Annotated in this window: 60 protein-coding genes, 1 tRNA gene and 1 other RNA gene (1 of these 62 only partly in view); 25 read left to right on the top strand and 37 right to left on the bottom strand. The window is 50.6% G+C overall.

All coding sequences use genetic code 11. From position 1 onward, the window contains the following. From fabD to yceD, 5 genes are all read right to left on the bottom strand, one after another. Positions 1-924: the 5' portion of an ACP S-malonyltransferase gene (gene fabD / locus OGY10_RS18095; RefSeq protein ID WP_003832182.1), read on the bottom strand. Its footprint begins 6 nt before the window's first position; 924 of the gene's 930 nt are visible here — the first part of the coding sequence; its start codon is at positions 922-924; its stop codon lies beyond the left edge, outside the window. Between the two features lie 15 nt (positions 925-939). Continuing rightward, complete coding sequence (fabH, locus tag OGY10_RS18090; protein ID WP_003832181.1) at positions 940-1,893, bottom strand: beta-ketoacyl-ACP synthase III; 954 nt, start codon at positions 1,891-1,893, stop codon at positions 940-942. Between the two features lie 77 nt (positions 1,894-1,970). Continuing rightward, the gene (plsX, locus tag OGY10_RS18085; RefSeq protein ID WP_103014535.1) at positions 1,971-3,050 is read right to left on the bottom strand and encodes a phosphate acyltransferase PlsX; all 1,080 of its coding nucleotides are present in this window, start codon (positions 3,048-3,050) and stop codon (positions 1,971-1,973) included. Positions 3,051-3,173: 123 nt separating this feature from the next. Further along, entirely contained in the window at positions 3,174-3,347 is a 174-nt protein-coding gene (gene rpmF, locus OGY10_RS18080; RefSeq protein WP_003036242.1) for a 50S ribosomal protein L32, read from the bottom strand. Between the two features lie 16 nt (positions 3,348-3,363). Next, positions 3,364-3,885, bottom strand: coding sequence for a 23S rRNA accumulation protein YceD (gene yceD / locus OGY10_RS18075; protein WP_003036239.1), 522 nt, complete (start codon positions 3,883-3,885; stop codon positions 3,364-3,366). A gap of 197 nt (positions 3,886-4,082) precedes the next feature. Here yceD and OGY10_RS18070 point away from each other — a divergent pair, with 197 nt between their 5' ends. Continuing rightward, positions 4,083-4,667: a Maf family protein gene (locus OGY10_RS18070; RefSeq protein WP_003832177.1), complete on the top strand. Its 585-nt coding sequence runs from the start codon at positions 4,083-4,085 to the stop codon at positions 4,665-4,667. Positions 4,668-4,749: 82 nt separating this feature from the next. On the opposite strand, the gene rluC is transcribed toward OGY10_RS18070, so the two are convergent. Next, entirely contained in the window at positions 4,750-5,703 is a 954-nt protein-coding gene (gene rluC, locus OGY10_RS18065) for a 23S rRNA pseudouridine(955/2504/2580) synthase RluC (RefSeq protein ID WP_003036228.1), read from the bottom strand. A gap of 574 nt (positions 5,704-6,277) precedes the next feature. Between rluC and rne the strand changes: the two genes are divergently transcribed. After that, positions 6,278-9,541 carry a ribonuclease E gene (rne, locus tag OGY10_RS18060; RefSeq protein ID WP_079934892.1) on the top strand — a complete coding sequence of 1,088 codons (3,264 nt, stop codon included), beginning with the start codon at positions 6,278-6,280 and terminating at the stop codon, positions 9,539-9,541. A gap of 40 nt (positions 9,542-9,581) precedes the next feature. Here rne and OGY10_RS18055 read toward each other — a convergent pair whose 3' ends face one another. Continuing rightward, positions 9,582-10,607: a LysR family transcriptional regulator gene (locus tag OGY10_RS18055; RefSeq protein WP_286577138.1), complete on the bottom strand. Its 1,026-nt coding sequence runs from the start codon at positions 10,605-10,607 to the stop codon at positions 9,582-9,584. Positions 10,608-10,628: 21 nt separating this feature from the next. Here OGY10_RS18055 and OGY10_RS18050 point away from each other — a divergent pair, with 21 nt between their 5' ends. Beyond that, on the top strand, positions 10,629-11,828 hold the full coding sequence (locus OGY10_RS18050) for an MFS transporter (protein WP_079934893.1): 1,200 nt from the start codon (positions 10,629-10,631) through the stop codon (positions 11,826-11,828). Between the two features lie 78 nt (positions 11,829-11,906). Here OGY10_RS18050 and flgL read toward each other — a convergent pair whose 3' ends face one another. The 11 genes from flgL to flgB form a co-directional block, all read right to left on the bottom strand. After that, positions 11,907-12,860 (bottom strand): flagellar hook-associated protein FlgL, encoded by a 954-nt coding sequence (gene flgL, locus OGY10_RS18045; RefSeq protein ID WP_079934894.1) that lies wholly within the window; start codon positions 12,858-12,860, stop codon positions 11,907-11,909. A 14-nt stretch (positions 12,861-12,874) separates the two neighbouring features. Beyond that, positions 12,875-14,551 (bottom strand): flagellar hook-associated protein FlgK, encoded by a 1,677-nt coding sequence (gene flgK / locus OGY10_RS18040; RefSeq protein WP_079934895.1) that lies wholly within the window; start codon positions 14,549-14,551, stop codon positions 12,875-12,877. A 64-nt stretch (positions 14,552-14,615) separates the two neighbouring features. After that, positions 14,616-15,566 carry a flagellar assembly peptidoglycan hydrolase FlgJ gene (gene flgJ / locus OGY10_RS18035; RefSeq protein ID WP_079934896.1) on the bottom strand — a complete coding sequence of 317 codons (951 nt, stop codon included), beginning with the start codon at positions 15,564-15,566 and terminating at the stop codon, positions 14,616-14,618. Continuing rightward, on the bottom strand, positions 15,566-16,642 hold the full coding sequence (locus OGY10_RS18030; RefSeq protein WP_032934416.1) for a flagellar basal body P-ring protein FlgI: 1,077 nt from the start codon (positions 16,640-16,642) through the stop codon (positions 15,566-15,568). The genes flgJ and OGY10_RS18030 overlap by 1 nt, the downstream gene beginning before the upstream one ends. A 33-nt stretch (positions 16,643-16,675) precedes the next feature. Then, positions 16,676-17,374 (bottom strand): flagellar basal body L-ring protein FlgH, encoded by a 699-nt coding sequence (locus OGY10_RS18025; RefSeq protein ID WP_032934415.1) that lies wholly within the window; start codon positions 17,372-17,374, stop codon positions 16,676-16,678. Positions 17,375-17,431: 57 nt separating this feature from the next. Beyond that, the gene (gene flgG, locus OGY10_RS18020; protein WP_003036202.1) at positions 17,432-18,214 is read right to left on the bottom strand and encodes a flagellar basal-body rod protein FlgG; all 783 of its coding nucleotides are present in this window, start codon (positions 18,212-18,214) and stop codon (positions 17,432-17,434) included. A gap of 13 nt (positions 18,215-18,227) precedes the next feature. Beyond that, complete coding sequence (locus tag OGY10_RS18015) at positions 18,228-18,983, bottom strand: flagellar basal body rod protein FlgF (RefSeq protein ID WP_003832161.1); 756 nt, start codon at positions 18,981-18,983, stop codon at positions 18,228-18,230. 20 nt (positions 18,984-19,003) lie between these two features. Next, entirely contained in the window at positions 19,004-20,296 is a 1,293-nt protein-coding gene (gene flgE, locus OGY10_RS18010; protein ID WP_191226173.1) for a flagellar hook protein FlgE, read from the bottom strand. A 26-nt stretch (positions 20,297-20,322) separates the two neighbouring features. Next, the gene (gene flgD, locus OGY10_RS18005) at positions 20,323-21,021 is read right to left on the bottom strand and encodes a flagellar hook assembly protein FlgD (RefSeq protein WP_008784359.1); all 699 of its coding nucleotides are present in this window, start codon (positions 21,019-21,021) and stop codon (positions 20,323-20,325) included. A gap of 11 nt (positions 21,022-21,032) precedes the next feature. After that, positions 21,033-21,437 carry a flagellar basal body rod protein FlgC gene (flgC, locus tag OGY10_RS18000; protein WP_003036191.1) on the bottom strand — a complete coding sequence of 135 codons (405 nt, stop codon included), beginning with the start codon at positions 21,435-21,437 and terminating at the stop codon, positions 21,033-21,035. A gap of 3 nt (positions 21,438-21,440) precedes the next feature. Continuing rightward, positions 21,441-21,857: a flagellar basal body rod protein FlgB gene (gene flgB / locus OGY10_RS17995; RefSeq protein ID WP_003036189.1), complete on the bottom strand. Its 417-nt coding sequence runs from the start codon at positions 21,855-21,857 to the stop codon at positions 21,441-21,443. 157 nt (positions 21,858-22,014) lie between these two features. Between flgB and flgA the strand changes: the two genes are divergently transcribed. From flgA to flgN, 3 genes are all read left to right on the top strand, one after another. Then, positions 22,015-22,674 carry a flagellar basal body P-ring formation chaperone FlgA gene (gene flgA / locus OGY10_RS17990; protein ID WP_003832155.1) on the top strand — a complete coding sequence of 220 codons (660 nt, stop codon included), beginning with the start codon at positions 22,015-22,017 and terminating at the stop codon, positions 22,672-22,674. Between the two features lie 93 nt (positions 22,675-22,767). Continuing rightward, on the top strand, positions 22,768-23,061 hold the full coding sequence (gene flgM / locus OGY10_RS17985; RefSeq protein WP_128611796.1) for a flagellar biosynthesis anti-sigma factor FlgM: 294 nt from the start codon (positions 22,768-22,770) through the stop codon (positions 23,059-23,061). 3 nt (positions 23,062-23,064) lie between these two features. Then, positions 23,065-23,487, top strand: coding sequence for a flagella biosynthesis chaperone FlgN (gene flgN, locus OGY10_RS17980; protein WP_003036178.1), 423 nt, complete (start codon positions 23,065-23,067; stop codon positions 23,485-23,487). Positions 23,488-23,572: 85 nt separating this feature from the next. Here the strand turns inward: flgN and murJ are convergent, their stop codons facing one another. From murJ to rimJ, 4 genes are all read right to left on the bottom strand, one after another. Beyond that, positions 23,573-25,108: a murein biosynthesis integral membrane protein MurJ gene (murJ, locus tag OGY10_RS17975; RefSeq protein ID WP_003832150.1), complete on the bottom strand. Its 1,536-nt coding sequence runs from the start codon at positions 25,106-25,108 to the stop codon at positions 23,573-23,575. Between the two features lie 222 nt (positions 25,109-25,330). Continuing rightward, positions 25,331-26,254: a Gfo/Idh/MocA family protein gene (locus OGY10_RS17970; RefSeq protein WP_191226192.1), complete on the bottom strand. Its 924-nt coding sequence runs from the start codon at positions 26,252-26,254 to the stop codon at positions 25,331-25,333. A 1-nt stretch (position 26,255) separates the two neighbouring features. Then, on the bottom strand, positions 26,256-26,903 hold the full coding sequence (locus tag OGY10_RS17965) for a YceH family protein (protein WP_020996497.1): 648 nt from the start codon (positions 26,901-26,903) through the stop codon (positions 26,256-26,258). A 34-nt stretch (positions 26,904-26,937) separates the two neighbouring features. After that, on the bottom strand, positions 26,938-27,522 hold the full coding sequence (gene rimJ, locus OGY10_RS17960) for a ribosomal protein S5-alanine N-acetyltransferase (protein WP_003832145.1): 585 nt from the start codon (positions 27,520-27,522) through the stop codon (positions 26,938-26,940). Between the two features lie 259 nt (positions 27,523-27,781). Between rimJ and mdtH the strand changes: the two genes are divergently transcribed. From mdtH to OGY10_RS17915, 9 genes are all read left to right on the top strand, one after another. After that, positions 27,782-28,990 carry a multidrug efflux MFS transporter MdtH gene (gene mdtH, locus OGY10_RS17955; protein ID WP_191226193.1) on the top strand — a complete coding sequence of 403 codons (1,209 nt, stop codon included), beginning with the start codon at positions 27,782-27,784 and terminating at the stop codon, positions 28,988-28,990. 114 nt (positions 28,991-29,104) lie between these two features. Then, positions 29,105-29,665: a lipoprotein gene (locus OGY10_RS17950; RefSeq protein WP_020996498.1), complete on the top strand. Its 561-nt coding sequence runs from the start codon at positions 29,105-29,107 to the stop codon at positions 29,663-29,665. Between the two features lie 105 nt (positions 29,666-29,770). Then, on the top strand, positions 29,771-30,817 hold the full coding sequence (gene pyrC / locus OGY10_RS17945; RefSeq protein WP_008784353.1) for a dihydroorotase: 1,047 nt from the start codon (positions 29,771-29,773) through the stop codon (positions 30,815-30,817). Between the two features lie 65 nt (positions 30,818-30,882). Further along, positions 30,883-31,128 carry a DNA damage-inducible protein I gene (gene dinI, locus OGY10_RS17940; protein WP_003036157.1) on the top strand — a complete coding sequence of 82 codons (246 nt, stop codon included), beginning with the start codon at positions 30,883-30,885 and terminating at the stop codon, positions 31,126-31,128. 340 nt (positions 31,129-31,468) lie between these two features. Further along, complete coding sequence (gene bssS, locus OGY10_RS17935; RefSeq protein WP_003036154.1) at positions 31,469-31,723, top strand: biofilm formation regulator BssS; 255 nt, start codon at positions 31,469-31,471, stop codon at positions 31,721-31,723. A 114-nt stretch (positions 31,724-31,837) separates the two neighbouring features. Next, a complete protein-coding gene (solA, locus tag OGY10_RS17930) occupies positions 31,838-32,953 on the top strand; it encodes an N-methyl-L-tryptophan oxidase (RefSeq protein WP_125363405.1) in 1,116 nt (371 codons plus the stop codon). Positions 32,954-33,008: 55 nt separating this feature from the next. Next, the gene (locus OGY10_RS17925; protein ID WP_003036148.1) at positions 33,009-33,122 is read left to right on the top strand and encodes a YceO family protein; all 114 of its coding nucleotides are present in this window, start codon (positions 33,009-33,011) and stop codon (positions 33,120-33,122) included. A gap of 262 nt (positions 33,123-33,384) precedes the next feature. Then, positions 33,385-33,951: a cytochrome b gene (locus OGY10_RS17920; protein WP_191226194.1), complete on the top strand. Its 567-nt coding sequence runs from the start codon at positions 33,385-33,387 to the stop codon at positions 33,949-33,951. A gap of 1 nt (position 33,952) precedes the next feature. Next, positions 33,953-34,528, top strand: coding sequence for a YceI family protein (locus OGY10_RS17915; RefSeq protein WP_003832130.1), 576 nt, complete (start codon positions 33,953-33,955; stop codon positions 34,526-34,528). Positions 34,529-34,573: 45 nt separating this feature from the next. Here the strand turns inward: OGY10_RS17915 and trhO are convergent, their stop codons facing one another. Next, positions 34,574-35,626: an oxygen-dependent tRNA uridine(34) hydroxylase TrhO gene (gene trhO, locus OGY10_RS17910; RefSeq protein WP_191226195.1), complete on the bottom strand. Its 1,053-nt coding sequence runs from the start codon at positions 35,624-35,626 to the stop codon at positions 34,574-34,576. Between the two features lie 220 nt (positions 35,627-35,846). Here trhO and OGY10_RS17905 point away from each other — a divergent pair, with 220 nt between their 5' ends. Continuing rightward, positions 35,847-36,767 carry a Kdo(2)-lipid IV(A) acyltransferase gene (locus OGY10_RS17905; protein WP_003036136.1) on the top strand — a complete coding sequence of 307 codons (921 nt, stop codon included), beginning with the start codon at positions 35,847-35,849 and terminating at the stop codon, positions 36,765-36,767. A 155-nt stretch (positions 36,768-36,922) separates the two neighbouring features. Next, positions 36,923-38,143 (top strand): multidrug efflux MFS transporter MdtG, encoded by a 1,221-nt coding sequence (mdtG, locus tag OGY10_RS17900; RefSeq protein WP_032942948.1) that lies wholly within the window; start codon positions 36,923-36,925, stop codon positions 38,141-38,143. 64 nt (positions 38,144-38,207) lie between these two features. Here mdtG and OGY10_RS17895 read toward each other — a convergent pair whose 3' ends face one another. After that, positions 38,208-39,539 (bottom strand): sensor domain-containing diguanylate cyclase, encoded by a 1,332-nt coding sequence (locus OGY10_RS17895; protein ID WP_048236462.1) that lies wholly within the window; start codon positions 39,537-39,539, stop codon positions 38,208-38,210. 691 nt (positions 39,540-40,230) lie between these two features. On the opposite strand from OGY10_RS17895, the gene OGY10_RS17890 reads away from it, so the two are divergent. Further along, positions 40,231-40,608, top strand: coding sequence for a MysB family protein (locus tag OGY10_RS17890; RefSeq protein WP_008784346.1), 378 nt, complete (start codon positions 40,231-40,233; stop codon positions 40,606-40,608). Here OGY10_RS17890 and OGY10_RS17885 read toward each other — a convergent pair whose 3' ends face one another. From OGY10_RS17885 to mdoG, 3 genes are all read right to left on the bottom strand, one after another. Beyond that, positions 40,609-40,836 carry a YceK/YidQ family lipoprotein gene (locus tag OGY10_RS17885; RefSeq protein ID WP_003832117.1) on the bottom strand — a complete coding sequence of 76 codons (228 nt, stop codon included), beginning with the start codon at positions 40,834-40,836 and terminating at the stop codon, positions 40,609-40,611. 76 nt (positions 40,837-40,912) lie between these two features. Beyond that, positions 40,913-43,441 (bottom strand): glucans biosynthesis glucosyltransferase MdoH, encoded by a 2,529-nt coding sequence (gene mdoH / locus OGY10_RS17880; RefSeq protein WP_048235662.1) that lies wholly within the window; start codon positions 43,439-43,441, stop codon positions 40,913-40,915. Beyond that, positions 43,434-44,969, bottom strand: coding sequence for a glucans biosynthesis protein MdoG (gene mdoG / locus OGY10_RS17875; protein WP_095533147.1), 1,536 nt, complete (start codon positions 44,967-44,969; stop codon positions 43,434-43,436). The genes mdoH and mdoG overlap by 8 nt, the downstream gene beginning before the upstream one ends. Before the next feature lie 271 nt (positions 44,970-45,240). On the opposite strand from mdoG, the gene mdoC reads away from it, so the two are divergent. Continuing rightward, entirely contained in the window at positions 45,241-46,401 is a 1,161-nt protein-coding gene (gene mdoC / locus OGY10_RS17870; protein ID WP_191214906.1) for a glucans biosynthesis protein MdoC, read from the top strand. 19 nt (positions 46,402-46,420) lie between these two features. Here mdoC and OGY10_RS17865 read toward each other — a convergent pair whose 3' ends face one another. The 6 genes from OGY10_RS17865 to csgB all read right to left on the bottom strand — a co-directional run bounded on the left by OGY10_RS17865 (position 46,421) and on the right by csgB (position 50,296). Further along, positions 46,421-47,911, bottom strand: a complete 1,491-nt coding sequence (locus OGY10_RS17865) for a phospholipase D family protein (protein WP_375167792.1) — start codon at positions 47,909-47,911, stop codon at positions 46,421-46,423. Beyond that, a complete protein-coding gene (gene ymdB, locus OGY10_RS17860; RefSeq protein WP_003832103.1) occupies positions 47,844-48,386 on the bottom strand; it encodes an O-acetyl-ADP-ribose deacetylase in 543 nt (180 codons plus the stop codon). The genes OGY10_RS17865 and ymdB overlap by 68 nt, the downstream gene beginning before the upstream one ends. Positions 48,387-48,486: 100 nt before the next feature. Next, positions 48,487-48,807 (bottom strand): YmdA family protein, encoded by a 321-nt coding sequence (locus tag OGY10_RS17855; protein ID WP_100272659.1) that lies wholly within the window; start codon positions 48,805-48,807, stop codon positions 48,487-48,489. A 150-nt stretch (positions 48,808-48,957) separates the two neighbouring features. Continuing rightward, positions 48,958-49,290 (bottom strand): curli assembly chaperone CsgC, encoded by a 333-nt coding sequence (csgC, locus tag OGY10_RS17850; RefSeq protein ID WP_020996502.1) that lies wholly within the window; start codon positions 49,288-49,290, stop codon positions 48,958-48,960. A gap of 60 nt (positions 49,291-49,350) precedes the next feature. Further along, positions 49,351-49,800, bottom strand: a complete 450-nt coding sequence (gene csgA, locus OGY10_RS17845; protein ID WP_008784338.1) for a curli major subunit CsgA — start codon at positions 49,798-49,800, stop codon at positions 49,351-49,353. Between the two features lie 40 nt (positions 49,801-49,840). After that, positions 49,841-50,296: a curli minor subunit CsgB gene (gene csgB, locus OGY10_RS17840; protein WP_032941802.1), complete on the bottom strand. Its 456-nt coding sequence runs from the start codon at positions 50,294-50,296 to the stop codon at positions 49,841-49,843. Positions 50,297-51,056: 760 nt separating this feature from the next. Between csgB and csgD the strand changes: the two genes are divergently transcribed. The 4 genes from csgD to csgG are packed head-to-tail and all read left to right on the top strand — an operon-like array spanning position 51,057 to position 53,408. Next, positions 51,057-51,707 (top strand): biofilm master transcriptional regulator CsgD, encoded by a 651-nt coding sequence (csgD, locus tag OGY10_RS17835; protein ID WP_003832092.1) that lies wholly within the window; start codon positions 51,057-51,059, stop codon positions 51,705-51,707. Between the two features lie 4 nt (positions 51,708-51,711). Then, positions 51,712-52,110, top strand: a complete 399-nt coding sequence (csgE, locus tag OGY10_RS17830; protein WP_008784336.1) for a curli production assembly/transport protein CsgE — start codon at positions 51,712-51,714, stop codon at positions 52,108-52,110. 25 nt (positions 52,111-52,135) lie between these two features. Continuing rightward, the gene (gene csgF, locus OGY10_RS17825; RefSeq protein ID WP_003832089.1) at positions 52,136-52,549 is read left to right on the top strand and encodes a curli production assembly/transport protein CsgF; all 414 of its coding nucleotides are present in this window, start codon (positions 52,136-52,138) and stop codon (positions 52,547-52,549) included. Between the two features lie 25 nt (positions 52,550-52,574). Beyond that, positions 52,575-53,408 (top strand): curli production assembly/transport protein CsgG, encoded by an 834-nt coding sequence (gene csgG / locus OGY10_RS17820; RefSeq protein ID WP_008784335.1) that lies wholly within the window; start codon positions 52,575-52,577, stop codon positions 53,406-53,408. Between the two features lie 46 nt (positions 53,409-53,454). Here csgG and OGY10_RS17815 read toward each other — a convergent pair whose 3' ends face one another. The 4 genes from OGY10_RS17815 to ghrA form a co-directional block, all read right to left on the bottom strand. Further along, the gene (locus tag OGY10_RS17815) at positions 53,455-53,937 is read right to left on the bottom strand and encodes a DUF1097 domain-containing protein (protein ID WP_032934412.1); all 483 of its coding nucleotides are present in this window, start codon (positions 53,935-53,937) and stop codon (positions 53,455-53,457) included. A 101-nt stretch (positions 53,938-54,038) separates the two neighbouring features. Then, positions 54,039-54,593, bottom strand: a complete 555-nt coding sequence (locus tag OGY10_RS17810; protein ID WP_003832084.1) for a TorD/DmsD family molecular chaperone — start codon at positions 54,591-54,593, stop codon at positions 54,039-54,041. Positions 54,594-54,616: 23 nt separating this feature from the next. Further along, positions 54,617-55,354, bottom strand: a complete 738-nt coding sequence (locus OGY10_RS17805) for a phosphatase (RefSeq protein ID WP_008784332.1) — start codon at positions 55,352-55,354, stop codon at positions 54,617-54,619. Between the two features lie 209 nt (positions 55,355-55,563). Further along, complete coding sequence (gene ghrA / locus OGY10_RS17800) at positions 55,564-56,502, bottom strand: glyoxylate/hydroxypyruvate reductase GhrA (protein ID WP_060682393.1); 939 nt, start codon at positions 56,500-56,502, stop codon at positions 55,564-55,566. Positions 56,503-56,738: 236 nt separating this feature from the next. Here ghrA and OGY10_RS17795 point away from each other — a divergent pair. After that, positions 56,739-56,826 (top strand) — tRNA-Ser (locus OGY10_RS17795). A 44-nt stretch (positions 56,827-56,870) separates the two neighbouring features. Continuing rightward, positions 56,871-57,008, top strand: a non-coding RNA gene (locus tag OGY10_RS17790) — RtT sRNA. Positions 57,009-57,170 lie beyond the last annotated feature (162 nt).

The following is a 57,170-nucleotide window of genomic DNA, read 5'->3' as shown; positions in this document are numbered from 1 at the left end:
CTCTAGCGCCGCAGACAATGCCGCCGGCTCATTCAGTGCCGAAGCAGTCAGGGTGTCAACAATACGTTTCGTCAGACCGGTCAGAACTTTACCCGGACCGACTTCATACAGGTGCTCTACGCCCTGGGATGCCATAAATTCAACGGTTTTAGTCCACTGAACCGGGCTATACAGCTGACGAACCAGCGCATCGCGAATTGCGTCTGCCGTGGTCTCGCACTTCACGTCGACGTTGTTCACAACCGGAACAGTCGGCGCGTTAAAGGTGATTTTCTGCAGCTCAACGGCCAGTTTCTCAGCGGCAGGCTTCATCAGCGCGCAGTGAGAAGGAACGCTGACCGGCAGCGGCAGCGCACGCTTAGCGCCCGCGGCTTTACAGGCAGCACCAGCACGTTCTACGGCTTCTTTATGCCCGGCAATAACCACCTGACCCGGTGAGTTAAAGTTTACTGGTGAAACCACCTGGCCTTCGGCAGACTCTTCGCACGCTTTAGCGATAGCGGCATCGTCCAGACCGATAATAGCAGACATGCCGCCAGTGCCTTCCGGAACCGCTTCCTGCATGAATTTGCCACGCAGTTCAACCAGACGTACGGCATCGGCAAAACCGATAACACCCGCACATACCAGAGCAGAATATTCGCCCAGGCTATGACCCGCCATCAGCGCAGGTGTTTTACCCCCCTGCTGCTGCCATACGCGATAAAGCGCAACGGATGCGGTCAACAGCGCGGGCTGCGTCTGCCAGGTTTTATTCAGTTCTTCAGCCGGACCTTGCTGAGTCAACGCCCACAGATCATAGCCCAGTGCAGCTGATGCTTCAGCAAATGTTTCTTCAACAATTGGGTAGTTTGCTGCCATTTCAGACAACATCCCAACGGTCTGGGAACCCTGCCCCGGAAACACAAATGCAAATTGCGTCATGTTTAAATCCTTATACTAGAAACGAACCAGCGCGGAGCCCCAGGTGAATCCACCCCCGAAGGCTTCAAGCAATATCAACTGCCCAGCTTTAATACGCCCGTCGCGGACGGCTTCGTCCAGCGCGCACGGTACGGAGGCAGCAGAGGTATTACCATGTCTGTCGAGCGTCACGACAACATTATCCATCGACATACCCAGCTTTTTAGCTGTCGCGCTGATAATGCGCAGGTTAGCCTGATGCGGCACCAGCCAGTCCAGCGCAGAACGGTCGAGATTATTGGCTTCCAGCGTTTCATCAACGATGTGCGCAAGCTCGGTCACCGCGACTTTAAATACTTCGTTACCCGCCATCGTCAGGTGGATCGGGTTTTCCGGGTTCACGCGATCGGCGTTAGGCAGCGTCAACAGTTCGCCGTAGCGACCGTCAGCGTGCAGATGCGTGGAGAGAATACCTGGCTCTTCTGATGCGCTCAGTACAACCGCACCAGCCCCATCACCGAAAATGATGATCGTTCCGCGATCGGTTGGATCGCAGGTACGGGCCAGGACATCGGAGCCAACGACCAGAGCATGCTTAACTGCGCCAGATTTAACGTACTGGTCGGCAACGCTCAGGGCGTAAGTGAAGCCAGCACAAGCGGCTGCAACGTCAAACGCCGGACAGCCTTTGATCCCCAGCATACTTTGGATCTGGCACGCCGCGCTTGGAAATGCGTGAGTGGATGATGTGGTAGCAACCACAATCAGACCAATTTGTTCTTTGTCGATGCCCGCCATTTCAATCGCACGGTTTGCGGCGGCAAAGCCCATCGTCGCAACTGTTTCATTTGGCGCTGCAATATGGCGTTCACGGATACCTGTACGAGTGACGATCCACTCATCAGACGTCTCAACCATTTTTTCCAAATCGGCGTTAGTACGCACTTGTTCAGGCAGATAGCTGCCAGTACCAATAATCTTCGTATACATGTACGCTCAGTCACTTTTTGGTTATATACCGCTACGAGCAAATCGCTGATACGTTGGCCACATTCACAAACGCACCGTTATCTGTGTGCTCGTGATTTTGCGTTTTCACCACCGTCCAGCAGTTCGAATCCAGCTGGGTATACAGATTCCAGGCGAGCGGCAATTCGCTGAGGAACTTGTCGCTGCACCGCCTGCACTGCCTGTTCAATCGCGACTTCAAATGCTCGCTGATTGGCCGCACCATGACTCTTAATCACCGTGCCGCGCAATCCTAACAGACAGGCGCCATTATACTGGTCGGGGTTGAGGTGACTAAATCGCCTTGTCAGGCTTTTTTGTAACCAACGTTTTAATAACAGAAGCCACCACGACCGTTTTTTGCCCTCACCCTGAGATTTCAGCAGTGAAAGGAACATTCTGACAACACCTTCCATCGTCTTTAATGTGACATTACCTGTAAAACCGTCACAGACCAACACATCGGTTTTGCCAGTCAGTAACTCATTGGCTTCAAGATAGCCGATATAATTAATGGAAGGGATTGTTTTTAGCACAGCTGAAGCATCTCGAATACTGTCGAGACCTTTCGTTTCTTCTTCGCCGATGTTGAGTAACGCTACACGAGGATTGGCAATGCCAACAACCTCTTCTGCCAGCACGGAACCCATGACGGCAAATTGCACCAACATCGTGCTATCACAATCTACGTTGGCGCCCAAATCCAGCACCACCGTTTTGCCCTTTTGCTGATGGGGTAACACCGTCACCAACGCAGGACGCTCAATCCCCTCAAGAGGTTTGAGCAATAACTTCGCAAGTCCCATGAGTGCGCCCGTATTACCGGCGCTGACACAAGCTTGTGCCTGACCTTCTTTCACGAGCTCCAGGGCAACACGCATTGAGCTTCCACGACTGGCGCGAATAGCTTGCGAGGGCCGGGCATCACTGGCAATAACTGACTGAGCAGGGATAATCTGCAGACGCGAACGTTGTTCGAAGTCAGCTTTGGCAAGTAATGGCGTGATTGTATCGGGATCCCCGACTAAAAGAAGTGTGAGTTGCGAATTAGAATTCAGTGCCTGCAATGCTGCAGGCACTGTCACGGTAGGGCCAAAATCTCCCCCCATGACATCTAACGCCAGGGTTAGACGTGTCAAGGTATCGTCGCTGCCCGGTTAGGTGTTTCCCCAGTCACCCGGGGAAAGCCTCACTAAGCTTCATCACGCGTTCACTCTTTGTCTTTCTCACCAGAAGTGGGAAAGCCATTGAGTCATGCGTGATTACTTAGCGATTACCTTACGGCCACGGTAGAAACCGTCGGCAGTGATGTGGTGACGCAGGTGTTGTTCACCAGAAGTTTTGTCTACAGACAGGCTGGTGACTGCGGTCAGAGCGTCATGAGAACGACGCATGCCACGTTTGGAACGGGTTGGTTTATTCTGTTGTACGGCCATGGACCTTACTCCTCAATTACTTACGCTTTAAGCTGGCTAATACGGCAAATGGGTTTGGTTTTTGCGCTTCATCAGGCAATTCGCCAAAGACCATGTCCGCCTCGGACACTTCACAGTGTTCAGAATCATGCACCGGAACTACCGGCAAGGAGAGGATAATCTCATCTTCAACCATTGCAAGCAGATCGATTTCACCGAATTCGTTAACCTCAATCGGCTCATACGCTTCCGGGAGTGCTTCAGCCTGCTCGTCAGAACGGACAGGACTAAAACAATATGTTGTGTGAACATGAAGTGGGAACGGTTTCCCGCAACGCTGACATTCGAGCGTAACCGATACCTTCGCATCACCGGTTATAACGGCGAGACGCTGGTTATCGATAGCGAACGACATGGAGCATTCCACATCACTGTCCACACTGACTACAGAATCGGCGACGCGCTCAACCAGATCAGAAGTATAGATACCTTCATAATCGAGGCGTTTTTGAGCCGTACGAACCGGATCAAGAGTCAGGGGTAATTTTACCTTTTGCATAGGGCGCGCATATTAACTTTGTAACGTCATATAGTCAAAGAAAAAGGCAGCCTGTGGTTGCCTTTTGCCAATAATTCGCACACATTGCGGGTCATCGACTTAAAATCGCTCAAGACAAGCCACTACAGCCAGCTTGTAGGTCGAAGTCCATAGTTTAAAATGGCTATCATCAATACGCTATATGCGAGGGAAAAAATATGCCTCAACTTATTCTTGCTTCTACCTCCCCCTGGCGTCGCGCTTTACTCGAAAAACTGGCAATCCCGTTTGAATGCGCTGCGCCAGAGGTTGATGAAACGCCGTTGCCCGGCGAAGCACCACGCCATTTAGTCTTGCGACTGGCGCAGAAAAAAGCGCAATCTCTCGCCCACCGTTACCCATCGCATCTGATTATTGGCTCCGATCAAATTTGTGTTCTTGATGGTGAAATAACCGGCAAACCATTAACTGAAGAAAATGCGCGCCAACAATTACTCAAAGCCCGTGGCAATATTGTGACGTTTTACACCGGACTGGCGCTGTATAATTCTGCGACCGGACATTTACAAACTGAAGTAGAACCTTTTGACGTCCATTTCCGTCATTTAAGCGAGGCGGAAATTGATGATTATCTGCGCAAAGAGCGCCCGCTCCATTGTGCAGGTAGTTTCAAAAGTGAAGGGTTAGGTATTGCACTCTTTGAACGTCTGGAGGGTCGTGACCCAAATACCCTGATCGGTTTGCCGCTTATCGCGTTGTGTCAAATGCTGCGGCGGGAAGAGATGAACCCGTTGAATGCCTGATTGATCTGCCTGATGGCGACGCGATGCGTCTTATCAGGCCTACGGTGCATCACACGATTGTAGGCCTGATAAGCAACGCGCATCAGGCTTTACTGCGTAAAACCTCGAGGCAGCGCTTCAATTGCTTATCCATCGGCGCCTCAATACGCATCACTTCACCCGTTCCCGGATGGGTAAATTTCAACGCTGCGGCGTGCAGGAAAAGTCGATTCAACCCCGTATCCGCCAGTTGCTTATCGAACTCACGGTCACCGTAGCGATCGTCAAAAGCAATTGGATGACCGGCATACTGGGTATGCACACGAATCTGGTGCGTACGTCCGGTCACCGGGCTACAGCGCACAAGCGTGGCAAACGCATAGCGCTCTTCCACTTTAAAACGTGTTTCTGACGGTTTGCCTTCCTGGTTCACCCGCACGATACGCTCACCGCTTTGCAGAATGTTCTTTAACAGCGGCGCCTGCACGGTTTTGACATGCGACTGCCATTGGCCTCGAACCAGCGCGAGATAGTCTTTCTGCATGCCTTTTTCACGCAGTTGTTCATGCAATGAACGCAAGGCTGAGCGTTTTTTGGCAACCAGCAGCACGCCGGAGGTATCCCGGTCGAGGCGATGCACCAGTTCAAGGAAACGCGCTTCCGGGCGCAGCGCACGTAATCCTTCAATGACGCCAAAGCTTAACCCGCTTCCGCCATGTACGGCCGTACCTGAAGGTTTGTTAAGCACCAGAATGTGGTCATCTTCATATAAAATGACGTCGGTCAGCGCCGCGACCTTTTGCAGGTTCGGTGAAATGGCCTCTTCTTCACGTTCAGCGACACGCACAGGTGGAATACGCACAATATCCCCGTCTTCGAGTTTGTACTCGGGTTTAATGCGTTTTTTATTCACCCGCACTTCGCCTTTACGCAAAATGCGATAAATCATACTTTTCGGCACGCCCTTAAGCTGGGTGCGCAAAAAGTTATCGATGCGTTGCCCTGCTTCGTCGGCAGTAATGGCAACTGTTTTTACGGCTGGAGTCTCTGTTTTCATGGGGGCCGATTTTAAATAGCCATCAAGATTCGCGCCACACATTTTTCTATGCTTATATTAACTGCTATACCCTATTACTTAAGTTTGACATAGCCGATTTGGTGGTTATTAAAGCAATCACTACGCGGAAGTGAAAAAACTGTGAGTAACCGGGTGATAAATGGCAAAAGTCATCTTGCTATAACAAGGTTAGCAGTGGAATAATGAGGTTGTTTCCGTGTTGAATCTTGTTAAAACAAGAACTTTTCCGGAATGACCCAATTTTGCCCGACCGATCATCAACGCAGCAATGGCGTAAGACGTATTGATCTTTCAGGCAGTTAGCGGGCTGCGGGTTGCAGTCCTTACCGGTAATATGGAAGCTTTTCTGGAGAGTAACACCCAGACTGTTCCCCTGATAATTGCGCTGTGTTTCCGTATGAAATGCAGGCAACCGACACTCTGCGCCTCTTTGAGCTGACGATAACCGTGAGGTTGGCGACGCGAATAGACACGAGGCCATCGGTTCACACCCGGAAAGGCATTACTCTGCCCGCAGCTTAGTCGTCAATGTAAGAATAATGAGTAAGTTACGATGAAAAGAATGTTAATTAACGCAACTCAGCAGGAAGAGTTGCGTGTCGCCCTTGTAGATGGGCAACGTCTGTACGATCTGGATATCGAAAGTCCTGGACACGAACAGAAAAAAGCCAACATCTATAAAGGCAAAATTACCCGTATTGAACCGAGTCTGGAAGCTGCTTTTGTTGATTACGGCGCTGAACGTCACGGTTTCCTCCCGTTAAAAGAAATTGCCCGCGAATACTTCCCCGCTAACTACAACTCCCATGGTCGTCCCAACATTAAAGACGTGTTGCGCGAAGGTCAGGAAGTCATCGTTCAGATCGATAAAGAAGAACGCGGCAATAAAGGCGCTGCGCTGACTACCTTTATCAGCCTGGCGGGTAGTTATCTGGTTCTGATGCCGAACAACCCGCGCGCGGGCGGTATCTCCCGCCGCATTGAAGGCGACGACCGTACCGAATTAAAAGAAGCGCTGGCAAGCCTGGAACTGCCTGATGGCATGGGCCTTATCGTGCGTACCGCAGGGGTCGGCAAATCCGCCGAAGCGCTGCAGTGGGACCTGAGCTTCCGCCTGAAGCACTGGGAAGCGATTCAAAAAGCCGCTGACAGCCGCCCTGCTCCGTTCCTGATCCACCAGGAAAGCAACGTTATCGTTCGCGCTTTCCGTGACTACTTACGTCAGGACATCGGCGAAATCCTTATCGATAATCCGAAAGTGATGGAGATGGCGCGTCAGCACATCGCCGCGCTGGGTCGTCCGGATTTCAGCAGCAAAATCAAACTGTACACCGGCGAAATCCCGCTGTTCAGCCACTATCAGATCGAGTCTCAGATTGAATCCGCGTTCCAGCGCGAAGTGCGCCTGCCGTCCGGCGGCTCAATCGTTATTGACAGCACAGAGGCCCTGACCGCTATCGATATCAACTCCGCGCGTGCAACTCGCGGCGGCGACATCGAAGAAACTGCGTTCAACACTAACCTTGAAGCAGCCGATGAAATTGCCCGTCAGCTACGTCTGCGCGACCTCGGCGGTCTGATTGTAATCGACTTCATTGATATGACGCCGGTTCGCCACCAGCGCGCGGTTGAAAACCGTCTGCGCGAGGCCGTACGCCAGGACAGAGCGCGTATTCAGATCAGCCATATTTCTCGCTTCGGTCTGCTTGAGATGTCTCGTCAGCGTCTGAGCCCGTCTCTGGGTGAATCCAGCCATCACGTGTGCCCGCGCTGTTCCGGCACCGGTACCGTACGTGATAACGAATCACTGTCGCTGTCTATTCTGCGTCTGATCGAAGAAGAAGCACTGAAAGAAAATACGCAAGAAGTTCATGCTATTGTTCCTGTGCCAATCGCCTCTTACCTGCTTAACGAAAAACGTACCGCGGTTAATGCTATCGAAACGCGTCAGAATGGCGTGCGCTGTGTGATCGTGCCAAACGATCAGATGGAAACCCCGCACTATTCTGTGCTGCGCGTACGTAAAGGGGAAGAAACACCGACCCTGAGCTACCTGCTGCCGAAACTGCATGAAGAGGCAATGGCATTGCCGACGGAAGAAGAGTACGTCGAGCGTAAACAGCCTGAGCAACCGGCGCTGGCCACCTTCGCCATGCCAGACGTTCCGCCAGCCCCTGCTCTGCAGGAACCTGCCGCGAAAGCCACCGCGCCTAAAGCTGCAGCAGCAACCGCAGCCGTTGCCGCACAACCCGGTTTGATTAGCCGTTTCTTTGGCGCACTGAAGTCCATCTTCGGTGGTAGCGAAGAAGTGAAACCGGTTGAACAACCTGCGCCGAAAGCTGAAGAGAAAACCGAACGCCAGCAGGATCGTCGTAAACCGCGTCAGAACAATCGTCGCGACCGTAACGATCGTCGTGATAACCGTGATAATCGCGGTGACCGCGACAACCGTAGCGAACGTTCAGAAAACGGCGAAAACCGTGAAGATAACCGCCGTAACCGTCGTCAGTCCCAGCAGCAAAATGCGGAAGCTCGCGATAACCGCCAGCAAACCACTGATGTTGCAGACAAAGCGAAATCCGGTGATGAACAGCAGGCGCCGCGTCGCGAACGCAACCGCCGTCGTAACGATGACAAGCGTCAGGCTCAGCAGGAAGTTAAAGAGCTGAACCAGGCTGAACAACCTGTGCAGGATACTGAGCAGGAAGAGCGCGTACGTCAGCCTCAAACCCGCCGCAAACAGCGTCAGTTGACTCAGAAAGTTCGTTTCACAGACAGCCCGGCGGTTGAAGCCGAAGTGGCTACTGTTGCTGCAATCGCTGAAACTGCTGTTGCTCAACCAACAGAACAGCCGGTACCGTCACAGCGCACCGAACTGGCGAAAGTTGATCTGCCAGCCGTCGTTGCGACTGAGCAGGAAGACAACAGCGAAGCTCGTGACTCCAACGGTATGCCGCGTCGTTCTCGCCGCTCTCCTCGCCATCTGCGCGTTAGTGGACAGCGTCGTCGTCGTTACCGTGACGAGCGTTATCCGGTTCAGTCACCGATGCCGTTAACGGTCGCCTGCGCATCTCCTGAATTAGCGTCCGGTAAAGTTTGGATCCGCTACCCTGTCGCACGTCCTCAGGATCAGCAGGTTGAAGAACAGCGTGAACAGGAAATGGTCCAGCAGCAAGCTGCACCTGTCGCCGTAGAGCCTCAGGTTGCTGCCGCTGCCGTTGAACACATTGTGGATACCCCTGCGCCGGTTGAAGCCGTGCAACCAGAGGTTGTCGTAGCTGAGCCTCAGGCCGCCGTTGTTGAAACCACACAGGTTGAAACCACGCATCCGGAAGTGATTGCGACCCCTGTCGAGGAACAACCGCAAATTATCGCTGCATCTGATGCGCCCGTAGCAGAAGAAATCGCCGCTGAAGCCGAACCTGTGGCTGACGTTGTGACTGCACCGGTTACCGAAGAGCCTGCAGAGGTGGTTATTCCCCAGCCAGAAGTGGTTGAAGAGATTGCTGAAGTTGTGGAAACAGCGCCAGCTGTTGAAGAGGTTGCAGCGCCGAAAGTCGTTGTTGCCGCGCCTGTCGTCGAAACTGAAGTCGTTAAGGCTGAAGTTGTCGCAGCCAGCGCTGATGCTGAACACCTGCATAGCCATGCAACCGCGCCAATGACCCGCGCTCCGGCACCGGAATATGTGCCAGAAGCGCCGCGTCATAGCGACTGGCAGCGTCCGGCATTCGCCTTTGAAGGCAAAGGTGCCGCAGGTGGACATAGCGCAACGCATCAAGCGACTGCGCCAGCAACACGTCCACAGCCTGTTGAGTAAGCCATAATCAATATCAAAGCCGGCCTTCGGGTCGGCTTTTTTATATCTGATCTACGCCTTTCATCCCCGTCAGCTGCGGCATAACATCCTTCATTAGGGCCAGAAACTTGCGTAAGCGGGTCGGATAGTAACGCGCCCACGGATAAACCAAATGTACAGGCAACGGCGCCGCATGCCACTCAGGTAGCAACGCAACCAGACGTCCGTCGGCAATATCCTCCGCCACCATCCAGCTTGAAACAATAGTCACTCCCAACCCCGCCAGCGCGGCATTTCTTGCGACATAAATACTGTCTGTGCTTAATCTGGGTGAAATATTCAGCGTGACTGGCTCATTACGCAATTGGTGCAACAACGAAACGCTATGCTGATAAAACGTGTTCACTGCAATCCAGGGCAGCGCTGATAACTGCTCAGGATGAGAAAGCTCGCCATATTGCTCCAGCAGTCCTGGACTCACCACCATACTACGGGGAACTTCAGCCAGTAAGACGGAAACCGTGGCCGGATCCACCTCAGCACCAACCCTGATCGCGCAATCAATATTATCGCTCAGAAAATCAACGGTTTTATCGTTGAGCATCCACTCTACTGCCAACTGGGGATAGCGCGAAAAAAACTGCAAAAGCGGCTCAAGTAGTTGTTGTTGCCCGAAGGCATGCGGTGCGCGGACTCGCAACGTCCCCACCGGTTCATCTTCTGTGACATTAAGTCCATCTTCCAGCGCCAGCCAGGCATCAATAATCTTCTTAGCATGCTGATAGCCTCTTTCGCCGTCGTCGGTCAATTTCATCGCATGCGTGGTACGCATAAGCAGTTTCACACCCAGCAGCGTCTCCAGCGATTGCAGCCGTCGGCTTACGGTCGCCTGCGTCGTCCCTATCTGTTTTGCCGCTGCCGAAAGCGATCCTGCTTCTACGATACGCACAAACGTGCGCATCAGCTCCACCCTGTCTATACGTTCAGTTTTTATCATTATCAGTTTCTTCATACGTCTGGCGTATAACTGTTTTACCACTGCGCTCGCTACCGCACCACCCGCAGAAGGATAAAAATAGCCGCACATCCTGTGATTGAGGAATCATTTGTGAACACACATACCGCACTTTCCCGTTGGGTCATTTTTGTTCTGGCAATGGGCGCCGGATTCAGCGTGGCCGCTATCTACTACGCCCAGCCTCTTCTGCCTTTAATGGGTCAGGATCTGGCCTTAAGTCTCACCGGTATGGGGTTGGTCCCGACGCTGACCCAGGCGGGATATGCGTTAGGTATATTGTTTTTATTGCCATTAGGCGATCGTTATGACCGCCGGACATTAATCCTGCTGAAAAGCATCTCTCTTGCCGCGCTGCTGCTGGCCTGTAGCTTTACCGGTCAGTTGCATTCGCTATTACTGGTGAGCCTGCTGATGGGAATGGCGGCAACCATGGCACAAGATATCGTTCCCGCGGCGGCTATTCTGGCGCCGGAAGGCAAGCAGGGAAAAACGGTGGGCACTGTGATGACGGGCCTTCTGCTGGGGATTTTACTCTCACGTACCGTCAGTGGAGTGGTGGGCGAAGCGTTTGGCTGGCGCGAGATGTATCAACTCGCTGCCGTCAGCATTGCCATAATTACCGCGATTATGTGGAAAGTACTGCCTCGCTTTACGGTCCATTCCACGTTGAGCTATCCATCATTAATGTTCTCAATGGCGCAACTTTGGCAACGATATTCCACCTTGCGCCGCGCAGCACTGGCACAAGGCTTTCTGTCCATTGCTTTTAGCGCCTTCTGGTCTACGCTGGCGGTAATGTTATCTGAGCATTACCACATGGGTAGCGCTATAGCGGGTGCTTTTGGTATCGCGGGGGCAGCCGGAGCGCTTGCCGCACCGTTGGCGGGTCATCTTGCCGATAAAGTGGGTGCGGCAAAAGTAACGCAATTGGGTGCTTTGCTGGTAACGGCATCTTTCGCTCTGATGTTTTTGTTACCCGCCCTGCCCGTTCAGGGGCAATGGCTGCTCATCGCCCTTTCGGCGGTAGGTTTTGATCTCGGATTGCAATCCAGCCTGGTTGCCCACCAGAATCTGGTCTATAGCCTGGAGCCTCTGGCACGAGGACGATTGAACGCTCTGCTGTTTACGATGGTGTTCATTGGTATGGCGCTGGGTTCGGTTCTCGGAAGTCAGGTCTACGCCCTGGCAAATTGGGAAGGTGTTGTTGCGTTGGCTACCTTCAGCAGTGCAATTGCGTTGGTCATAAGACTGACGGGGACCCCGTCGCTTAGTAAGACGTCGGTTGCCTAAAAAAATGCCCGCTCCGGGGTGTTAAAGGAGCGGGCAGACAAACATACCCAGTTTCAAGATATGTTTCAAAACGAGGCGTTAACGATTGAGCTGGAACAACGACATTCCCTGCATATCGGTAAACGCTTTATAGGATGCCTGTAGCGCAGCCTGCTGCATGACATAAGACGAGATCGCGGCGTTCCAGTCGACATCCACCAGATTACTCATCTGCTGAGTTTGGCCTAATGCACGATCGGCACCCAGTGAATCCAGCGAGCTTAATTCACTCAGCTGCGTACCTAATTCTGCACGGACGCTCAAAACATTATTGAGTGAATTCTTTAAACCACGGTTGGTTTTATCAATGGCAGCAGCGGCGGTAGCTTTTGCAACGTCATCACCCTCAATAGGGGTTTTGAGCGCATCAATAGCAGTATCCAGCATTTTAAACAGGTTCTTTTCCTGAGTACCGCCACCAGGTTCCGGTACGGCGTTGCTTGTCAGGTTGGCGAATACTTTATCGCCAGTATGACCAATCACCATGGTTCGGGAGGCATCGACCTGTTGGGTAACGTTTGTTGTACCACCGCTGTAAGCGCCATCTGCCTGGGCAAACGGTGCAGATTCTGTTTTATATCCACCGAAAATATAGCGACCATTACCGTCGGTACTGTTTGCCAGGTTCATCAGCTGATCGCGGATCCCCTGTAGGTCGGTGGCCAGCGATGCACGGTCATCATCACTTAACGTTCCGTTCCCGGCATAAACGATTTTTTCCTGTGCAGCCTGAATTGCCGTCGTCACCTGGCTCAGAACATTCTCTTCCAGCGACACCTTTTGCGTCGCGAATGAGCGTGCCAGCGTATATTGGCTGTTCTGCGCCTGAGCCTGAGAAAGTACCACGGCCTGCGAGGCGGCAATCGGATCGTCTGATGGGTTGATCACGCGTTTGCCCGTTGACATCTGCTCGCCGAACTTCATCCATTCAGCCTGAGAGTTAGTGATGCCACGCATATTCTGCTGGTACATCATCTGGGTGCTGATACGCATTGTGTCCCTCTCCCTTAGCGGATATTAATCAGTGCATCAAACAACGCATTCGCGGTCTGCAGCACTTGCGCGTTAGCCAGGTAATACTGCTGAAAACGCTGTAAATTACCGTACTCTTCGTCGAGGTTTACGCCGGAAATAGATTGTTGCTGCCGGTAAAGCTGTGTCACCACGTTGTTCTGGGTGGTGGCACTGGTTTTCAGCGTAGCGGTTTTGTTCCCGACATCGCTTACCAGCGTGGCATATGCATCGTTGAAGGTCTTATTGCCGACAGTCGCTTTGGTTTGCAGATCTAACAGTTTCTGACCGTTACGGTTGTCGCTCTTGCCTTTATCGATGGTGGGGTCCGTATCATTTTTAGACACTTGAGCCATGGCGATTTTCGACTCATCGGTCACCTTGACTTTCATATCAACGATGACGTTCTCTACCGGCTTCAGAATAAAACTGTCATTTTCTTGAGGCCCGGGCTTGGTGGGATCAATAGTCACCGTCACTTTCAGACCATCAATATCCAGTTTTCCGTCCTTATCAGGTTTAGCTTCAAACGTTGTGTTATCTGCCAGACGCGTCACCTGCCACTTACCGCCACTGAACACAACCTTATAGTCGGTAGCCTGTACTTTCGAACTGTCACCAACTTCTGCAGTTAATTCCGCTTTGCCAATGTTATTCTTATTACTCAAAACTGACGGGCTGCCGATATCGAAGAAATTCTCACCTTTAACGCCGTTGGCATCAAAACCTTCTTTATGCTGGGCGTTAAATGCACTGGCAAATGCAAGCGCCAGTTGACCGAGGGTATTACGCGTCTGATCCAGCTCCTGAGAACGGAAGGTGAGCAGTCCGCCCAGTGAACCGGTATTCAGCAGTTTCTCCGGAATTTCAACAGCTCCGGCAACGCCATCAACGTAGGCCACGGTTGTACGATTAGGATCATCGCTGGAAGGCACTGCCGCCAGTTGACGTGCATTGCTGCCCTGTACCAGCGAATAGCCGTTGGCCATGGTCAGGTTGTAAGTGCCACCATCCTGAACGCTGACTTCAACACCGACAATCTGATTCAATTCACTGACCAGCTGATCGCGCTGGTCAAGCAGGTCGTTAGGAGACGCACCTGCGCCGACGCCTGTCATACGAGAAATCTGGTCGTTGAGGCTGGCAATTTGTTTCGAATAGTTGTTGATCTGATCAACGCTGGCTTTAATCGCGGTATTGACCTGCTTATCCTGATCGCGCAGATACTGGTCGGTCGTTTTAAACTGATTTACCAATCCATCAGCTTTACCGATTAGCGCCTGGCGTGCCGCCGGATCTTCGGCGTTGCTGACCAGCGTTTGCAGGCTGGTAAAAAAGTCCTGCATGGAGGTCGAAATAGAACTGGTTTTGCTGGAGAGCAGATTGTCGATTTTTGACATTTGCTCATAACGTGTCGTCAGACCGCTGCTCTGGTTCTGCGCTGCTCGCAACTGGTTAGTGATAAAGGAGTCATATTCACGTTGTACACCAGAAACATAGACACCATTGCCTACCCAGCCCCCCGCACCCAGCGTGCTGTTCGCTTGCGCCATAATTGTCGTCTGTCGGGTATATCCGGCAACGTTATAGCTGGAGATGTTGTTACTGGCAGTATTCAACGCGGCCTGCGCTGCGCTGAGTCCACTCATCGCGTTATTAATCAAGCTGGACATGGAGGTTCCTTGTAATCCTTCAATACTCGTTATTATCGGCAGCAGGTCGGTAGACTTGAGCTATTTAAAAGAGATTATCGATGTTCGTGCTGTAGGTTTTGCTCACTTTTTCACTCATCGATTTCAACTGCTGGATCATGCTGGTTAATTTTCGCGCATAGTTAGGGTCCGTGGCGTAACCCGCATTTTGCAATGCCTGCGCCCCTTGCTCGGCGGTCGAGGCAGCGGTCACTGCTGCATAGCGCGGGTTACGGGATATCAGACCGACATAATCCGACAACGCCTCAAGGTAAGAGCTATAGACGCGGAATCTGGCTTTCACCTTTTTCGCCTCACCGTTTTCATATTCAGTCGTGGTGATTTCAGTGGTTGGACCTTTCCAGCTTCCCGAAGCCTTCACGCCAAAAATGTTGAAGCTCGGTTCACCGTTCTCACGGCGAATTTGTCGCTGCCCCCATCCGGATTCCAGCGCCGCCTGTGCCAGAATCAGATGATGCGGGACGCCGCTTTGCTGGCTGGCCAGCTTAGCCGGCAGCGATAGCTGGGCGAGGAAGTCTTTACTGTCACCTGACAGCGGCTCATCATTGCTTTCTGTCGCCCGGGGGATGGCTTTGCGGACCAGTTGCGTCAATGCCTGATTTTGATAGCTGGTCACCGTTTCCAGTGAAAACTTCATCGGCACCTGCGGCGCGTCATCCGCAGGTTGCGCTTGCCCTTCAGTCATCTGCTTGACCATCATTTCAGCCAACCCCAGACCTTTGCCTGCGGTCATTTGCTGCGCAATTTGTTGGTCATACATACTGGTATACAAGCGCGTTGAATCGCTGCTAAACACGCCATCTTTCGGCAGCGCTTCACGCATGCTTTTCAGCATCATCTGCACGAACATCCCTTCAACCTGACGGGCGACCGGACGGATATTCGCCGCCGGGTCCTGGCCCGCTTTCGCTTTCAATTCGTTCAGTGATTGCGCATCCCAGGCAGCGCTGGTCAACAGTTTGCTGTCACCAATCATTAGATGATTTCCAGTTTGGCGCGTAAGCAACCCGCGCTCTGCATCGATTGCAGAATGGACATCAGATCCATCGGCGTTGCCCCCAGCGCATTCAGCGCACGTACCACATTGTTCAGGTTGGCGCTGGAACGCACGCTTTGCAACGAACCACCGCTCTGGCGCAGGTCAATCTGGGTTTGTGGCGTCACCACGGTTTGTCCACCGCCAAATGGTGTGTCCGGCTGGCTGACGTTCGCCTGGCGGTTTACCGTAATCGACAAGTTGCCTTGTGCCACAGCACAGCTATCCAGCGTCACTTCGCGGTTCATGACGACAGATCCGGTGCGCGAGTTGATAATCACTTTCGCATCCTGCGGCGTGACGTTCACCTCAATATTCTGGATATCAGCGAGGAAACGCACCTGCGAGCTGTTACCGCTTGGCACGCGCACCTGAATGGTTCGGGCATCCAATGCTGTTGCGCTACCAAAGCCACGCGAGCGGTTGATGGTGTCGGTAATCTGCTGCGCCATCGTGAAATCTTCATTATTGAGCTGCAGATTAATGGTGTTACCACCGCCGAACTGGCTGGGTAATTCACGTTCGATAATCGCGCCGTTGGTAATGCGTCCACCATTGAGCTGGTTAACCTGCACGCTACTGCCACCTGCAGCCGCACCCGCACCGCCCACCAAAATATTCCCCTGAGCCAGCGCATATACCTGACTATCAACCCCTTTTAACGGGGTCATCAGCAGCGTACCGCCGCGCAGGCTTTTGGCATTCCCCATAGAGGAAACCACTACGTCGATGGTTTGTCCCTGACGACCGAATGCAGGAAACGACGCGGTAACCATCACCGCCGCCACATTTTTCAGCTGCATATTGGTACCAGTTGGCACGGTTATCCCCAACTGCGAAAGCATGTTATTGAGCGTTTGCGTCGTAAACGGCGTCTGTGTGGTCTGGTCACCCGTTCCATCCAGACCGACTACCAGCCCATAACCTATCAACGAGTTTTCCCGCACCCCCTGAACGCTGGTCAGGTCACGAATACGGTCAGCATGCGCAAAGGTGGTTATCAGCACCAGTACCATTCCAACAAAAGATTTAAACACTGGGTACCTCGCTTACATCGGCGACAAGTTAAGGAAGAAACGCTGCAACCAGCCCATATTCTGCGCTTCATTGATGTAGCCGTTGCCGACGTACTCAATACGCGCATCCGCAACCTGGGTTGACGGTACGGAGTTGCTGCCACTGATGGTGCGCGGGTTAACAACCCCGGAGAAGCGGATGAATTCAGTGCCCTGATTTATAGCGATCTGTTTTTCACCCACGACATGTAAGTTGCCATTCACCAGTACCTGATCGACCGTTACGGTCAGCGTACCGCTGAAGGTATTTCTGGCGTTCGCGCCGCCTTTACCGTTAAAGGAGTTACCGCCGGAGGCTTCTACGTCTGCACGTTCGTTACCGAACAATCCTTCCAGATAGCGCGGTACGGTATCAAAGCCAAAGTTTGTCTTGCCGTCGCGACTGGCGTTCGCCGAAGAGCTTTTGCTCGCGCTGACGTTTTCCTGCAATACGATGGTCAGCGTATCGCCAATATTGCGTGGACGACGATCTTCAAAGAGTGGCTGATAACCATAGTTAATCGGTTGTGCCGACTGGAAGATTGAGCCATTCGCCACCGGCGTTGGACCTGGAACTGGCTGGGCAGACGTTGCGCCCTGCACGAGCGGCGTGGCCGGGATCCAGGCACATCCTGTTAGTGAAACCACCAGCAGGGCTAAAATTGGGTATGGGTGAAGCGCGTATTTTCGCATTGCGGTCATCTTCAAAATCAGTGTGCCGGTGAGGTTTTCACCCCACCGGGCTCCACTTTAGAGTTGCGTCAGTTTTTGCAGCATCTGATCGGTGGTCGATACCGCTTTACTGTTGATTTCGTAAGCGCGCTGAACCTGGATCATGTTTACCAGCTCTTCCGCCACGTTGACGTTAGAGGTTTCAACATAGCCCTGATACAGCAGACCCGCGCCGTTCAGCCCTGGCGTGCTCTCATTCGGCGCACCGGATGACTGCGTTTCGGTGTACAGATTCTCACCAATGCTTTCCAGACCGGTATCGTTCATGAAGGTTGTCAGGTTAAGCTGCCCGACCTGAACAGGCGCCGCCTGCCCCTGTTGGGTCACGCTGACAATACCGTCACGTCCAATGGTGATACTGAGCGAGTTAGCCGGAATGGTGATGGCAGGCTGAACCTGAAAACCACCCGCCGTCACCAACTGACCGTTCTGATCCACCTGGAAAGAACCGTCGCGGGTATAAGCGGACGTACCATCGGGCAACATGACCTGGAAAAAGCCCTGGCCTTTAATCGCCACATCTTTACTGTTGTTGGTCTGCGACAGGTTACCCTGGCTGTGTAAACGCTCGGTCGCAACCGGACGTACGCCGGTACCAATCTGCAAACCAGACGGCAGTGTGGTCTGTTCAGAAGACTGTGCGCCAGGCTGACGAATCGTCTGGTACAACAGATCTTCAAATACGGCACGTTGGCGCTTAAATCCGTTGGTGCTGACGTTTGCCAGGTTGTTGGCAATCACATCCATGTTGGTTTGCTGCGCATCCAGGCCGGTTTTGGCGATCCATAATGAACTGATCATAAAATGTCCTGTATTAACTCATCGACAGCAGTTGGTTGGCGCGGCCCGCGTTATCATCCACGCTACTGATAATTTTCATCTGCATTTCAAAGCGGCGGGCGTTGGCGATCATGTCGCTCATCGCAGCAACCGGTTTAACGTTACTGCCTTCCAGCACGCCCGACATCACGCGAATGCTGGGGTCAGCCTGTAACGTCGCACCACGGGTGGCCTGTGCGGCCTGGGTCAGACGGAACATACCGTCATCGCCACGTTGCACTTCAAGCCCTGTAGCCTTCACCAGCTTCAACCGCCCCACTGGCGCGACCGTATTAGCCGGATCGCCAGGGTTAAGTGCAGAAATGGTCCCGTCCGCCGCAATGGTGACTTCCGAGCCTTCTGGTACGGCGATCGGTCCGGCTTCGCCAATTACCGGGTGTCCCTGAATAGTCAGTTCACCCGTTGGGCTCACCTGAATAGCACCGTTACGGGTATATCCTTCGCTACCGTCAGCGGTCTGCACAGCCAACCAGCCATCCTGTTGCAGCGCCACATCCAGCGGGCGGGAGGTATAGTCCATCTGACCGGGCGTCATATCGGCCCCCGGCGTGGAGGCCACGACCAGCGTACGCGTCGGTAAAGACAATCCTTCTACAGGAACCGCGCGCAGTGCATTGAGCTGCGCACGAAACCCTGGCGTGGAGGCGTTTGCCAGGTTGCTGGCCGTCACCGCCTGTTGATTCAGCGTCTGACTGGCCGCGCCCATGGCGGTATAAATTGCGTGATCCATTAAGCCATCCCGTCAGGCGCTTAGCGCAGGTTGACCAGCGTGTTGAGGATCTGATCCTGGGTTTTGATGGTCTGCGCGTTCGACTGATAGTTACGCTGGGCGACAATCATATTCACCAGTTCTTTACTCAAATCCACGTTTGACGCTTCCAGCGCGCCGTTGGTCAGCTTGCCGAAGTTACCTTCGCCTGCGGTACCCAGCAGCGCCACGCCAGAAGACTGAGTCGCCGCCCAGACGTTGTCGCCCTGAGACGCCAGACCTTCGTTGTTGGCAAAGTTTGCCAGCACGATCTGCCCCAGAACCTGTTGCTGTTCGTTGGAGTAGTTACCGACCACGGTACCGTCATTGTTAATCTGGTAGCTCACCAGATCGCCCGGCTTGTAGCCGTTCTGATTCGTGGCAACGATGTTGTTGGCACCGGTGTTCTGCTGCATGGAATTCAGGAAGCTCAGGGAGAAGTTCGCCGGAACTGCGCCATTGATCGTACCAGTGGAGATCTGAATTTGCGGTTGGGCATTAGCTGGACCTTCAACGGGGATTTTTGGTCCATCCGGATCTGCTGGATCGACTGGCACCGTCCCTTCAACATAATTATTCACAGAAGTCAGCGTACCGTTAGCACTAAAGTTCATCACCGCATTCTTGCTGGCAACTGAACCCGCAACGCTGGCATCCTGGGTGTAGACATCCCATTTGTTAGGGCCTGTTTTGACATAAAAAATATTCATGTCATGAGCGTTACCCTGGCTATCGAAAACGGTAACACTGCCTTTTTTGTTGTAGGAATCCGCATCGCTTGGATTAAACGGGGTCTTGGTAGGGACCTTGTCAGTGGAGTTCAGGTTGACCTGCATTGACGCAGTGGTGGTTGATTTAGCCGCCATCAGCGTATTCGGGATAGTGATCGGTGCCGGGTTCGCACCCTGCTGAACTGTTGGCGGTGTACCGGTAGCCGGATAGCCTGTCAGCTGCAGCCCCTGCATGTTAACGATATTGCGGTTTTCATCGAGTTTGAACTGACCGTTACGGCTGTAGAAAACGGAACCGTTGCTGTCTACCATACGGAAAAAACCGTTCTGGCTGATAGCAACGTCCAGACCACGTCCGGTGTTGGTGGTAGTACCGTCGGTAAAGTCCTGAGTAATACCCGCAACTTTAACGCCCAAACCGACTTTCGAACCGGCAAACATATCGGCAAAAGATGCCGTGCCAGATTTAAAACCGTAGGTGGCGGAGTTGGCGATGTTGTTACCAATGACATCGAGGTTGGTCGCTGCAGCGTTCAGACCGCTGACCGCTTGAGAAAAGGCCATGACTTACTCCTGATAAGTGTGAAGGCTTAAATTATCTGCCGTACTTCGTCGAGGGTGGTGGTTCCATAGGTGCCCAGATCCAGCGTATTACCGCCGTTACTGCGAATAACGCCCTGCACCAGCGCAAACTGAAGCGGCTGGGCCACCAGTTGCGTTCCGCCATTACTGGCAGCAATTGACACGTTGTAAGAACCGCTTGGTGCATCCGTGCCATCGGTCATGGTGCCGTCCCAGGTAAAGGTATGAACGCCTGCTTTCAACCCGCCAATGTCAATGGTGCGCACCACTTTGCCGTCTTTATCGGTAATGGTTGCGGTAACCTTATCTGCCGGTTGCTGCAGCTCAATTCCAAATGGTGTTGTCGTGGTTTTGGCACCCTCTTCTGTCCCTTTACCGGTCAGGATGGTGGTACCCGGGATCATGACCCCGTGGCCAATCAGAGTACTGGCCTGCAGCGACTGACTGTTGTCGATCTGCCCGGAGATCGATCCCAGCGTAGTGTTCAGTTTCTCAATCCCGCTCACGGTACTGATTTGCGCCAACTGGGTAGTCAGTTCGTTGTTTTGCAGCGGGTTGGTAGGGTCCTGGTTTTTCAGTTGTGCAACCAGCAGCGTAAGAAAGCTGCTTTGCAGGTCAGCGGCGTTGCTGCCCGTCAGGGAGCTGTTCCCCGTGGCGGCATTAACCCCCGTCGTGCTCGGGTCATTCATTTTTACAGCAATAGACATGTGCGCCTCCTTTACTGGCCTAGCGTCAGCGTTTTAAGCATCAAGCTTTTCACGGTGTTGAGCACTTCGACGTTTGCCTGGTAGCTACGTGAGGCAGACATGGTGTTGACCATCTCGCCAACAACGTCCACATTCGGCATTTTTACATAGCCGTTCGCATCGGCCAGCGGATTACCGGGTTCATAAACCAGCTTATCCGGCGCCTGACTTTCAATGACGTCAGCGACTTTTACGCCACCGGTTGCCGCACCTGGCGCAGCATCTACCTGAAAAACAACCTGCTTCGCGCGATACGGCTGACCGTCGGGTCCGCTGACGCTATCCGCATTCGCCATGTTGCTGGCCGCGACGTTCAGGCGTTTAGACTGAGCCGTCAGCGCAGAACCTGCGATATCAAAAATATTTAACAGCGCCACGAATTAGTTCCCTCCTTGCAGCACGTTCATCATGCCTTTGATTTGTCCACCCAGCGCCGTCAGCCCCATTTGATATTTGAGGCTGTTGTCTGCAAATTGCGTGCGCTCCCGGTCCATATCTACCGTGTTGCCATCAAGAGATGGCTGGTCAGGAATACGGTAGAGCAGCTCCGTAGACGGCGCAGAAACGGTCTGGGCCGGAATGTGTTGTGCAGAGGTCAGCGTCAACGAAACGCCGCCGGTTTCTTCCCGTCCTCGCACCATGACTTTTTTTAATTCACTGGCGAAATCCAGGTCGCGCGCCTGATACCCCGGCGTGTCGGCATTGGCAATGTTGGCCGCCAATATTTCCTGGCGTTGGGCGCGCAAATTCAGCGCTTCCTGTTGAAAACGTAAGGCGGCGTCGAGCTTATCGAGCATATCTCCTCCGCAAATGACAAAATTCAGCCGACAGCTTAAATCCCATTACGCGCGCGTTATCGCCGGAATAAACGCAAAATGCGTCGCTATTTGTTGCGTTGATGACTGCGTCACACAGGTAAAATCCTGCCACTACCTGAAAAAGCGCGAGGTTTTGATGCAAACGTTTAAACGTGGAATAGTCGTGGCAGCACTGCTGTTCAGCCCTATGACGCTGGCGCAAGACCTGAATTCGCAGCTAACGGCATGGTTTTCCCAGCGCCTGGCCGGATTTAGCGATGAGGTGGTGGTCACTATCCGAACGTCACCTAACTTACTGCCGAGCTGTGAGCAACCAGCACTAAGCGTGTCAGGTAGCGCGAAACTGTGGGGTAATGTGAATGTGCTGGCCCGCTGTGCCAACGAAAAACGTTATCTGCAGGTGAACGTGCAGGCGACGGGGAACTACGTTGTTGCCGCTGCGTCCGTAGCGCGAGGTAGCACCTTGACCCCAGCCAGCGTAACGCTGAAACGTGGTCGACTGGACCAACTACCGCCGCGTGCGGTGCTGGATATGAGTCAGGTGCAGGATGCAGTGAGCCTGCGCGATCTGGTGCCGGGCCAACCGATACAGCTTTCGATGTTGCGCCAGGCATGGCGGATCAAGGCCGGTCAGCGCGTACTGGTAATTGCCAACGGAGATGGCTTTCGGGTCAATGCCGAAGGTAAAGCGCTGAACAACGCCGCTGTCGCACAGAATGCGCGAGTGCGGATGATTTCAGGCCAGGTGGTGAGCGGCGTCGTCGATTCTGATGGGAATATTCTTATTAACCTATAATAGGTTAAAGATTTTTTAGCGTGTGCCGATAGATAAACAACCAATGATTACAGCGGGCCGCTATAGCGTAACCCCTCGATGAGGAAAAATAAAATGAGCATTGATCGTACCTCACCATTGAAGCCAGTAAGCACCGTTCAGCCGCGTGAAACCAGCGATGCGCCGGTACAAAAAGCGCTGAAGGAAAAAACCACCACGACCACCAGCACCAGCGTCATGCTGAGCGACGCCCAGGCCAAACTGATGCAGCCCGGCACCAATGACATCAATATGGAACGCGTGGAAGCACTGAAAACCGCAATCCGTAACGGTGAATTGAAAATGGATACCGGAAAAATTGCCGACTCGCTGATTCGCGAGGCGCAGAGCTACCTACAGAGTAAATAAAGTATGACTCGTTTGTCAGAAATACTTGACCAGATGACGACCGTCCTCAATGACCTGAAAACGGTAATGGATGCTGAACAGCAGCAGCTTTCCGCAGGGCATATCAACGGCAGCCAGCTACAGCGTATTACAGAAGAAAAAAGCTCCTTGCTGGCAACCCTTGATTATCTTGAGCAGCAGCGCCGCCTGGAACATGACGCCACGCGCAGCGCCAATGATGAGATTGCTGAACGCTGGCAGACTATCACCAAGAAAACACAGCATTTACGCGACCTCAACCAGCACAACGGTTGGCTGCTGGAAGGGCAGATCGAGCGTAATCAACAAGCAATACAAGTGCTGAAACCGCACCAGGAACCGGCGTTGTATGGCGCAAACGGTCAAACCTCTGCTGCGCACCGCGGCGGGAAAAAATTCTCTATTTGATGTCAGCCTGATAACGTTTTGCTTATCAGGCCTACGCCTTTTGTAGGCCGGATACGGCGTTATGCCGCCATCCGGCATTGATCCTTTACGCCGTCCGACGCACAAACTCTTTTACTTTAAAGCCCAGTACGGCGAGTGCTGCGAAGTAAGCGGCAATACCTGCCACCACGACCGCCATCAGACGCAGCAGACGCCACAACATCGTTCCCTGCGACCAATCCGGCATGATGTAGAGCATCCCAACCAGCACCGCAGACATCACCAGCACGGAAATCACCAGACGCGCCAGGAACCAGCTCCAGCCCGGTTGTGGGGTAAAGATTTTCTGTTTCCGCAGTTGCCAGTACAGCAGTGAAGCGTTCAGACATGCCGCCAGACCAATCGACAGCGACAGCCCGGCATGCTTTAACGGCCCGATAAACGCCAGGTTCATCACCTGGGTCATAATCAGCGTCACAATGGCAATCTTCACTGGCGTTTTAATATCCTGGCGCGAGTAAAAGCCCGGAGCCAACACTTTCACCACGATCAAGCCAATCAAACCTACCGAGTACGCCACCAGCGCACGCTGGGTCATCGCGGCATCAAAGGCGGTAAATTTACCGTACTGGAACAGAGACACCGTCAGCGGTTTGGCCAGAATACCCAACGCTACGGCACTCGGTAATGCCAACAGGAAACACAAGCGCAGGCCCCAGTCCATCAGGCGACAATATTCATCATGATTACCGCTGGAAAAGCTTTTGGACAGCGATGGCAGCAGGATAGTCCCCAGCGCCACGCCCAGAACACCGGACGGAAACTCCATCAGACGGTCGGCATAATACATCCATGAAACTGAGCCAGAGGCCAGAAACGAGGCGAAAATCGTATTGATGATCAGTGAAATCTGGCTGACCGATACCCCAAGGATCGCCGGGCCCATTTGCTTGACGACACGCATCGCCCCCGCATCACGGAAGTTCACGCGCGGCAGCACCAGCATGCCAATTTTCTTCAAGTGCGGAAGCTGATAAATCAGCTGTAGCACGCCGCCAACCGTAACGGCCCACGCCAGCGCCAGCACCGGCGGGTTAAAATAGGGTGCCGCAAATAGCGCGAAGCCGATCATGCTGATATTCAGAAAGGTCGGGGCAAACGCAGGAATGGAAAAGCGGTTCCAGGTATTAAGGATCGCACCAACCAGTGAGGCCAGTGAAATCAGTAGAATATAGGGAAAAGTGATCCGCAGCAGTTGAGTGGTCAGCGCAAATTTATCCGCTGTGTCGGCAAATCCCGGCGCGGTGACTAATATCACCCATGGCGCAGCCAACATCCCGGCTACCGTCACCACGGCCAGCGCCAGCGTCAACAGTCCGGAAACGTAGGCAACAAACACGCGGGTAGCATCTTCCCCCTGCTTGCTTTTGTACTCAGCAAGAATCGGCACAAATGCCTGCGAAAATGCGCCTTCGGCAAAAATTCGGCGCAACAGGTTAGGAAGTTTGAATGCCACAAAAAAGGCATCTGTCGCCATCCCTGCACCAAAGATTCTGGCGACAATCGCATCACGTGCAAAACCCAGCACACGTGAAAACATCGTCATCGAGCTGACGGCTGCCAGCGACTTTAATAAATTCATCTATGTTGTATTCCAGACTCTGAGGCAAAACCCCGACAAACCTGCCCGTAGGTCGGATAAGGCATTCTCGCCGCCATCCGACACTTTTGCTGTGCCTGATGGCGACACCCTGGCACCTTATCAGGCCGACAAACCAGCCTATGGTTGAAAAGAGGTGTTATTTTGAGTGGGCATATAGTACCTGGATTACAATGAATTACTACCGCCAGATGTTACAGGGGGTTATTCAGCCATCGCCTCCCGCCACAGCTTTTCAACAACACGCTGGGCCAGTAGCGCCTGCTCGCCTGCCGTCTGGGGAACCGTCTGATTTTGCACGCACTCAATGAAATGACGGGCACATCCGGCAAAACCACGCTGTTCTAAGGTCGTTTGCCAGCCCGCTATCGGCTTATGAACAACACCTTGCCCACGCTCTTCCCGCCATTCCCGCATATCAGTTACGTCAATCAGGCCGCCGTCCGTCACCGCCTGCACGCTCTCGCGCTGGCTACCGGCACGGCGATGCATACTGGTCGTTATCTGCATTTGACCGACAGAAAAATGATGCTCGGCGTAGAGCATCGCACCAGATTCATTGGTCAGCAGCGTGCCGTTTTTTAACTGCGCCTGCCCTCCCGCCAGCCACAAAGCGGTATCGACCACGTGCAGATAGTCGTCCAGCAGAGTGAAGCGCAGATCGTACGGCCCAACGCTATCCGTACGGTGCTTATCCATACGTACAGACGCTGCGGTGCTCAACTGGGTTTTGAGATCCTGGTACAGCGGTGCAAATCGACGGTTAAACCCGACCATCAGCGTGAGTTTTTTCCGCGCGGCCAGCTCGACCAGTTGCTCAGCCTCGTGCAGATTTTCCGCCAGCGGTTTATCCACACACACGTGAACTCCGGCATTCAGCAATTCACTGACTACCGCATAGTGCGTCGCGGTACTGGAGTGGACGAAAACCGCGTCACAGGTTTGCGCCAGATTCTTCAATGAATCCACGTAGGGTATTCGCCAGGTATCACAGATACGCTGCGCTTTATCGCGTGAAGGTGAAAATGCGCCTTGCAGCGTCCAGTCCGCGGAGGTGCCTAGCACGGGTAGCCAGGCCTTTTGTGCAATACCGCCCAAGCCGACTACGCCGATACGTAATTTTTTCACGTTAGTCTCCCAGGTGCGCCAGCAAGGAATCAAGTCGCTGCTTAAGTTCTGCGACTTCCGTTTCCAGCGCTTCCACGCGCGCCTGCAGATCACCGGAGGCTACAGGGGGTTCATCTGCCGCGGCAATGGCTTCATCAACCTCACCACAAAACAGGTGCATATAGCGACTTTCACGTTTGCCCGGCTCACGCGCCAGGCGGATCACATAAGGCCCATCTTCCCGGTTCGCCAGATTTTCCAGCGTCGACTCCACTTCGGCCATATCGCTGAATTCGTACATACGGGATGCGCGGCTACGCAGTTCACCAGGCGTCTGAGCGCCCCGCAGCAGCAGTGTGGTGATTATGGCCACCTCTGCGGCACTAAGCTTCAGATTGCCAAATTCAGAGTTGCAGAAACGCTGCTCATATTTCGTGACGCGATTGCCAAAACCGCTCACCGTGCGCAGAAAATGTCGCTTAACCAGGTTATCCAACTGCTCCTGCACGTCCGATTCCGACAGGTTCATCACCGGTTCACGATTCGTTTTTTGATTGCAGGCTGTTACGACTCCATTAACGGAGAGTGGGTACTGTTCCGGCGTGGTCACTTGTTTTTCTAATAAACAGCCAATCACTCGCGCTTCGGTGGCGGTTAATTCGTATTTCATCGTCTTCTCCATTAATCATAGCTGCATCTGAAACTTAGCGGCCGGGGGTCCATTCTGATGTGGTCAACGCCGTCAGCACGTGATCGCGCCACTGCCCGTCAATCAGCAGGTAGTCTTTGGCATACCCTTCTTTTTCAAAACCCAGTCGCGCCAGCAGGTCACCGCTGCGCTTATTATGTGGCATGTAGTTAGCCATAATGCGGTGAATATGCTGCGTGCGCTGCATATAACGGATGGCCGAGGTTAAGGCTTCATACATTAGCCCCTGCCCCTGCCATTTCTGCGCAATGGAGTAGCCGAGATAACAGGCATGGAAGGATCCCCGCACTACGTTTGAGAAGTTCGCAACGCCGATAATCTCTTTTTCGTCCGGATCGAGCAGCGCAAAATAATAGGCGGTGCCCTGTTTATGAAACTCAGAGATCATGCTCAGACGCGCCTGCCAGCCGGACGGATAGCAGTGGCTTTCATCGCGAATAGGTTCCCAGGGTTTTAAGAAATGACGATTTTCTGCGTAATAATCTGCCAGACGCCAGGCATCACGCTCATGCACTAAACGCACGACCAGGCGGTCGGTGGTTAAGCGCACTTTTGGCACGTTACTGCGATAGCCAAACATTCTATACCTACTCCTTCCCGTAACGTCTTCAATACGCTATTCGCATTACTATACCTGTGCGAATACGCCCTGTGAAAAGAGCAAAATGCCATTTTTTGAATTATTCACACATTTTGATGAAAACTCTCTATCAAGACGGACTTTTGATAAAAAAATATTGTCCCGCGAAGGGTGGGAAAAGCGATGACGACACCGCAGAATAGGAGGTGCTTATCTTTTAAACTCTATCCAGAGTGACGAGTTTTTCCCTGGAGGGGAAATGTCGCAAGTCTCGCAGGCAAGGAACCTGGGTAAATACTTCCTTCTCATCGATAATATGCTGGTCGTGCTGGGTTTCTTCGTCGTTTTCCCGCTGATCTCAATTCGTTTCGTCGACCAAATGGGCTGGGCCGCCGTGATGGTCGGTATTGCACTAGGATTACGTCAATTTATCCAGCAGGGGTTGGGTATTTTCGGCGGTGCTATTGCGGACCGTTTCGGTGCAAAACCGATGATCGTCACCGGCATGCTGATGCGCGCTGCCGGGTTCGCCACCATGGGCATTGCCCATGAGCCGTGGCTGCTGTGGTTTTCCTGCTTTCTCTCCGGACTGGGCGGTACACTATTCGATCCACCCCGCTCGGCGCTGGTGGTTAAACTGATCCGCCCGGAAAAGCGCGGGCGCTTTTTCTCTATTCTGATGATGCAGGATAGCGTCGGGGCCGTGGTTGGCGCGTTGCTTGGCAGTTGGTTATTACAATATGATTTCCGTCTTGTCTGTGCCACCGGCGCAATTTTGTTCGTTCTGTGCGCGGCGTTTAACGCCTGGCTGCTCCCGGCATGGAAGCTGTCGACGGTGAAAATTCCAGTGCGCGAAGGGATGAGCCACGTGATGCATGACAAGCGCTTTGTCACCTATGTGCTGACGCTGGCGGGCTATTACATGCTGGCGGTACAGGTGATGCTGATGCTGCCAATCATGGTGAACGACATCGCAGGTTCACCGGCCGCTGTGAAATGGATGTATGCCATCGAGGCGTGCCTCTCATTGACGCTGCTCTACCCAATTGCCCGCTGGAGTGAAAAACGTTTTCGCCTTGAACATCGTCTGATGGCCGGTCTGCTGGTGATGTCTCTGAGCATGATGCCGATCGGTCTGGTGGGGAATTTGCAGCAGTTGTTCACCCTGATCTGTACGTTCTATATTGGCTCGATCATCGCCGAACCAGCGCGTGAAACCCTTAGCGCCTCACTGGCGAATGCACGTGCCCGAGGAAGCTATATGGGCTTCAGTCGACTGGGGCTCGCTATCGGTGGCGCAATTGGATATATCGGCGGCGGCTGGCTGTTTGACATGGGCAAGGCCCTGGCACAGCCAGAGTTGCCCTGGATGATGCTCGGTATTATCGGCCTCATCACCTTCCTGGCGCTGGGCTGGCAATTCAGTCTCAAACGCCCAACGAGAGGCATGCTGGAGCCAGACGCCTGATAGCCGAACCTGCGTCCGGGCGCTTTTCAGTTTTTTCTGCTGGCGTCCGGGGCGCTGGTACTCGATGATGCTTTGTGTCACGATTACGCCACATGCATCATGTTGAGGAACCCCATGAAAAAGTTTTTTTTTGCCGCTGCACTGATTGTCAGCGGCCTGTTGGTTGGTTGTAATCAACTCACGCAATACACGGTTAGCGAGCAAGAAATTAATCAGGCCCTGGCAAAGCATAATAACTTTTCTAAAGATATCGGCTTGCCCGGCGTTGCTGAAGCACACATCGTACTAAATAATCTCGCCAGTCAGATTGGCCGTGAAGAACCCAATAAAGTGACCCTGACCGGTGACGCCAACCTGGACATGAATTCCCTGTTTGGCAGCCAGAAAGCGACCATGAAGCTGAAGTTAAAAGCCTTACCGGTATTTAACAAAGAGAAAGGCGCAATTTATCTGCAAGAGATGGAAGTCGTGGATGCGACCGTGACACCAGAAAAAATGCAGTCGGTACTGCAAACGCTGATGCCTTATTTAAACCAGTCGCTGCGTAACTATTTCAACCAGCAGCCAGCCTACATTCTGCAGGATGACAGTAGCCAGGGTGAAGCACTGGCGAAAAAACTGGCGAAGGGAATTGAGGTGAAACCGGGGGAAATCATCATCCCGTTCACCGACTAATAAAACTGAGGGCGCCGATGCGCCCTTTTTTTTCGTGCAAACGAAAACGTTTCCGCTTATCCTTTGTTTCCGGCAAAAAAGACTATCCTCAGCCGGAGCATATTAATGACTGCACCATCCCAGGTTTTAAAGATCCGCCGCCCAGACGACTGGCATCTTCACTTTCGCGATGGCGACATGTTAAAAACTGTCGTGCCCTACACCAGTGAAATTTATGGTCGCGCCATTGTCATGCCGAACCTGGCACCGCCCGTCACCACGGTTGACGCGGCTATCGCTTATCGCCAACGCATTCTTGACGCGGTACCTGCCGGACACGACTTCACACCATTAATGACCTGCTACTTAACGGATACGCTGGATCCCAACGAGCTGGAACGTGGATTTAACGAAGGCGTATTCACCGCAGCAAAACTCTATCCGGCCAATGCCACCACCAACTCGACACATGGCGTAACCTCTATTGACGCCATCATGCCGGTGCTGGAGAGGATGGAAAAATTGGGTATGCCGCTGCTGGTGCACGGCGAAGTGACGCATGCAGATATCGATATTTTCGATCGCGAAGCGCGCTTTATTGAAACAGTGATGGAACCGCTGCGCCAGCGTTTGACCTCGCTGAAAGTAGTGTTCGAGCATATCACTACCAAAGATGCTGCCGAATACGTGCGCGACGGTAACGAGCTTCTGGCAGCGACTATTACGCCACAGCACCTGATGTTTAACCGCAACCACATGCTGGTTGGCGGGATTCGTCCTCACCTGTACTGCCTGCCGATCCTCAAACGTAACGTCCACCAACAGGCGCTGCGTGAACTGGTTGCCAGCGGGTTTACGCGCGCCTTCCTCGGTACCGACTCAGCGCCGCACGCACGTCATCGCAAAGAGTCAAGCTGTGGCTGTGCTGGATGCTTTAATGCACCGACCGCACTAGGCAGCTATGCCACCGTGTTTGAAGAGATGAATGCGCTGGACCATTTCGAAGCCTTCTGCTCACTCAACGGCCCACAGTTCTATGGTTTGCCGGTAAATGAGACCTTTATTGAGCTGGAACGCATGGAGCACCTTGTTCCTGAGAGCATAGCGTTGGAAGACGATACGCTGGTGCCTTTCCTGGGTGGCGAAACGGTACGCTGGTCAGTAAAAAGCTAAAAAAAGTGTAGCCAACCGATTCGAATAACTGTATAAATAAACAGTATATTCCACAGGGGGCTACTATGCGTATTGAAGTCACTATTGCCAAAACTTCACCTTTACCTGCCGGTGCAATTGACGCACTGGCAGGTGAACTCTCCCGCCGTATTCAGCACCATTTTCCGGATAACGAAGGTAACGTTACCGTCCGTTATGCCGGCGCAAACAATCTGTCGGTTATTGGCGCGACCAAAGAGGACAAAGAGCGCATCAGCGAGATCCTACAGGAAACCTGGGAAAGCGCGGATGACTGGTTCATTAACGAATAAATAATGATATGCAGTGATGTTTGTTTGCCGGGTCGCCCCGGCTTTTTTATACACGCTATCTTGTAATCAATCGCACATTTCTTCTGACGAGCATTTAATTTAATATTAACCCACCGATTATCTTTTAACCAAAACAACAAAATAATTGTGCAACATACTAAAAAAAAATGAATAACATGTCGGTTTCTTAGTCAGATAACGCTGAAAACAAAAAATTTATGCCCTTCCCTCTTTAAATTTTCAATGAATACCCTTATTTATTGATATACTGAAGTTGCTTCAGAAAAAAACGCATTGAACCTCGAAAACCGTTGTCTAGTAACACGAATTAGGGGGCATGATGGAAAAGAATAATGAAGTCATTCAGACTCATCCGCTTGTAGGGTGGGACATCAGCACTGTTGATAGCTACGATGCGCTGATGCTGCGTTTGCACTACCAAACCCCGAACCGCCCTGACCCGGATGGGACTGAAGTTGGTCAAACGCTCTGGTTAACCACTGATGTTGCCAGGCAATTTATTTCGATATTAGAAGCAGGAATCGCCAAAATTGAATCTGGCGATTACCAGGTAAATGAGTATCAGCGACATTAAACCTGATACATCCAACCATCAAAAGGCACCTTAGCGGTGCCTTTCTTATTTCCAGGTTGAATATTCCAGGTCAGTTATTTACCCTTCTACTATCGCGATTGCAGAGAGAAGCGGATGAAATACGACTTAATCATTATTGGCAGCGGTTCGGTAGGCGCCGCAGCTGGATACTATGCCACTCGTGCCGGTCTGAAGGTTCTGATGATCGATGCGCATATGCCACCACATCAACAGGGCAGCCACCACGGCGATACTCGATTAATTCGTCATGCTTATGGCGAAGGCGAAAAATACGTTCCGCTGGTGCTACGTGCGCAAACATTGTGGGATGAACTGTCCCCCCATAATGAAGAACCGATTTTTGTTCGCTCCGGAGTTATCAACCTCGGTCCGGCAGAGTCAACCTTCTTAGCAACTGCAGCGCAAAGCGCAAAACAGTGGCAACTTAACGTTGAACAATTAGATGCAGCGGCCATCATGGCTCGCTGGCCGGAAATTCGCGTACCTGACAACTATATCGGTCTGTTTGAAGCGGAGTCCGGTTTTTTACGCAGTGAGTTAGCAATTAAAACCTGGATCCGTCTGGCGGAAGAAGCAGGCTGTGCGCAACTGTTTAAATGCCCGGTCAGCGCAATTCATCACGGTGATGATGGCATCACGGTAGAAACGGTTGACGGTGACTACCACGCGAAGAAAGCAGTGATCAGCGCCGGTACCTGGGTGCAGGCTTTAGTCCCTGAACTACCGATACAACCTGTGCGCAAAGTGTTCGCCTGGTATCAGGCCGATGGGCGCTACAGCGTTAAGAATAACTTCCCGGCCTTCACCGGCGAACTGCCAAATGGCGATCAATACTACGGTTTCCCGGCTGAAAACGACGAGCTGAAAATTGGTAAGCACAATGGCGGACAGGTAATTCACTCTGCAGAAGAGCGTAAGCCATTTGCCGCTGTAGCCAGCGACGGTTCTGAAGCCTTCCCATTCCTGCGCACAATTCTGCCTGGCGTTGGCTGTTGCCTGCACGGCGCATCCTGCACTTACGATAATTCTCCGGATGAGGACTTTATCATTGATACTCTGCCGGAACATGACAACACGCTGATCATTACCGGACTGAGCGGACATGGCTTTAAGTTTGCCTCTGTACTGGGAGAGATTGCGGCAGACTTCGCTCAGGACAAACCGTCTGAATTTGACCTGACCCCCTTCAGGCTAAGCCGTTTTAAGTGATAATAAATGAATGGCCTCGTTGGTGAGGCCATTTTTAATGACAGGAATAACGTCAATGCGCCGTATCTTTCACTATCTGGTTAATAATATTCGCGAGCACCTTATGCTCTACATTATTTTATGGTCGCTGCTGGCCATTATGGATGTAATATATATTATGTTTTTCTAATTCCTGCGCGCTGACAATAGTTGACAAAAATTGAGATTAGCTTAATTTTCATTGCAATAAACTGAACAATAACAAAAACCATAACATCCCATAAACTAAGCCCCACCACATATTTTCGCACTAATCCCTTGATGATTATCTCAACAATCAATCAACTTTATTGAACAAAAAATAAATATCATCACTATTGTTATTTATTAGTTGCATTAATGTCTTTTACACGCCATTTTCATTCACTTCTGAAATATCAATCGGTGTGCTTATGCAATTCAATAATACTCCACAGCGCTATGGTGTAGTGTCAGCCACATTACATTGGCTGGTTGCGATTGCTGTATATGGCATGTTTGCGTTGGGGTTATGGATGGTCACGCTTAGCTACTATGATGGCTGGTATCACCAGGCCCCCGAACTGCATAAAAGCATCGGCATCCTACTCATGATGGGACTGGTTATCCGCGTTATCTGTCGGTTGTTCTCCCCTCCGCCTGCTGCGTTGGCAAGCTACTCCCGTTTAACCCGTATCGCTGCGGCAATGGGTCACCTCGCACTTTATTTGCTGCTCTTTTCAATAGTCATCAGCGGATATCTGATTTCCACCGCAGATGGCAAAGCGATAAGCGTCTTTGGCTGGTTCGACATTCCCGCCACCCTGGCCAATGCGGGTACCCAGGCCGACCTCGCCGGTAGCTTGCACCTGTGGCTTGCGTGGACCGTGGTGATTTTATCCCTACTACACGGACTGATGGCCCTGAAACATCACTTTATTGATAACGACGATACCCTCAATCGCATGTTGGGAAAATCGTCATCTGACTATGGAGCTTAAAATGAAAAAAAACCTGCTGGGACTTACACTCGCTTCTCTGTTATTCACTACCGGGTCGGCCGTGGCGGCAGATTACAAAATTGACAAGGAAGGACAGCATGCCTTTGTTAATTTCCGTATTCAGCATCTGGGTTACAGCTGGCTGTACGGCACTTTCAAAGATTTCGACGGTACGTTTACCTTTGATGAGAAAAATCCCGCAGCCGATAAGGTTAACGTAACCATCAACACCAACAGCGTTGACACTAATCACGCCGAACGCGACAAGCATCTGCGCAGTGCAGATTTCCTTAACGTGGCAAAATTCCCGCAGGCGACCTTCAGCTCCACCAGCGTGAAAAAAGAGGGAAATGACCTGGATATCACCGGTAATTTGACCCTGAACGGCGTTACCAAACCGGTTACGCTGGACGCGAAGCTCATCGGTCAGGGTGGCGATCCCTGGGGCGGTACGCGCGCTGGTTTTGAAGCGCAAGGTAAGATTAAGCTGAAGGATTTCAACATCACCACCGATCTCGGCCCTGCATCGCAGGAAGTCGATTTGATCATCTCAGTGGAAGGTGTTCAGCAGAAGTAACGCATGAATTACCGGATGAGGTACTACCCCTCATCCGGCATCATGTTATTGCGCAGGGTCTGGAATACCCAGTTTGGTATTCAGGTGACCGCGTGATTTATTGAAGATTTTATTGCCATTTTCACGCCCCGCACGACGACGCCGTTGTTCCTCTTCCGGCAACTCACTCTCTTCGCTACACAGCTCGCTACAGCAGCCTTTATATTTCTGCGCACAAGCCGGGCACTGAATAAACAACAGATGGCAGCCATCATTTTTGCAATTAGTATGGCTATCGCACGCCGTGCCGCACTGATGGCAATGCGCGATAACATCTTCAGAGATCCTTTCGCCCATACGCTCATCAAAGACAAAGTTTTTACCGACAAAACGTACCGGGAGTCCCTGTTCACGCGCCTTGCGGGCATACTCAATAATACCGCCCTCAATGTGCCAGACTTTGCTAAATCCATTGTGTTTCATCCAGGCGCTGGCTTTCTCACAGCGGATCCCACCCGTGCAGTACATCACGATTTTTTTATCTTTATGCGCCTGCATCATTTCAACAGCTTTCGGCAACTGGTCGCGGAACGTGTCTGCCGGTATCTCCAGCGCATTCTCGAAATGACCCACCTCATATTCATAGTGGTTGCGCATATCAATGAATACCGCTTCAGGATCGTCCAGCATGGCGTTCACTTCTGCTGCCTTGAGATAATCCCCCACGTTGCTGGCGTCAAAGTCTGGATCGTCAATACCATCCGCCACGATACGTTCGCGGACTTTCATACGCAGTACCCAGAACGATTTACCGTCATCATCCAGCGCAATATTCAGACGTAAATCCTTCAATGCAGCATCAAACGCATAGAGCTGCTGGCGAAATGCCTCGACGTTGCTTCGCGGTACGCTGATTTGCGCGTTAATTCCTTCATGGGCAAGATATACTCGCCCGAAGACGTTCAATGCGGTGAACATCTGGTACAGCGCATCACGCGTGTGCTGAGGATTGGCAATGGTGACATATTTATAGAATGAGATCGTCGTGCGCGGCTCAGTCTCGGCCAGCATTTTGGCTTTGAGGGCGTCGTTCGAAATGCGGTTGTGTAACACTGGCATGGTGTACGTATCCTGCAAATAAGGAATAAATGAAAATCGGCGGCATAATAAAGCAAACATCGCCAATTTACATCCACACATTTTACGCTACATTTCATACTTCACGATAAAATCGCAACAACAATTGCGGAATTAATCACCGTTCTCTCGTCACAAATTTTTGATACGCGCGAAAAAATGCGACAATACAGGGAATTGGTCGTTTGAAGACAGGATAGACATGACGAATTTACCCAAGTTTTCGGCTGCGTTACTGCATCCACGTTATTGGTTAACCTGGCTGGGTATTGGCATCCTTTGGTTAATCGTGCAGTTACCCTACCCCATCCTCTTTAAGTTGGGCTGTGCGTTAGGTCGACTAGCGCTACGTTTGATGAAACGTCGGGCAAAAATTGTTTCCCGAAATCTGGAACTGTGCTTCCCGCAGATGAGTGAGCAGGAACGCCAGCAGATGGTCGTCAAGAACTTCGAATCCGTAGGTATGGGCGTAATGGAAACCGGGATGGCCTGGTTTTGGTCCGATAAGCGTATTTCGCGCTGGACGGAAGTGATCGGAATGGAACATATCCGTGACGTTCAGGCGCAAAAACGCGGGATTCTGTTAGTGGGTCTGCATTTTCTGACTCTGGAACTGGGTGCGCGCCAGTTTGGCTTGCAGGAGCCGGGTATTGGTGTGTATCGGCCTAACGACAATCCGCTGCTGGACTGGCTACAAACCTGGGGCCGCATGCGCTCGAATAAATCAATGCTCGATCGTAAAGACCTGAAAGGGATGATTAAAGCCTTGAAAAAGGGCGAAGTGGTCTGGTACGCGCCGGATCATGATTACGGCCCTCGCGCCAGCGTGTTTGTACCACTTTTTGCCGTTGAACAAGCCGCAACAACCTCAGGGACCTGGATGCTTTCGCGCATGTCCAATGCCTGCCTGGTACCGTTTGTTCCCCGCCGCAAACCTGACGGTAAAGGGTATCAATTGATTATGTTGCCTCCAGAATGTTCACCACCGTTGGACGACGCAGAGACTACAGCTGCGTGGATGAACAAAATTGTTGAGCAATGCATCATGATGGCGCCAGAGCAGTATATGTGGTTGCATCGTCGCTTCAAGACACGTCCTGAAGGCTCCCCTTCTCTGTACTGACGCAGAGTTGCAGCCCAGTGGGCTGCAACCCGCTCCCTACCCGTTTTAGGTTTAACTGCTATCCGCATTGCAGCAACTATCAACCAGGCGCATAATTAGCCTGCTTACTTATATTCAATCGATAGCGCAAACAGCGCATCACACTGCGGATCGCTATGTCACCCTCAGATGCCCCCATAAACTGGAAACGCAACCTCACCGTTGCCTGGTTAGGTTGTTTTTTAACCGGAGCAGCATTTAGCCTGGTCATGCCCTTTTTGCCTCTTTACGTCGAGAGTCTCGGCGTCACGGGTCATAGCGCCCTGAATATGTGGTCAGGCCTGGTCTTCAGCATCACCTTTCTCTTTTCAGCCATTGCCTCTCCTTTCTGGGGTGGTCTTGCCGATCGCAAAGGACGAAAAATCATGCTGCTGCGTTCCGCGTTGGGCATGGCAATTGTGATGCTGCTGATGGGACTGGCGCAAAATATCTGGCAGTTCTTAATCCTGCGCGCCTTGTTAGGGCTGCTTGGTGGATTCATCCCCAATGCGAATGCACTGATCGCCACCCAGGTTCCACGCAATAAAAGCGGCTGGGCACTGGGAACGCTTTCAACCGGTGGCGTTAGTGGCGCACTGCTCGGGCCGCTAGCTGGCGGGCTGCTCGCGGATCAGTACGGATTACGCCCGGTATTTTTCATCACCGCCAGCGTGCTGCTGGTGTGCTTCATCCTGACGCTATTTTTTATCCGCGAGCGTTTCCAGCCGGTGAGCAAGAAGGAGATGCTGCACATTCGTGAAGTCGTGGCCTCTTTAAAGAACCCCAAACTGGTGCTGAGCCTGTTTATCACCACTTTGATCATTCAGGTAGCCACCGGTTCTATCGCGCCAATACTGACTCTGTACGTTCGAGAGTTGGCTGGCAACGTCAGCAATATTGCGTTTATCAGTGGGATGATAGCCTCTGTCCCCGGCGTTGCGGCATTAATCAGCGCCCCGAAACTTGGCAAATTAGGCGATCGAATTGGCCCGGAGAAGATCCTGATCGTCGCGCTGATCGTTTCTGTGTTACTGCTTATTCCGATGTCATTTGTCCATACGCCCTGGCAGCTTGGTGTTCTGCGCTTTTTATTGGGTGCGGCCGACGGCGCTCTGCTCCCGGCGGTACAAACGCTGCTGGTTTACAACTCGACCAATCAAATAGCTGGACGTATTTTCAGTTATAACCAGTCATTTCGCGATATCGGTAACGTAACAGGACCTCTAATGGGGGCAGCGATATCCGCCAACTACGGTTTTCGTGCCGTTTTCTGTGTGACCGCGGGCGTCGTACTGTTTAACGCCCTGTACTCGTGGAATAGCCTGCGCCGTCGTCGGAGTACAGAGGTCGTGGGATGATTTGTGTATTTGTATTCGCCGGTTCGGAATAATAAACTTATCTTACACGGCATATATTTCAACCTTAATGATAATAGTAACACACCTTATTTCTGCCAGAATTTTTGGCTTCATACAATGCGGCATCGGCGTATGAAACAACTTTATCCGCTGATTCATCATCAATCTTGCTGCAATATACACCGATACTTATCGTCATTTTTTCTTTTAACTCATAAGAATTTGGTATTGTCGTACCGTTCTCTACATTTCGCCTAATTCGCTCTGCAACAACAATTGCCTCATCTTTATCGTTACACTTAAGAAGGATCGCAAATTCTTCGCCGCCTACTCTGGCAAAAATATCCGTATCTCTGATTGATTTATTGACAATGTCGACAATGCTGATTATCACTCTGTCACCTTCCTGATGACCGTAAGTATCATTAATCCGTTTGAATTTATCAATATCCAGAACCATTACACATACTGTGCCTTTTGCTAATGATGATTTTAATGACTTATAGAATAGTTTACGATTATATATTTTAGTCATTGCGTCTTTAATAGCTGAATCCGTTTCTTTTTTTAAGATGATGAAGGTGTTGTACATCAGTATTGAGATTATACACAGGGCACTTATCACCTCAATCCCCCGGCTTACATACCAAATATACATGCTATATTCATCCAGGCTCAGAAGTAGTACATTGGTCAATATTGCCGAGCAACACAGTAGCCCTATACTTTTCCACAAGATGTTATGCGTTCTGGTTTTAATGATTAAATACAACAGGACCAGTCCCCAGGATACAATAAGCGAATAAATGTACCCAATATGCCAGTGCACGGTGACATTATCAGGCTTCAGGCTTGTGATCTCGAGTGTAAAATTAGGGTTGTAACTGGCCAGAGCGTGCGCCACCACCGCGATAACAAGCATGATTAAAAAAGACAGAACGATATAGCAAGGTTCTCTTTCTTTGGTTTCAATAACTGTCGAGGATACTTTATAAGATTTTAATGAAACAAATAGCAGAGCGATGAAACTAATCTGCCGAAAGTAATAGAATATGGCTATATCGTTAGTTCTTTTTTCGATTGAGGCATAATCATTAATCAAGTCCTGAACGATGTAGATAGTCTCGATGAAAAATATGTTATTCCCAAGAAACGCCATACCTAATATCATAAGGCAGGTGAGATCTTTTCTACAAAGATACTGGAATAACATAAACAGGAAGATTATCCCATATAAAAAGAATAACCCTACAATTATAATCAGATATACTGTTTGCGGCACACTTTGTATCGTTAATTTAAATTGTGTAAGACACACTCCACCAAGAACATAGCTAGCCAAACAGATTATATAGAAAGCCATTAACCTTCTATTATTTGAATTGCCGTTATCCATAACAACCTTAAAGGCTCTCTTAATTTTGCATTTTATATAATAAAGCATAAGATTTTGCAAACTATTATATCTGCACAGATTCAATGACACTAATTCATTTCTTATTTAATGGTTTCTTATAGATTTATAACCTTTGTCATTAATAACATTTTATTATGTATACTATTTTAGTATCACCCACACCATTCACAGCCCCCATACACAAAAGATACTTTGTCACTACCAGAGACACCACTAAGTTTAGCCACTTTCATTGATTGCACCTGCGACACTTCCGTATTGGGCATTAATTTTCTTCTTTGTTTTTATTAAGTTATGAAATATTACGTCATAAGCGATCGGATTCCCTCTCTAAAACACATAAAAAATAACGTTCAACCCTGAAGATTTCCTTATATAACGTCATTTTTTAATTTTTTGATTTTCATTACTACATTGCAAATCACATACATTACTATTTTTTCTTGAATTTTTTTCCTGATATTACGTCGGCTTCAGTATCTGCCAATGTAAATTTTTCATAAACAACCGAAGTTACTTTCCCCCAGTCTCGTAGGCATTGCAGGCAGTAATCATCTGATTGAGTGAGCCATGCAGCTAACGGGTTTGACGCTCTGCGGATCGCCGTCTATAGATTGAATCATCCCCCTTTATTGTTCGCCTTAGGAGAAGAAATATGGCAAAGAATGACATGAATTTTTATGCCACGTTGGAAGAGGCTATTGATGCAGCTCGTGAAGTGTTTCTGGCTGATAACCCTGACCTTGAGTCAGACGACGCCAGCGTTCAACAGCTAAGCGTCCAAAAATACGTGCTACAGGATGGCGACATTATGTGGCAGGCGGAATTCTTTGCTGACGAGGATGATGTAGATGGTGAATGTCTTCCAATCCTGAGCGGAGAAGCGGCCCAGAGCGTTTTTGATGGCGACTATGATGAAATTGAAATCCGCCAGGAGTGGCAGGAAGAAAATACGCTTCACGAATGGGATGAAGGTGAATTCCAGCTGGAACCTCCCCTTGATACTGAAGAGGGACAGACCGCAGCCGATGAATGGGATGAGCGATAATTACTCGTAAGGTCCATGATGTATGTCGAGCGGCAGCAGCAACGTATCAAACACTAGCGAAAATGGCAGATCGAGGATAGTGACGTAGCGCCATGCGGAGTCCCTAACATCCCATTGCACGCCAGGATAGTATTGGTTTCCGTGTCCTTGCCCTGGGATGGTACGACTAATAATGCTGCCGCATCCGCTCAGGAAGAAGATCATTATTCCTACAGCCAATATTCGCACCTGCTACCTCACGACTCATTCTATTCAATATAAAAAAATACCGGCACCAGGCCGGTATTTTCACGTTACAGAACGCTTATTTTTTCCTGAGCGCCAGCGGGTTCAGTGTTAGTCCCTGATAGTAGTTCACCCACGAAGAATACTTATCAGGTGAATTCCAGACACGGTAATGTAAACGCGCCATGGTCACCGGATCGCTCAACAACACCAGGCGACGATCGCGATTCAGTTTCTCCGGCGTTTCGTTCAGTGCCTGTTCCACATGACGATCGCGTGCAATCTCCAGCACGTTGCTGGCGCGGTGGCGTGCAGTCGCCATGGCCGTGGCCAGTGCGTTAAACGACGGATTAAACACCGCATGCATAAAGCCATCGTCCAGCGTACGTTTACGGTTCATCACCAGATAGGTATCGGTATCCACCAGCACCTGCGGCGGAGAATACTCTTCCGGGATCAGGAACAGCTTCCAGCGCTTGGTACGTAACCCCACCGTGGAACGGCTGGAAATCACGGAAACAAACGGTGACAGGATCAGCGAGAAGACAATCGGTGCCAGCCAGAACAGGAAACGCAGATCCAGCCAGGCCATACCCACAGCCCACACCAGCCCCAGCAGTAACTGAGAACCGTGACGCATAAACGCTTCACCCCACGGGGTCGAATCGTCATCACGCTGCGGCGAATTCCACACAACTTCCCAACCAAGGAAGGCACTCACGACGAAGACGGTGTGGAACAACATACGCACCGGCGCCAGCAACACGGAGAACAGAACTTCCAACAGTAGCGACAGCGTGACGCGGATAAACCCGCCGTACTCTTTCGTCCCTTTACACCAGATGAGCAAAATACTCAGCAGCTTCGGCAGGAACAGCAGCACCATCGTTGAAGCAAACAGCGCGATCGCCAGTTCAGGTCGCCACTGCGGCCAAACCGGGAACAGCTGACGCGGTTGCAGGAAGTACTGCGGCTCCGTCAACGCATGCACCACCTGCAATGCGGTAGAGAGCGCGAGGAACATAAACCAAAGCGGCGCAGACAGATAGGACATTACACCGGTCAGGAATACCGCACGGTGAACCGGGTGCATCCCTTTCACCAGGAACAAACGGAAGTTCATCAGGTTACCGTGGCACCAGCGGCGGTCGCGCTTGAGTTCATCCAGCAGGTTCGGCGGCAGCTCTTCATAAGATCCCGGCAGATCGTAAGCAATCCACACACCCCAGCCAGCACGACGCATCAATGCCGCTTCCACGAAGTCATGGGAGAGGATCGATCCCGCAAACGAGCCTTCGCCCGGTAACGGCGCGAGCGCACAGTGCTCGATAAATGGCTTCACGCGGATAATTGCGTTGTGGCCCCAATAGTGTGATTCCCCTAACTGCCAGAAGTGAAGCCCGGCGGTAAACAGCGGTCCGTAAACACGGGTCGCAAACTGCTGGCAGCGCGCATACAGCGTATCCATACCGGAAGCCTTCGGTGAAGACTGGATAATCCCGGCATTCGGATTCGCTTCCATCAGACGCACCAGGCCGCTCAGACAGTCACCACTCATCACTGAGTCAGCGTCCAGCACCACCATGTAGCTGTATTGATTTCCCCAGCGACGACAAAAGTCATCAATGTTGCCGCTTTTACGCTTCACGCGACGACGGCGACGGCGGTAGAAAATCTGCCCTTCGCCCTGCACCTCAGCAATCAGCTCCATCCACGCTTTTTGTTCTGCCACGCAGATATCAGGGTTGTAGCTGTCGCTCAGGATATAAACATCGAAATGTTCGGCGTTGCCCGTTGCTTTGACCGATTCCCACGTGGCGCGAAGTCCCGCAAATACGCGGTCAACGTCCTCGTTACAGATAGGCATAATCAGCGCGGTACGGTGTTCGGGATTCAGCGGTTCATCCCCAACCGTTGAGGCCGAGATACTGTACTTATCTCGTCCAATCAACAGTTGCAGGAAGCCCATCAGCGCGGTCCAGAATCCCGCAGACACCCAACAGAAAAGCACGGCAAACAAAATGAGAATTCCGGTTTGCAGCATGTAGGGCAGCAGTTGCATAAAGGAGACCCACAAGTTCTGTCCCATCATGTCTACCGGATTAATAAATGCCCACCCCTGATACGGGAGGATCGTCTTCATATACCAGGTTGCTACGACCGTTTGCGCCAGCGTTAGAATCAACAGCGTATAGCGGCGGATGGTGCCTACGGTACGCCATTTTTGCTCGCTCTCCTGTTCTTCTTTCGTCAAACGCGAAAGATAACGCGGCGTCACATCGCGCCCACGCAAGCGATCCCAAAAACGACCAACCGGGTTGGTACGCCAGGGATCGGGGAACATAGAGGTACGCGTTGCTTTTGGCATCGCCTGCAGCTGATCGCGGCCCTCATCGTCCTTAACCAACTGCTCTTTAGCCAAAGAATCCGGCCATGCTTGCTCAAGGCGAGCTTTCACAGAACCCTGCGGTGAATCATCTTCGCGCGAGTAAGTACGATGCTCGGCATCCAACGCCTGATGAACGGCGCGGATGTCAGTTTTCGGCAGTGCCGCTTTCTCGATATCCGAAAGCGGCATTGCGTCAATATACTCAGTTGTCTTATTCATTGGCAGGTAACTGGTAGCTCCAGGTTTCACTCAGCGTCTGATCGGCATTGACCAAGGCAGCACGCATTTCAGTGGTTTTCTTCACGTCTTTCACTTTCACGCGCAGCATCAAACGCCAACCCTTAGATACCGGGTTATAGCGCACAGTGCTTTCAACGATTTCACCGTTGTCGCCAATACTGGTTTGTGCGGTAACCGGGGTATCCTGCGGCAGCTTTTTCATATCTGTGCCGGTAAAGTCCACCACAAACGCGATGGTACCGTCAGGCTGACGAATCAGGTTGGACTGTTTTACATCACCGGTAGAACGACGAGTCTGCTGTACCCAGGCGCTTTCCGGCGCATGAAGCTTGTCCTCATCACGCGTGAACGTCAAAGTGTACTTGAAGTTCATCTCTTTGCCCGCTTCAGGCAGTTGATCCGGCGTCCAGTACGCAACGATGTTATCGTTCGTTTCATCGTTAGTTGGGATTTCAACTAACTCAATCTTACCTTTACCCCATTCACCTTTTGGCGTGATCCAGGCGCTTGGGCGCAGATCGTAACGATCGTCGATATCTTCAAAACGCGAGAACTGACGGCCACGCTGCAACAGTCCGAATCCTTGCGGGTTTTCCATTGCGAAGCTGCTCACCGCGAGATGTTTCGGGTTATTCAGCGGACGCCAAATCCACTCCCCATTGCCCGCGTGGATAGACAAACCGTTAGAATCATGCAGTTCCGGACGATAGTTTGTCGCCGGAGACGGCTGGTTCGGTCCAAACAGGAACATACTGGTTAACGGTGCCACACCCAGTTTGCCCACTTTGTCGCGCAGGTAAACTTTGGACTGAACATCCACGACCGTGTCACGGCCTGGAATAATGACAAAACGATACGCTCCGGTTGCACGCGGAGAATCCAACAAAGCATAAATGGTTAAACGTTTATCAGTCGGTTTCGGACGCTCGATCCAAAACTCACGGAAGCGGGGAAATTCTTCACCAGAAGGCAGAGCGGTATCAATCGCGAGACCACGCGCTGACAGGCCGTAGACCTGACCTGCACCCAGAACGCGAAAATAGCTGGCACCGAGCATGCTGACGATTTCATCGTTTTTATCTTTGCTGTTGATCGGATACAGCACTTTGAACCCGGCGAAGCCGAGATCTTTTACCGTGTCTTTATCATGCTGAACATCGCCAAAATTAAAATAATCCGGGCTGTATTTGATTCTTTTCACCGCCGTGGCGGTAACTTCGTTGATTTTGACCGGCGTGTCGAAGTACATACCCTGGTGGTAGAACTCGAGCTTAAATGGGGTCTTGAGATTGCTCCAGTACGCTTTATCGCGATTGAACTGGATCTGTTGATAATCCGCATATTTCATGTCGCGGAAAACGGAGGGCAAGTTACTTTTTGGCGCCTCATAGCCTTTCCCGGCTAAGGATTGAGCTTGTTTTGCAACATCATCAATACTGAACGCCCAGCTCGATGATGTATACAGCGTTAACATGACTGCTGCACCCAACCAACGCATTTTCATCATTTGTAGTTTATGTTTCATAATTAGTAAGCACTTCCCCCTTTGTGTGCTTATATTGATCCGATCCATTTTAATGGATAATCGGGTACTCCGACAACTGAATCCCTGTATTGTTCGCGCGCTGGCTCATGGTTTAAGCAGGTTCATCTGCCTGTTTTCACTTTGCGTGCTTATCCTGGAGACAGGTTGTTGGACTTCGTGTAGGGTTGCCCTCGAATGTAACCATTATTCGTCTTAGGGATAAGACGAAAAGTCTGAGAATACGTAACTGTCTATGAGCTCTGTATCACCACCACGTGAATATTTTCTTGACTCCATCCGTGCCTGGCTAATGTTGTTAGGGATCCCATTCCATATTTCATTGATCTACTCCACCCACACCTGGCACGTGAACAGCGCAGAACCGTCTTGGTGGTTAACCCTTTTTAACGACTTTATCCATGCATTTCGCATGCAGGTCTTCTTTGTCATTTCAGGTTATTTTTCCTACATGCTTTTTTTGCGCTATCCGTTAAAACGCTGGTGGAAGGTGCGTGTAGAACGCGTGGGGATCCCTATGCTGACCGCGATTCCGCTGCTTACGCTGCCGCAATTTATCATGCTGCAATACGTGAAGGGAAAAGCAGACAGCTGGCATACCCTCAGCGGCTACGACAAATACAATGCGCTGGCCTGGGAACTGATTTCCCATCTGTGGTTTTTGCTGGTTCTGGTGGTGTTAACGACCCTGAGCATGTGGGTATTTACCCAGATGAAAAACAGACTATCGCGTGGAGACGGTACCTCTGCATCGGGGGTGTCGATGACCAAATTAACGCTGATTTTTATATTGTTGGGTGTCGGCTATGCCGCCGTCAGAAGAACGATTTTCATCCTCTACCCTTCGATTCTCAGCGATGGCATGTTTAATTTTATCGTTATGCAAACGCTGTTCTATGTGCCTTTCTTTATGCTCGGTGCGCTGGCGTTTATCAATCCGAATCTGAAAGCACTGTTTACCACGCCATCGCGCGGCTGCACGCTAGGCGCCGCATTCGCATTTGTCGCATACCTGCTCAATCAACGTTACGGCAACGGCGATGCCTGGATGTATGAAACCGAATATGTCATTACCATGATCATGGGGCTATGGATGGTGAATGTCGTCTTTTCGCTTGGCCACCGTTTACTGAATTTCCAGTCGGCTCGCGTGACCTATTTTGTCAACGCGTCGCTGTTCATCTATTTGGTGCACCACCCGTTAACGCTGTTTTTTGGCGCGTATATCACACCGCATATCAAGTCGAATCTGCTGGGTTTTCTCTGCGGTCTGCTTTTTGTGGTTGGAATTGCGGTCATACTGTACGAAATCCATTTACGGATCCCGGTGCTGAAGTTTCTCTTTTCGGGTAAACCGCCCATTAAGCAGGATAAAAACAAGGCGGTAGCCGGTTAGTTTTCTTGCATTGAATGGTTCAGAGCAGCCATTCAATGGGCAACACGGATGCAAGCCTCACCAGAACCCGCTTCCAGAATCCTGTAGCGGGTTCTTTTTTCAGTACCTTTTCGCTGCCAGAAAGCCGATCAACCCAGTTGATTCTGCCCCAACGGTCAAGACGTAGTTGCCAGGCCATGTCACGCTGACTTTGCATAAAACGTTTATGAATCAACTCGGCCAGTACTTCACTCTCAATCACAAACCCCATTTCCGTATTGAGCAACGTTGAACGGGGATCAAAATTAAGCGATCCTATAAACACTTTACGACCGTCAATACTGAAGGTTTTCGCATGCAGGCTGGAGCCTGAATTACCGGTTAATCCCCGGTCATGAACTGCTGAAACGCGATCGCGGGTTGGTTTGAGCTCGTATAACTCCACACCGTAGCGCAAGAGTTTTTTTCGCCAGCGCGCGTAGCCTGCGTGAACAACCGCGACATCATTCGCTGCCAGAGAATTAGTTAAAATTGCGATCTTAACGCCTTTTCTCACCAGTCTCAGGAGCTGCGCCACACCGGCGCGAGTTGGTACAAAGTAGGCGGAAATAATATCAATACGCTCGGTGGGAGATCCCATCACGTCAAACAAACGCTGTGGTAATAGTGAGTGGCGCGGCGCTTTCCCCTCTCCTTTTGCAGGATCATCACTCAGCAAGCGCGTTTTCGCCCAAATTAGCGGCAGCGACCTCTGATCGAGATGGGTCATAAACTGGCTGGTTTCCAGCTTATGTAGATAGCGACGCGTGATGTCATCATTATACCAGGATTCGGGAAGTTCGATTTTTTGCGTAGAAGCTGGTTCAGCCACCTCAAGTACGTTTTGCAATGTTGAAACCGAGCGGCTGTGCCAGTAACGCTCAAAGTCGTCTGCAACATCCTGGACAACCGGTCCAATAGCCATAACGTCCAGATCGGAAAACAGTGGTTGTTCGCCTGCGCCAAAATAGGCATCGCCTATATTTCGCCCCCCCACAAGAGTTACGACGCCGTCAGCGGTATAACTTTTGTTGTGCATACGTCGATTCAACCGGGCAAAATCGGTTAAATAGCCCAGGGCACGCAGGATGCGAAAGGAAAAGGGATTAAACAGGCGGACTTCAATATTAGGGTGATTGTCCAGCAAACGCAGCGTGTCATCCAGACCTGGCGTGTTGTTATCATCCAGCAACAAACGCACCCGGACGCCCCGCTTCGCTGCGGCCAGCAAAACGGAAAATAACAATAGCCCGGACATGTCGCTTTCCCAGATGTAATACTGAACATCCAGGGTACGTTCCGCCATTTCTGTCAACCGATAGCGAGCAGCAAACGCATCCAGGCTGTCATCCAACGTCAGAATGCCGCATTCTCCCGGGTGGTTTACGCATAGCGGCGTGATGGCACGCTCAAGTCGCGTCATATCAGTCCGTGCGTTCATCGCCTTGTTGGGTAAGTAATCTCTTGTATAGTCGAGCGTTTTCTTCATCAAAGCACACGAAGTATATTTGATCAGGTAGCGTACGTCGGGTGATAAATTTCAACACCGTTTTCACCGCGATCTCTGCCGCTGCAGCACGTGGGTAACCATAAGCTCCGGTGCTTATAGCTGGAAAAGCAATGGATTGATAACCATTGGCTAAGGCCAGTTGTAATGTATTTAAATAGGCCTCTTCAAGTCGTTCAGCCTCGTGGTGATCACCGCCTTGCCAGACGGGTCCTACGGTGTGAATAACTGCTTTTGCCGGAAGCGCGCCAGCCAGCGTGATAACGGCATGCCCGGTCGGGCATTCTCCCTGTTGTTGTATAACCTGTTTGCAGGCCTCCAACAACGCAGGCCCGGCAGCACGATGAATCGCGCCATCGACTCCACCTCCTCCCAGTAACGAGGAGTTGGCCGCATTGACGATCACATCTACCGCGATCGTCGTAATGTCGCCCTGTAACACATGAACACGCGATTGCATAAGTTCCCCCTGACAAAACACTCTCCGTTAAGTGTACAGCAGGGTTTTCCTTGAAATCTCACTTTTTAGCCATAAGCGTGCATACCTACGCCAGAATGATTCATTTATATTCAATATTCAGAATAGCCATGCTTTTCTGTTCATTGAGGTAATGCATTTTCACCGTGGCAATTTGTTGCACACTCTGAGGCGCTGTCGTGACCTGTTGCAGGTCGTAGAGACTATTACTCATCGTGCCATCACGCATACATGACAATTCAATCTGTTGTTGTCGAGTGTTAACGTCGCAAGGTGCTTCAACTATTGCACCACGAAAATGAATTACCCCGCCGGGTAAGATTTGCGTCGCCATTGCGGGGAGGGTTAAAAGAGAAAAAGCCCACAAACCGGTATTTAAAATACGCTTTAATAATGTACACATAAGGGTTCCTCAATGATTAATCATCCTTGAGGGATCGCAATGATCCTTCACCGCTGCGAGTTACGATCAAATAAAACGTTTGTTCGTTTCTATATTCATAGAACAGCACTGCACTCCCAGCCACACCCTTAATGCAAATCCGGCAAAAAATTATGGGTGACTGTTTGAGTCAGGCCATTGTTGCGACAGATGCAGAGACTGCCCGTCAGAAACGGTAACGATAATTTTGACCGAATCCTCCGGTGAAATATTAAAGCTCATTTTTGTTAATTCAATTGGCCGATTAGCAGGGACCGAAAGGCTTGTTTTCTGCTGTGACTGACTTTGTCCGCCCTTTCCTTTACGTACGGCAAGGACTTGCACTTCACATACGCACGGTTGAGCTAATGTCACCTGAGGAATAATGGTGTACATGTCACCTTGCTGAGTTGTATTGAATGTTATTTGATTTGCCAACGCGGCAATGAGTAATAGCGTGTGCATAATATTCTCCCGAAAAAAAACAGGGCTTTCGCCCTGTTTATTATCAGTCAGAAAACTGAATTAGTGCTGGTTAGCTGTAGCATTGTTGCCATAACCAACCTGCTGAATCAGCACATTGGAGTCAGACGCTGTCTGATTAACCACAGCACCGTTACGACCACCGAACTGAGTTACGCTGATATCAGCATTTTTTGCATTCCACTGATTGATATCAGCACTGTTCTGGAAGCCGGTCTGTTTCAGGCTAATGGTACTGTCATCAGCACCTTGGCCGACGGTCGCACCGTTACCATGTCCGTGTTGTGTGATAGTCACGTCTGATTTACGTGCATCACTTTGCAGCGCATTCGCAACGTTACTAGAGCCAAATTGGTAAATACTCATTGAAGAGTCTGGGCCATAGTTGCTACCGCCACCATGATGATTACCGCCCCATTGCGGAACAACACCTGCCAGAGCACTGCCAGAAACTACGATTGCTGCGAATGCTGCCACTTTTAAAAGTTTCATGGTAAACCCCCATCGGATTGATTTAAACGTCGTTTATGGATTAGCGTTGAGTAACGCGAATTGCCATTTGCGACTGTCTCTGCACCACAACTGCTGTTTTTTGTGTACCGTACTGGGTAATATTGGCTTTATTACCAGAGCCTTTCTGGATAATCATCGCCGTATTACCGTAAGAGCTTTGTTTAATACTCGCATCATTAGAGCTACCCGTTTGATCAATATATGCAAAGTTATTTGATCCCGTCTGGTCTGTTTTCGCCCGGTTACCTGAACCTTCTTGCGAAATGACCGACAATAACTTGGTGCCCTCCTGGCGAGTATTTGCACTATTAGCAGTACCAACCTGACCAATAATGGCTGCCTGATTAAATGAAGACTTACTTAATTCATTTACCGCAAAGTTATATTCTGAATTAGCTAAATCATAACTGGTTGCGGATGCAATCCCAGGCACTCCCAGTATTGTAAACATCATAAATAACAACTTGTTTTTCATGTTGTCACCCTGGACCTGGTCGTACATGAAGTTAAATTAATTACCACTCAAATTGTTGTTAACATGACTTACATTTGTTAACGCCACGTTACGATGAAGAGTATGTCCGTGGAAACATTTTAAATAACTCACCCGCGAGTGGTATTTTTATATCCGGATTCACACCAAAGTACTAATTAACAGTGAATAACACCGCTTCTGGTCTGGCTTTTATTTTTATTTTGCTATCAGTAATGAATTTCTATGCAGTCACTGAGAAAGTGCATTTTGCACGATATCAGGGCCTCTCAGTACAACGTCGAGATAGACATCGGTACAAGTCGTGACAAAGGTCATTTTTTTCCATCTAAAATTGACCAACGTAAATTGAGACAAGGATTTTAGAATTCATTAGAAATCTAAAACTCAACAACCATTAATTAACTAATTTAAAATCAATGCGTTAGTATAATTTGTATGATTTTTTAAATCTATGCAGCAAAGGTAAAATGTACAACTTTCCTATCAAATCTAAACTCTAATAAAACCATAAAATCACATTTTAATATATAATTTTACAAGTTGTTACATGTTTAACACTTGCTTTAAGATTTGTAATAGCTAGATTGAAATCAGTTGAAGTCCATTTGTTTTAATATTTTCACCCCTTTGGGTCGATATTTTATATCTACACAGCAGTGCAACATCTGTCAGTACTTCTGGTGCCTCTATTTTAGTAGAGACAGCTGTCAGGTGTGCGACTAAAAAGTGGAGTTTCATCATGTTTAATGAAGTCCATAGTATTCATGGTCATACATTATTGTTGATCACAAAACCTTCTTTGCAGGCAACTGCATTATTACAGCATTTAAAACAATCACTGGCACTCACCGGAAAACTACATAATATTCAACGTTCTCTGGATGATATATCCTCCAGCTGCATTGTTTTACTGGATATGATGGAGGCAGATAAAAAACTGATCCATTACTGGCAAGATAATTTGAGTAGAAAAAACAACAATATAAAGACGTTATTGTTGAATACTCCTGATGATTACCCTTATCGGGATATCGAAAACTGGCCGCATATCAATGGTGTTTTTTACGCAACTGAAGACGAGCAGCGTGTCGTAAGCGGCTTGCAGGGTATCTTGCGCGGTGAATGTTACTTCACGCAAAAACTTGCCAGTTATCTGATCACGCACTCTGGAAATTATCGTTATAACAGCACGGAGTCGGCACTGCTGACGCACCGTGAAAAAGAGATCCTTAATAAATTGCGTATCGGCGCCTCAAATATTGAAATCGCTCGCTCACTGTTTATCAGTGAAAATACGGTAAAAACACATCTTTATAATCTTTTCAAAAAGATAGCTGTCAAAAACCGTACGCAGGCGGTCTCATGGGCCAATGATAACCTCAGGCGATAAAGCCATGAAACGGTATTTGACCTGGATTGTGGCAGCAAATTTATTCTTTGCTGCCGGGAGTCTGCACGCAGCGACAACCGTAGAGGTGGAGGTTCCCGGGCTGTTAACTGACCACACTGTCTCTTCAATCGGGCATGATTTTTATCGGGCCTTTAGTGATAAGTGGGAAAGCGAGTACACAGGAAACTTAACCATTAATGAAAGACCCAGTGCGCGTTGGGGAAGTTGGATCACCATAACGGTCAATCAGGACGTTATCTTCCAGACTTTTTTATTTCCGACGAAAAAAGACTTCGACAAAATTGTAGTCTTCGCATTGGCACAAACTGAGGAAGCATTAAATCGCCGGCAAATAGATCAAACACTATTAAGCACTAGCGATTTAGCGCGTGATGAATTCTAAAACATGATTTTGTCCGGAGGCTTTCATGCGTGTTAAACATGCAGTGGTTTTGCTCATGCTAATTTCACCATTAAGTTGGGCCGGAAACATGACGTTCCAGTTTCGCAACCCAAACTTTGGTGGCAACCCGAATAATGGTGCTTTTCTGTTGAACAGCGCCCAGGCCCAGAACTCATATAAAGATCCAAGCTATGACGATTACGGTATTGAAACCCCGTCAGCTCTGGATAACTTTACTCAGGCGATTCAGTCACAAATTCTCGGTGGCCTACTCACCAACATTAATACCGGTAAACCAGGAAGAATGGTGACCAATGATTTTATCATTGATATCGCCAACCGGGACGGACAACTGCAATTGAATGTCACCGACAGGAAATCGGGGAAAACTTCGACAATTGAAGTGTCGGGTTTACAAACACAGTCGACCGACTTCTAAGTTATAGCCACGAAAGGAAATAATCATGCAGCGTTTACTTATCATGGTGGCAGTAATTTTACTCAGCGGATGTTTAACAGCTCCGCCTCAAGAAGCCGCTAAGCCGACATTAATGCCCCGAGCCCAAAGCTATAAAGACTTGACGCATCTGCCTATGCCTACAGGTAAGATCTTTGTGTCGGTATACAACATTCAGGATGAGACTGGCCAATTTAAACCTTACCCGGCAAGTAACTTCTCAACCGCCGTCCCGCAAAGCGCCACGGCTATGCTTGTCACCGCATTGAAAGATTCTCGTTGGTTCATCCCACTGGAACGTCAGGGGTTACAGAACTTGCTTAACGAACGCAAAATCATTCGTGCAGCTCAGGAAAACGGTACGGTTGCGATTAATAACCGGATCCCGCTACAGTCCCTGACCGCGGCAAACGTCATGGTGGAAGGATCAATTATCGGTTATGAAAGCAACGTTAAATCGGGTGGTGTCGGTGCACGTTATTTTGGTATTGGCGCCGATACGCAATACCAGCTCGACCAGATAGCGGTAAACCTGCGCGTAGTTAACGTCAGCACCGGTGAGATCCTGTCGTCAGTGAATACCAGTAAAACCATTCTGTCTTATGAAGTACAGGCTGGGGTGTTCCGCTTTATTGACTACCAGCGTCTGTTGGAAGGTGAAATTGGCTACACCTCTAACGAACCGGTTATGCTTTGTCTGATGTCAGCGATTGAAACGGGCGTTATCTTCCTGATTAATGACGGCATCGATCGCGGATTGTGGGATTTGCAGGATAAGAAACAAGTTGATAATGACATCCTGGTTAAATACCGTCATATGTCGGTACCGCCAGAATCCTGATGGGTCTATACAGCATAAAAAGCGTGAGGAAAACCCTCACGCTTTTTTATTTACTGGTCAGCGTCGACGATATTCTATTTTCACGGCGAGATGCCAGCCACAGACCACTGTTTTTCATTGCATAGCCGAATACGAGGCCCAGTGCCAGTGACGGTACAACCAGTCGCCAGTCGCCCTGCCCTGCAAATGTTGCACATGCGCCAATGAACGTGCCCGGTACAAATGAAAGCAGCCATTGCTTTGCCTGGATACACATCAGAAACGCGACAATTCCTGTCATGACATAACCAATAATGTCCATATGCGGAGCAAGCGCACTACCGTTAATAATCACCAACGCCCACACCACACCGCTTAGCAGCGTACACGCCGAGATCCACAGTCCTTTTAACCCACCTTGCGGGCAGGCGAAATAAGCCGTGCAACCCAGAAAGCCAGCCCAACTGAGTAAACCAAGAGAAACGGCCACCCATCCCCAGATCCCGGAGAGAATGCCCGTTGTGATTGCAATTGAGAGAAGTATGTTCATGCCGCGCATCTTAGCAGAAAAACGGCATGGTAATGAGATCACGCACACAATTTATGCAAGCTTATAAATTGAGTTGCACTTTTAATTGACGTACGTCACATTTATTCGTCTGTATCTTCCTGCAATTCGTCCCACATCGCACCAATGGCATCACGCGTCAGCGGTGCTATCGTACGCCAGAAAGGCGTGTTCGCGTGCGCTTCAACTTTACCAAGGAACGTACCGCACCAGGGCAGCAAGTAGTCTACAAACAAGGTTTCAAGCGCCTCACTTTCATCTTCCGCAGACTGGTCCTCAAGCCATGAAGCCGCCAGCAACAGCGTACCAATGTGATCTGCCGGTGTATCAGCAAGCGGCATGCCCCGGGCTGAAAGAAATGCACGAACATCGGATTCTTTCGCCCCTTCTACCCAGGCACTACGATAAGGCGGCACTGCACACTCGTCACCGACAAACAGCGCGTTGTAATCTGCAGCCAACTGGGGCATATCGCAGCTCTTCTGTAAACGGGTGAGCAGTTCGTCCTGTTCCAGCGGCCAGTTGGCGGACAGTTTACCTTCACTAATCAGGGTAAACAGGGGAACCAGTAAAGGGTCCTGCGGTTGGCGGTAAAACAGCGAGCCCAGTACACGACACAGGATAGAAAACTCGTTCATTGATATATTCCAGTTAGTAACAATTACAGTTCAGCAAATTCCGCGATCGGCTCCATGCCTCGCGATTCCAGAAACGCCAATAGACGTTTAGGTGTGACGTTTAAAATTCTGTCTTCAGGGAAATTAACATCATCCAGGATTTTACGGCATTCGCCAAATTCTCCCAGCGTGAAAGCGGTATGTGAATCCGACCCTAACGCCACCCATCCACCAGCATCACGCACAGCCGCAGCAACCGCACGGCAATTATCCTCACTGCCCTTACGCGAATGCAAAAACGAAGAGTTATTGATTTCCAGTGCAACCTGGTACTTTGCCGCCGCCTGCGCAATTGCTTTAATATCAACAGGATATTTGGGATTTCCCGGATGACTTATGATGTGCACATTACCGCTGGCCATCGTAGCTATCATTGCCTGGGTATTGGTGTCTTTATCGTGAGGTGCAAAAACCGGCTCATGGAAGCCCGCAATAATGAGGTCCAGGGAGGTAAACATCGGACCTGAACAGTCAATTTCACCTTCAATATTCTTAATATTGGCTTCTATTCCGCGCAGGATCCCCACGCCATCCACGACACGTGGCCAAATACGCATATTGATAAAGTGCCAGTGGTGAGGCGCATCCGCCATGTCCGGTCCATGATCGGTAATGGCAAATAGCTTGATGCCTTTGCGACGAGCTTCCGCGATGTAATCACTTAAGGTGCTGTAGGCGTGGGTGCTGGCGACGGTATGCATATGCAGGTCAACGGGATACATAACTCTCTCCTGTAGTCATTTTCCGTCAAGGATAGCAGGTATCGCCGCCATTAATACCCTAAAATTCGAGTCGCAGGCAGGTGGCAAGGGAGTGATACCTGAATCACTTACTTATGTAAGTGATTCAGGTGAACAACCGTAGCCAACGCACATGCAGCTTGAAGTATAACGGGTATTTCAGCTGAAACCCGGTACTTGCCGGGTTACCATCAATATCCCCGAACGCGATTGACCTGACCTGTTACGACTTGCTCGCTCTCCAGGTTCATAATCGTGCGGGAGATATAGTCCACCGCTTCTGCCGGACGGGTAACTGCGGCAATATGTGGCGTCATCGCCACACGCGGATGTTTCCATAATGGGCTGTTTTCTGGCAGCGGTTCACGGCTATAAACATCCAGCATGGCCCCCTTCACCTTGCCGCTTTCCAGCGATGCCAGAAGATCGTCTTCATTGAGATGAACACCGCGTGCAAGGTTTAGCACGTAGGCGCCATCCTGCAATTGGCTAAGTAAATCAGCGTTAATAATGCCTACGGTTTCTGCCGTATTAGGCAGAAGGTTGATCAGCACGCGAGTTTGACTCAAAAACGCGCCCAGTTCCTCAGTACCGGCGAAGCTTTCCACGCCAGACCAGGATTTACGCGTACGACTCCAGCAGCGCAGTGGGAATCCCCATGCCTGCAGGCTTTCGGCAACTTTTGCGCCCAATACCCCAGCCCCCATGATCCCGACGGTAAACTCCTCGCGAGTATATTCTGGCAACGGCTGCCATTTCGCCTGATTTTTCAATGCCTGATAATCATCAAAGCGACGAAACCAGTGCAGCACCTGACTGACAGCATATTCCTGCATTTGCAGGCCCATACCCGTATCTTCCAGACGGAAAAGCGGGATCGACGCATCCAACATTTCCGGATGAGCATTGAGTTTACTGAGAATAGAATCGACGCCCGCGCCCAGCGCAAATACGGCTTTTAATTTTCGTCCTGCGAGCATTTCAACCGGCGGATGCCAGACCAGCGCATAGTCAGCATGTGCATTATCACCTACTTTCCACTCACGTACGTTCGCACCAGGTATTGCCTTTGCCAACGCATTAATCCACCAGGTCGTATCGAATGTTGGGTGATAGAAAATTATATCCATATTGTCTCCTGAACATTGTTGTGCGGAACTTTCTCGCACTTATTATCATCATTTTTCGAGGGAACATCAGAGTAGCAAATTTTAGGATGCTGGCAAAAAAAACAATTCCCGCTTATTTATGCTCCATGTTGCTTGAAGTTTGTGTAAATGCACATTTTTTTCAAAAAGTTGATTGACGGCGGGGCGGTGTTTCCCCTACATTAGCGCCCGTTCCGGTAACACAGGAACAACAATATGGTGAGGTGTCCGAGTGGCTGAAGGAGCACGCCTGGAAAGTGTGTATACGGCAACGTATCGGGGGTTCGAATCCCCCCCTCACCGCCATATTCTAAGAAGAGCTCGTACGAAAGTACGGGCTTTTTTTTCACATATTGCACATCTGCGGGGGGATGAGAAACCCCGACCCGGGTTCGACTGCTGGCGCAGCCAGCTGGACAGACCGCGAACGGAGTGAGTGGGCTGCCCGAAGGGCGAGCGAAGCGAGTCAATCCCCCCCCTCACCGCCATATTTTAAGAAGAGCTCGTACGAAAGTACGGGCTTTTTTTTCACATATTGCACATCTGCGGGGGGATGAGAAACCCCGACCGGGGTTCGACTGCTGGCGCAGCCAGCTGGACAGACCGCGAACGGAGTGAGTGGGCTGCCCGAAGGGCGAGCGAAGCGAGTC

This window comes from Citrobacter sp. Cpo148 (assembly GCF_030332375.1).
Taxonomy (GTDB): domain Bacteria; phylum Pseudomonadota; class Gammaproteobacteria; order Enterobacterales; family Enterobacteriaceae; genus Citrobacter; species Citrobacter portucalensis.
The sequence above is the reverse complement of the archived record's forward strand: the minus strand, read 5'-3'. Positions and strand labels throughout refer to the sequence as shown.

Coding starts and splice junctions, on each gene's coding strand:
- OGY10_RS18015 (WP_003832161.1), bottom strand. CDS start 18,983: ATGGATCACGCAATTTATACCGCCATGGGCGCGGCCAGTCAGACGCTG.
- mdoG (WP_095533147.1), bottom strand. CDS start 44,969: ATGATGAAAATGCGTTGGTTGGGTGCAGCAGTCATGTTAACGCTGTAT.
- OGY10_RS17810 (WP_003832084.1), bottom strand. CDS start 54,593: ATGAACGAGTTTTCTATCCTGTGTCGTGTACTGGGCTCGCTGTTTTAC.
- OGY10_RS18030 (WP_032934416.1), bottom strand. CDS start 16,642: ATGGTACTGGTGCTGATAACCACCTTTGCGCATGCTGACCGTATTCGT.
- OGY10_RS18025 (WP_032934415.1), bottom strand. CDS start 17,374: ATGCGAAAATACGCGCTTCACCCATACCCAATTTTAGCCCTGCTGGTG.
- csgG (WP_008784335.1), top strand. CDS start 52,575: ATGCAGCGTTTACTTATCATGGTGGCAGTAATTTTACTCAGCGGATGT.
- csgF (WP_003832089.1), top strand. CDS start 52,136: ATGCGTGTTAAACATGCAGTGGTTTTGCTCATGCTAATTTCACCATTA.
- OGY10_RS17895 (WP_048236462.1), bottom strand. CDS start 39,539: ATGGATAACGGCAATTCAAATAATAGAAGGTTAATGGCTTTCTATATA.
- OGY10_RS17920 (WP_191226194.1), top strand. CDS start 33,385: ATGCAATTCAATAATACTCCACAGCGCTATGGTGTAGTGTCAGCCACA.
- pyrC (WP_008784353.1), top strand. CDS start 29,771: ATGACTGCACCATCCCAGGTTTTAAAGATCCGCCGCCCAGACGACTGG.
- csgA (WP_008784338.1), bottom strand. CDS start 49,800: ATGAAACTTTTAAAAGTGGCAGCATTCGCAGCAATCGTAGTTTCTGGC.
- flgE (WP_191226173.1), bottom strand. CDS start 20,296: ATGGCCTTTTCTCAAGCGGTCAGCGGTCTGAACGCTGCAGCGACCAAC.
- csgC (WP_020996502.1), bottom strand. CDS start 49,290: ATGCACACGCTATTACTCATTGCCGCGTTGGCAAATCAAATAACATTC.
- trhO (WP_191226195.1), bottom strand. CDS start 35,626: ATGCCAGTGTTACACAACCGCATTTCGAACGACGCCCTCAAAGCCAAA.
- flgG (WP_003036202.1), bottom strand. CDS start 18,214: ATGATCAGTTCATTATGGATCGCCAAAACCGGCCTGGATGCGCAGCAA.
- flgM (WP_128611796.1), top strand. CDS start 22,768: ATGAGCATTGATCGTACCTCACCATTGAAGCCAGTAAGCACCGTTCAG.
- ghrA (WP_060682393.1), bottom strand. CDS start 56,502: ATGGATATAATTTTCTATCACCCAACATTCGATACGACCTGGTGGATT.
- murJ (WP_003832150.1), bottom strand. CDS start 25,108: ATGAATTTATTAAAGTCGCTGGCAGCCGTCAGCTCGATGACGATGTTT.
- dinI (WP_003036157.1), top strand. CDS start 30,883: ATGCGTATTGAAGTCACTATTGCCAAAACTTCACCTTTACCTGCCGGT.
- mdtH (WP_191226193.1), top strand. CDS start 27,782: ATGTCGCAAGTCTCGCAGGCAAGGAACCTGGGTAAATACTTCCTTCTC.
- OGY10_RS17890 (WP_008784346.1), top strand. CDS start 40,231: ATGAATTTTTATGCCACGTTGGAAGAGGCTATTGATGCAGCTCGTGAA.
- rne (WP_079934892.1), top strand. CDS start 6,278: ATGAAAAGAATGTTAATTAACGCAACTCAGCAGGAAGAGTTGCGTGTC.
- yceD (WP_003036239.1), bottom strand. CDS start 3,885: ATGCAAAAGGTAAAATTACCCCTGACTCTTGATCCGGTTCGTACGGCT.
- ymdB (WP_003832103.1), bottom strand. CDS start 48,386: ATGCAATCGCGTGTTCATGTGTTACAGGGCGACATTACGACGATCGCG.
- csgE (WP_008784336.1), top strand. CDS start 51,712: ATGAAACGGTATTTGACCTGGATTGTGGCAGCAAATTTATTCTTTGCT.
- mdoH (WP_048235662.1), bottom strand. CDS start 43,441: ATGAATAAGACAACTGAGTATATTGACGCAATGCCGCTTTCGGATATC.
- csgB (WP_032941802.1), bottom strand. CDS start 50,296: ATGAAAAACAAGTTGTTATTTATGATGTTTACAATACTGGGAGTGCCT.
- OGY10_RS17905 (WP_003036136.1), top strand. CDS start 35,847: ATGACGAATTTACCCAAGTTTTCGGCTGCGTTACTGCATCCACGTTAT.
- flgN (WP_003036178.1), top strand. CDS start 23,065: ATGACTCGTTTGTCAGAAATACTTGACCAGATGACGACCGTCCTCAAT.
- flgD (WP_008784359.1), bottom strand. CDS start 21,021: ATGTCTATTGCTGTAAAAATGAATGACCCGAGCACGACGGGGGTTAAT.
- mdoC (WP_191214906.1), top strand. CDS start 45,241: ATGAGCTCTGTATCACCACCACGTGAATATTTTCTTGACTCCATCCGT.
- rimJ (WP_003832145.1), bottom strand. CDS start 27,522: ATGTTTGGCTATCGCAGTAACGTGCCAAAAGTGCGCTTAACCACCGAC.
- solA (WP_125363405.1), top strand. CDS start 31,838: ATGAAATACGACTTAATCATTATTGGCAGCGGTTCGGTAGGCGCCGCA.
- OGY10_RS17805 (WP_008784332.1), bottom strand. CDS start 55,354: ATGTATCCCGTTGACCTGCATATGCATACCGTCGCCAGCACCCACGCC.
- OGY10_RS17915 (WP_003832130.1), top strand. CDS start 33,953: ATGAAAAAAAACCTGCTGGGACTTACACTCGCTTCTCTGTTATTCACT.
- flgB (WP_003036189.1), bottom strand. CDS start 21,857: ATGCTCGATAAGCTCGACGCCGCCTTACGTTTTCAACAGGAAGCGCTG.
- OGY10_RS17950 (WP_020996498.1), top strand. CDS start 29,105: ATGAAAAAGTTTTTTTTTGCCGCTGCACTGATTGTCAGCGGCCTGTTG.
- OGY10_RS18055 (WP_286577138.1), bottom strand. CDS start 10,607: ATGTGCGGCTATTTTTATCCTTCTGCGGGTGGTGCGGTAGCGAGCGCA.
- fabH (WP_003832181.1), bottom strand. CDS start 1,893: ATGTATACGAAGATTATTGGTACTGGCAGCTATCTGCCTGAACAAGTG.
- bssS (WP_003036154.1), top strand. CDS start 31,469: ATGGAAAAGAATAATGAAGTCATTCAGACTCATCCGCTTGTAGGGTGG.
- rpmF (WP_003036242.1), bottom strand. CDS start 3,347: ATGGCCGTACAACAGAATAAACCAACCCGTTCCAAACGTGGCATGCGT.
- mdtG (WP_032942948.1), top strand. CDS start 36,923: ATGTCACCCTCAGATGCCCCCATAAACTGGAAACGCAACCTCACCGTT.
- flgK (WP_079934895.1), bottom strand. CDS start 14,551: ATGTCCAGCTTGATTAATAACGCGATGAGTGGACTCAGCGCAGCGCAG.
- OGY10_RS18070 (WP_003832177.1), top strand. CDS start 4,083: ATGCCTCAACTTATTCTTGCTTCTACCTCCCCCTGGCGTCGCGCTTTA.
- OGY10_RS17855 (WP_100272659.1), bottom strand. CDS start 48,807: ATGTGTACATTATTAAAGCGTATTTTAAATACCGGTTTGTGGGCTTTT.
- OGY10_RS17815 (WP_032934412.1), bottom strand. CDS start 53,937: ATGAACATACTTCTCTCAATTGCAATCACAACGGGCATTCTCTCCGGG.
- flgL (WP_079934894.1), bottom strand. CDS start 12,860: ATGCGTATCAGCACCCAGATGATGTACCAGCAGAATATGCGTGGCATC.
- csgD (WP_003832092.1), top strand. CDS start 51,057: ATGTTTAATGAAGTCCATAGTATTCATGGTCATACATTATTGTTGATC.
- flgA (WP_003832155.1), top strand. CDS start 22,015: ATGCAAACGTTTAAACGTGGAATAGTCGTGGCAGCACTGCTGTTCAGC.
- rluC (WP_003036228.1), bottom strand. CDS start 5,703: ATGAAAACAGAGACTCCAGCCGTAAAAACAGTTGCCATTACTGCCGAC.
- OGY10_RS17965 (WP_020996497.1), bottom strand. CDS start 26,903: ATGAAATACGAATTAACCGCCACCGAAGCGCGAGTGATTGGCTGTTTA.
- OGY10_RS17925 (WP_003036148.1), top strand. CDS start 33,009: ATGCGCCGTATCTTTCACTATCTGGTTAATAATATTCGCGAGCACCTT.
- flgJ (WP_079934896.1), bottom strand. CDS start 15,566: ATGATTGGTGACAGCAAACTGTTGACCAGCGCTGCCTGGGATGCGCAA.